Source organism: Halobellus litoreus (genome assembly GCF_024464595.1).
Classification (GTDB): Archaea; Halobacteriota; Halobacteria; order Halobacteriales; family Haloferacaceae; genus Haloquadratum; species Haloquadratum litoreum.
In genome coordinates this window covers 559,750-617,420 of record NZ_JANHAW010000001.1, presented here as the reverse complement: position 1 = coordinate 617,420, position 57,671 = coordinate 559,750, and the positions used below count along the sequence as shown (strand labels likewise).

52 protein-coding genes, 1 tRNA gene and 1 pseudogene (1 of these 54 running past the window's edge) are annotated in these 57,671 nt (G+C 64.1%); 34 read left to right on the top strand and 20 right to left on the bottom strand.

Annotated features, from left to right (window positions below):
- Positions 1-468 carry the 3' portion of an SDR family NAD(P)-dependent oxidoreductase gene (locus tag NO360_RS03100; protein WP_256305944.1) on the top strand. 333 nt of this gene lie to the left of the window's left edge, so the window shows 468 of its 801 coding nt (coding positions 334-801); its start codon lies off the left edge, out of view; it ends in the stop codon at positions 466-468.
- Positions 465-1,328 (top strand): hypothetical protein, encoded by an 864-nt coding sequence (locus NO360_RS03095; protein WP_256305943.1) that lies wholly within the window; start codon positions 465-467, stop codon positions 1,326-1,328. Before NO360_RS03100 ends, NO360_RS03095 begins: the two co-directional genes overlap by 4 nt.
- A gap of 40 nt (positions 1,329-1,368) precedes the next feature.
- On the opposite strand, the gene mftF is transcribed toward NO360_RS03095, so the two are convergent.
- The 4 genes from mftF to mftA are packed head-to-tail and all read right to left on the bottom strand — an operon-like array spanning position 1,369 to position 5,115.
- Entirely contained in the window at positions 1,369-3,795 is a 2,427-nt protein-coding gene (gene mftF / locus NO360_RS03090) for a mycofactocin biosynthesis glycosyltransferase MftF (protein WP_256305941.1), read from the bottom strand.
- A gap of 7 nt (positions 3,796-3,802) precedes the next feature.
- Positions 3,803-4,762 carry a mycofactocin radical SAM maturase gene (gene mftC / locus NO360_RS03085; RefSeq protein WP_256305939.1) on the bottom strand — a complete coding sequence of 320 codons (960 nt, stop codon included), beginning with the start codon at positions 4,760-4,762 and terminating at the stop codon, positions 3,803-3,805.
- Positions 4,752-4,994, bottom strand: a complete 243-nt coding sequence (gene mftB2 / locus NO360_RS03080; protein ID WP_256305938.1) for a mycofactocin biosynthesis chaperone MftB2 — start codon at positions 4,992-4,994, stop codon at positions 4,752-4,754. Before mftB2 ends, mftC begins: the two co-directional genes overlap by 11 nt.
- A 1-nt stretch (position 4,995) precedes the next feature.
- Positions 4,996-5,115, bottom strand: a complete 120-nt coding sequence (gene mftA / locus NO360_RS03075; RefSeq protein WP_256305937.1) for a mycofactocin precursor MftA — start codon at positions 5,113-5,115, stop codon at positions 4,996-4,998.
- Between the two features lie 410 nt (positions 5,116-5,525).
- On the opposite strand from mftA, the gene NO360_RS03070 reads away from it, so the two are divergent.
- Positions 5,526-7,472 carry an archaea-specific SMC-related protein gene (locus NO360_RS03070; RefSeq protein WP_256305936.1) on the top strand — a complete coding sequence of 649 codons (1,947 nt, stop codon included), beginning with the start codon at positions 5,526-5,528 and terminating at the stop codon, positions 7,470-7,472.
- Between the two features lie 56 nt (positions 7,473-7,528).
- Here the strand turns inward: NO360_RS03070 and NO360_RS03065 are convergent, their stop codons facing one another.
- Positions 7,529-8,710 (bottom strand): aminotransferase class I/II-fold pyridoxal phosphate-dependent enzyme, encoded by a 1,182-nt coding sequence (locus NO360_RS03065; protein ID WP_256305935.1) that lies wholly within the window; start codon positions 8,708-8,710, stop codon positions 7,529-7,531.
- 160 nt (positions 8,711-8,870) lie between these two features.
- Entirely contained in the window at positions 8,871-9,806 is a 936-nt protein-coding gene (locus tag NO360_RS03060) for an NAD-dependent epimerase/dehydratase family protein (protein ID WP_256305934.1), read from the bottom strand.
- Positions 9,807-10,042: 236 nt separating this feature from the next.
- On the opposite strand from NO360_RS03060, the gene NO360_RS03055 reads away from it, so the two are divergent.
- On the top strand, positions 10,043-11,134 hold the full coding sequence (locus NO360_RS03055) for a DUF8073 domain-containing protein (RefSeq protein WP_256305933.1): 1,092 nt from the start codon (positions 10,043-10,045) through the stop codon (positions 11,132-11,134).
- A 57-nt stretch (positions 11,135-11,191) separates the two neighbouring features.
- Here the strand turns inward: NO360_RS03055 and NO360_RS03050 are convergent, their stop codons facing one another.
- The gene (locus NO360_RS03050) at positions 11,192-12,412 is read right to left on the bottom strand and encodes an amino acid ABC transporter substrate-binding protein (protein WP_256305932.1); all 1,221 of its coding nucleotides are present in this window, start codon (positions 12,410-12,412) and stop codon (positions 11,192-11,194) included.
- Positions 12,413-12,698: 286 nt separating this feature from the next.
- Here NO360_RS03050 and NO360_RS03045 point away from each other — a divergent pair, with 286 nt between their 5' ends.
- Together NO360_RS03045 and NO360_RS03040 are read left to right on the top strand one after the other, a co-directional pair.
- Positions 12,699-13,064 carry a VOC family protein gene (locus NO360_RS03045; RefSeq protein WP_256305931.1) on the top strand — a complete coding sequence of 122 codons (366 nt, stop codon included), beginning with the start codon at positions 12,699-12,701 and terminating at the stop codon, positions 13,062-13,064.
- A 91-nt stretch (positions 13,065-13,155) separates the two neighbouring features.
- Positions 13,156-13,938: an HpcH/HpaI aldolase family protein gene (locus tag NO360_RS03040; RefSeq protein WP_256305930.1), complete on the top strand. Its 783-nt coding sequence runs from the start codon at positions 13,156-13,158 to the stop codon at positions 13,936-13,938.
- A 43-nt stretch (positions 13,939-13,981) separates the two neighbouring features.
- Here the strand turns inward: NO360_RS03040 and NO360_RS03035 are convergent, their stop codons facing one another.
- Both NO360_RS03035 and NO360_RS03030 read right to left on the bottom strand, forming a co-directional pair.
- Positions 13,982-15,334 (bottom strand): hypothetical protein, encoded by a 1,353-nt coding sequence (locus NO360_RS03035; protein WP_256305929.1) that lies wholly within the window; start codon positions 15,332-15,334, stop codon positions 13,982-13,984.
- A 408-nt stretch (positions 15,335-15,742) separates the two neighbouring features.
- A complete protein-coding gene (locus NO360_RS03030) occupies positions 15,743-16,513 on the bottom strand; it encodes an IclR family transcriptional regulator (protein WP_256305927.1) in 771 nt (256 codons plus the stop codon).
- Positions 16,514-16,609: 96 nt separating this feature from the next.
- Here NO360_RS03030 and NO360_RS03025 point away from each other — a divergent pair, with 96 nt between their 5' ends.
- The 6 genes from NO360_RS03025 (at position 16,610) to NO360_RS03000 (ending at position 23,364) form a co-directional block, all read left to right on the top strand.
- Positions 16,610-17,869, top strand: a complete 1,260-nt coding sequence (locus NO360_RS03025; protein WP_256305925.1) for an extracellular solute-binding protein — start codon at positions 16,610-16,612, stop codon at positions 17,867-17,869.
- 89 nt (positions 17,870-17,958) lie between these two features.
- Positions 17,959-18,996 (top strand): ABC transporter ATP-binding protein, encoded by a 1,038-nt coding sequence (locus NO360_RS03020; RefSeq protein ID WP_256305924.1) that lies wholly within the window; start codon positions 17,959-17,961, stop codon positions 18,994-18,996.
- Between the two features lies 1 nt (position 18,997).
- Positions 18,998-19,903, top strand: coding sequence for an ABC transporter permease (locus tag NO360_RS03015; RefSeq protein ID WP_256305922.1), 906 nt, complete (start codon positions 18,998-19,000; stop codon positions 19,901-19,903).
- A complete protein-coding gene (locus tag NO360_RS03010) occupies positions 19,894-20,769 on the top strand; it encodes an ABC transporter permease (RefSeq protein WP_256305921.1) in 876 nt (291 codons plus the stop codon). Before NO360_RS03015 ends, NO360_RS03010 begins: the two co-directional genes overlap by 10 nt.
- Positions 20,770-20,939: 170 nt before the next feature.
- Positions 20,940-22,388 (top strand): aldehyde dehydrogenase, encoded by a 1,449-nt coding sequence (gene aldA / locus NO360_RS03005; protein WP_256305919.1) that lies wholly within the window; start codon positions 20,940-20,942, stop codon positions 22,386-22,388.
- A 76-nt stretch (positions 22,389-22,464) separates the two neighbouring features.
- Positions 22,465-23,364 carry an NAD(P)-dependent oxidoreductase gene (locus tag NO360_RS03000; RefSeq protein WP_256305918.1) on the top strand — a complete coding sequence of 300 codons (900 nt, stop codon included), beginning with the start codon at positions 22,465-22,467 and terminating at the stop codon, positions 23,362-23,364.
- A gap of 2 nt (positions 23,365-23,366) precedes the next feature.
- On the opposite strand, the gene NO360_RS02995 is transcribed toward NO360_RS03000, so the two are convergent.
- Positions 23,367-24,161 carry an MBL fold metallo-hydrolase gene (locus tag NO360_RS02995; RefSeq protein WP_256305917.1) on the bottom strand — a complete coding sequence of 265 codons (795 nt, stop codon included), beginning with the start codon at positions 24,159-24,161 and terminating at the stop codon, positions 23,367-23,369.
- A gap of 159 nt (positions 24,162-24,320) precedes the next feature.
- Between NO360_RS02995 and NO360_RS02990 the strand changes: the two genes are divergently transcribed.
- The 5 genes from NO360_RS02990 (at position 24,321) to NO360_RS02970 (ending at position 29,390) form a co-directional block, all read left to right on the top strand.
- On the top strand, positions 24,321-25,322 hold the full coding sequence (locus tag NO360_RS02990; protein ID WP_256305915.1) for an ester cyclase: 1,002 nt from the start codon (positions 24,321-24,323) through the stop codon (positions 25,320-25,322).
- A gap of 64 nt (positions 25,323-25,386) precedes the next feature.
- Positions 25,387-26,406, top strand: coding sequence for an ester cyclase (locus tag NO360_RS02985; RefSeq protein ID WP_256305914.1), 1,020 nt, complete (start codon positions 25,387-25,389; stop codon positions 26,404-26,406).
- An 87-nt stretch (positions 26,407-26,493) separates the two neighbouring features.
- On the top strand, positions 26,494-27,504 hold the full coding sequence (locus NO360_RS02980; RefSeq protein ID WP_256305913.1) for an ester cyclase: 1,011 nt from the start codon (positions 26,494-26,496) through the stop codon (positions 27,502-27,504).
- A 211-nt stretch (positions 27,505-27,715) separates the two neighbouring features.
- Complete coding sequence (locus NO360_RS02975) at positions 27,716-28,705, top strand: ester cyclase (protein WP_256307081.1); 990 nt, start codon at positions 27,716-27,718, stop codon at positions 28,703-28,705.
- 205 nt (positions 28,706-28,910) lie between these two features.
- Positions 28,911-29,390 carry an ester cyclase gene (locus NO360_RS02970; protein ID WP_256305911.1) on the top strand — a complete coding sequence of 160 codons (480 nt, stop codon included), beginning with the start codon at positions 28,911-28,913 and terminating at the stop codon, positions 29,388-29,390.
- On the opposite strand, the gene NO360_RS02965 is transcribed toward NO360_RS02970, so the two are convergent.
- A complete protein-coding gene (locus NO360_RS02965) occupies positions 29,384-30,154 on the bottom strand; it encodes an IclR family transcriptional regulator (protein ID WP_256305909.1) in 771 nt (256 codons plus the stop codon). The genes NO360_RS02970 and NO360_RS02965 overlap by 7 nt on opposite strands.
- Before the next feature lie 459 nt (positions 30,155-30,613).
- Between NO360_RS02965 and gcvT the strand changes: the two genes are divergently transcribed.
- The 6 genes from gcvT to NO360_RS02935 all read left to right on the top strand — a co-directional run bounded on the left by gcvT (position 30,614) and on the right by NO360_RS02935 (position 37,679).
- Entirely contained in the window at positions 30,614-31,711 is a 1,098-nt protein-coding gene (gcvT, locus tag NO360_RS02960; protein WP_256305908.1) for a glycine cleavage system aminomethyltransferase GcvT, read from the top strand.
- 61 nt (positions 31,712-31,772) lie between these two features.
- Positions 31,773-32,147, top strand: a complete 375-nt coding sequence (gcvH, locus tag NO360_RS02955; RefSeq protein WP_256305907.1) for a glycine cleavage system protein GcvH — start codon at positions 31,773-31,775, stop codon at positions 32,145-32,147.
- 5 nt (positions 32,148-32,152) lie between these two features.
- Positions 32,153-33,520, top strand: coding sequence for an aminomethyl-transferring glycine dehydrogenase subunit GcvPA (gene gcvPA / locus NO360_RS02950; RefSeq protein ID WP_256305906.1), 1,368 nt, complete (start codon positions 32,153-32,155; stop codon positions 33,518-33,520).
- Positions 33,517-34,974 carry an aminomethyl-transferring glycine dehydrogenase subunit GcvPB gene (gene gcvPB, locus NO360_RS02945; RefSeq protein WP_256305905.1) on the top strand — a complete coding sequence of 486 codons (1,458 nt, stop codon included), beginning with the start codon at positions 33,517-33,519 and terminating at the stop codon, positions 34,972-34,974. The genes gcvPA and gcvPB overlap by 4 nt, the downstream gene beginning before the upstream one ends.
- On the top strand, positions 34,967-36,376 hold the full coding sequence (gene lpdA / locus NO360_RS02940; RefSeq protein ID WP_256305904.1) for a dihydrolipoyl dehydrogenase: 1,410 nt from the start codon (positions 34,967-34,969) through the stop codon (positions 36,374-36,376). Before gcvPB ends, lpdA begins: the two co-directional genes overlap by 8 nt.
- A gap of 148 nt (positions 36,377-36,524) precedes the next feature.
- Positions 36,525-37,679: a cobalamin-independent methionine synthase II family protein gene (locus tag NO360_RS02935; RefSeq protein ID WP_256305903.1), complete on the top strand. Its 1,155-nt coding sequence runs from the start codon at positions 36,525-36,527 to the stop codon at positions 37,677-37,679.
- A gap of 351 nt (positions 37,680-38,030) precedes the next feature.
- Here the strand turns inward: NO360_RS02935 and NO360_RS02930 are convergent, their stop codons facing one another.
- The 4 genes from NO360_RS02930 to NO360_RS02915 form a co-directional block, all read right to left on the bottom strand.
- On the bottom strand, positions 38,031-38,795 hold the full coding sequence (locus NO360_RS02930) for an ABC transporter ATP-binding protein (RefSeq protein WP_256305902.1): 765 nt from the start codon (positions 38,793-38,795) through the stop codon (positions 38,031-38,033).
- Positions 38,795-39,511, bottom strand: coding sequence for an ABC transporter permease (locus NO360_RS02925; RefSeq protein ID WP_256305901.1), 717 nt, complete (start codon positions 39,509-39,511; stop codon positions 38,795-38,797). Before NO360_RS02925 ends, NO360_RS02930 begins: the two co-directional genes overlap by 1 nt.
- Before the next feature lie 2 nt (positions 39,512-39,513).
- A complete protein-coding gene (locus tag NO360_RS02920; protein ID WP_256305900.1) occupies positions 39,514-40,455 on the bottom strand; it encodes an ABC transporter substrate-binding protein in 942 nt (313 codons plus the stop codon).
- A gap of 465 nt (positions 40,456-40,920) precedes the next feature.
- Complete coding sequence (locus NO360_RS02915) at positions 40,921-41,229, bottom strand: DUF7344 domain-containing protein (RefSeq protein WP_256305899.1); 309 nt, start codon at positions 41,227-41,229, stop codon at positions 40,921-40,923.
- Positions 41,230-41,339: 110 nt separating this feature from the next.
- On the opposite strand from NO360_RS02915, the gene NO360_RS02910 reads away from it, so the two are divergent.
- On the top strand, positions 41,340-42,131 hold the full coding sequence (locus NO360_RS02910; protein ID WP_256305898.1) for a helix-turn-helix transcriptional regulator: 792 nt from the start codon (positions 41,340-41,342) through the stop codon (positions 42,129-42,131).
- A gap of 53 nt (positions 42,132-42,184) precedes the next feature.
- Complete coding sequence (locus NO360_RS02905) at positions 42,185-43,192, top strand: CPBP family intramembrane glutamic endopeptidase (protein WP_256305897.1); 1,008 nt, start codon at positions 42,185-42,187, stop codon at positions 43,190-43,192.
- A gap of 60 nt (positions 43,193-43,252) precedes the next feature.
- On the opposite strand, the gene NO360_RS02900 is transcribed toward NO360_RS02905, so the two are convergent.
- The gene (locus NO360_RS02900) at positions 43,253-43,576 is read right to left on the bottom strand and encodes a DUF5789 family protein (RefSeq protein WP_256305895.1); all 324 of its coding nucleotides are present in this window, start codon (positions 43,574-43,576) and stop codon (positions 43,253-43,255) included.
- A 128-nt stretch (positions 43,577-43,704) separates the two neighbouring features.
- On the opposite strand from NO360_RS02900, the gene NO360_RS02895 reads away from it, so the two are divergent.
- The gene (locus NO360_RS02895) at positions 43,705-43,917 is read left to right on the top strand and encodes a ribbon-helix-helix domain-containing protein (protein WP_049985763.1); all 213 of its coding nucleotides are present in this window, start codon (positions 43,705-43,707) and stop codon (positions 43,915-43,917) included.
- 14 nt (positions 43,918-43,931) lie between these two features.
- Here NO360_RS02895 and NO360_RS02890 read toward each other — a convergent pair whose 3' ends face one another.
- Both NO360_RS02890 and NO360_RS02885 read right to left on the bottom strand, forming a co-directional pair.
- Entirely contained in the window at positions 43,932-44,348 is a 417-nt protein-coding gene (locus NO360_RS02890; protein ID WP_256305894.1) for a JAB/MPN domain protein-containing protein, read from the bottom strand.
- Positions 44,349-44,409: 61 nt separating this feature from the next.
- Positions 44,410-45,096, bottom strand: coding sequence for a DUF4336 domain-containing protein (locus NO360_RS02885; RefSeq protein WP_256305893.1), 687 nt, complete (start codon positions 45,094-45,096; stop codon positions 44,410-44,412).
- Between the two features lie 153 nt (positions 45,097-45,249).
- On the opposite strand from NO360_RS02885, the gene NO360_RS02880 reads away from it, so the two are divergent.
- The 6 genes from NO360_RS02880 to NO360_RS02855 all read left to right on the top strand — a co-directional run bounded on the left by NO360_RS02880 (position 45,250) and on the right by NO360_RS02855 (position 53,931).
- Positions 45,250-46,209, top strand: a complete 960-nt coding sequence (locus tag NO360_RS02880) for a DUF502 domain-containing protein (RefSeq protein WP_256305891.1) — start codon at positions 45,250-45,252, stop codon at positions 46,207-46,209.
- Positions 46,210-46,246: 37 nt separating this feature from the next.
- Positions 46,247-46,768 (top strand): archease, encoded by a 522-nt coding sequence (locus tag NO360_RS02875; RefSeq protein WP_256305890.1) that lies wholly within the window; start codon positions 46,247-46,249, stop codon positions 46,766-46,768.
- 103 nt (positions 46,769-46,871) lie between these two features.
- Complete coding sequence (locus tag NO360_RS02870) at positions 46,872-48,221, top strand: DUF7345 domain-containing protein (RefSeq protein WP_256305888.1); 1,350 nt, start codon at positions 46,872-46,874, stop codon at positions 48,219-48,221.
- A 115-nt stretch (positions 48,222-48,336) separates the two neighbouring features.
- Complete coding sequence (locus NO360_RS02865) at positions 48,337-49,476, top strand: DUF7096 domain-containing protein (RefSeq protein ID WP_256305886.1); 1,140 nt, start codon at positions 48,337-48,339, stop codon at positions 49,474-49,476.
- Positions 49,477-49,596: 120 nt separating this feature from the next.
- Positions 49,597-50,010, top strand: coding sequence for a DUF8133 family membrane protein (locus NO360_RS02860; RefSeq protein ID WP_256305884.1), 414 nt, complete (start codon positions 49,597-49,599; stop codon positions 50,008-50,010).
- 849 nt (positions 50,011-50,859) lie between these two features.
- Positions 50,860-53,931, top strand: a complete 3,072-nt coding sequence (locus NO360_RS02855; protein ID WP_256305883.1) for a right-handed parallel beta-helix repeat-containing protein — start codon at positions 50,860-50,862, stop codon at positions 53,929-53,931.
- Between the two features lie 73 nt (positions 53,932-54,004).
- On the opposite strand, the gene NO360_RS02850 is transcribed toward NO360_RS02855, so the two are convergent.
- A tRNA-Thr gene (locus NO360_RS02850) sits at positions 54,005-54,078 on the bottom strand.
- 246 nt (positions 54,079-54,324) lie between these two features.
- Positions 54,325-54,768, bottom strand: a pseudogene (locus NO360_RS02845) (GNAT family N-acetyltransferase); the annotation flags it as partial.
- Between the two features lie 204 nt (positions 54,769-54,972).
- On the opposite strand from NO360_RS02845, the gene NO360_RS02840 reads away from it, so the two are divergent.
- Both NO360_RS02840 and NO360_RS02835 read left to right on the top strand, forming a co-directional pair.
- Positions 54,973-55,536: a DNA-3-methyladenine glycosylase family protein gene (locus NO360_RS02840; RefSeq protein WP_256305882.1), complete on the top strand. Its 564-nt coding sequence runs from the start codon at positions 54,973-54,975 to the stop codon at positions 55,534-55,536.
- Between the two features lie 89 nt (positions 55,537-55,625).
- Entirely contained in the window at positions 55,626-57,620 is a 1,995-nt protein-coding gene (locus NO360_RS02835; RefSeq protein ID WP_256305881.1) for a 3-hydroxyacyl-CoA dehydrogenase/enoyl-CoA hydratase family protein, read from the top strand.
- Positions 57,621-57,671: the final 51 nt, after the last annotated feature.

Sequence of the window (57,671 nt, the reverse complement as noted above, 5' to 3'; positions counted from 1 at the left end):
GCCTACGAGTTCCTGACCGGCGTCAACCTCCGCGGCCCGATGTACGCCTGCAAGCACGCGATCCCGGCGATGCGGGACACCGGCGACGGCAGCGGCGTCGTCGTCAACAACGCCTCCGTCGCGGCGCTCGTCGCCGAACCGGAGATGGACGTCTACACCGCGACCAAGGGGGCGCTCGTGTCGCTCACGCGCTCGCTCGCCGTCGAGTACGCGCCTGAAATCCGGGTGAACGTGGTCTGTCCAGGGGTCGTCGAAACGCCGATGCTCGAGGCGGCGCTCGACGACACCGACGGCGGCGAGGGGTCGACCGGTGGGCAGGAAACGCTCGAACGGATGATCGAGGACACGCCGCTCGGGACGGCCGCGCCCGAAGACGTCGCGCGCGCCGTGGCGTTTCTGGCGTCCGACGACGCGGCCGCGATCACCGGCGCGACGCTCCCGGTCGACGGGGGGTACACGGCGCGATGAGAGCGCTCGTCACCGCACGCCCCGAACCGCACCGCGTCGTCGACGACGACGGCAACGCCGAACCGTACCGCCGGCAGCTCAGCATCGACGACCGCGTCGCCCTCGAGGCCGCACTCGACGCCGCCGACGAGGTGCTCGCCGTCGGCGTCGGCGGCGACGCCGCGAAGCGGTGCGTCCGCTCGGCGCTGGAGCGCGGCGCCGACCGGGGACTTCACGTCGCGTTCGACCCGATCGAGGGGATCGCGAGCGAGAAGTTCGCCGCCGCGCTCGCCCGCGTCGCGGCCCGCGAGTCGCCGACGGCCGTGTTCGTCGGCGAATCCGACTCGTTCGCCGGATCGGAGGTCGCCGGACTCGCCGCGGCCCGACTGGACTGGCCGAGCGTCACTCGGATCACGGCCCTCGATCCGGACGATCTCGCCGTCGAGGCCGACGTCGATCTCGAAGCGAGCGAACTCCCGGTCCAGCGGAAGCTCGCGATCGGGCGTCAGGAGGTCGTCGTCACGGCGCTCCCGGCGGTGCTGGGCGTCGACTCCGGGTTCACCGACCCCGATCGGGCATCGTTAGATACCGCGATCGCCGGGCGGAGAGCGACCATCGAAACGCTCGAACTGACGAACGTCGTGCCCGGCGAAACCCGGTTCTCGATGAGCATCGGCAACGCGACGGTCGAAACTGTCAGGCCGAACGAGCGCTGGGGTCGCGGGCGCCCGCCGCGGTCGGAGACGGTCGAAGAGCGGATCTACCGGATGCTCGGCCGGGGAGGCGGCGGGACGAAGAGCGCCGGCGAGCGGATCGACGCGCCCCCCGACGCGGCGGCCGAGCGCGTCGTCGCGTTCCTCGAGGAGAAGGAACTGCTCTGACGGTCGGACTCCCGCTCCGTGCTCCCGCCTCCCACACACGTCAGTCCGTTCTGCGTTGGTCGGCGGTTCCCCTTTGGCCGACAGTTCTGCCCCGCTTCGGGGTCGGCTTTTGCGCTCTGAGAACCGCCCGTCCGTTCGGTAGCTCCCGGACCGTCTCGACCCGGAAGCCACAGTCTCGAAGGGTGCGCCGGACGGCGTCGGGATCCTGATCGCGGTCGTCCAACAACCCCGGGTGCACCTCGCAGTAGACGAGGCGACACGCCGGCGCTGTCAGCGTGGCGACCAGTCCGGCGACGACGTCTGCCTCCGCGCCCTCGACGTCGATCTTCACGACCGTCGGTTGCGGGCTCTCTCCCGAGGCCAAAAGCGAGTCCCCCGTCACGACGGCCGTGTCGACGAGCGAGGCCTCAGCCACGCCCCTGCTCTGCTTCCGCCCCACCTGTCGAGGTGTCCGCTTCGACCCGCCATCGACTTCCGCCTCGTTCTCAGCTTCCGCCCCCTTCGCCGAGGATCGGGCGGCGTCGAGAAGCGTCGGGGTCCCCGTCCCGGGCGGCTCCTCCGAACCGGTGAGCGCGCCCCGTCGGTTGCGTCGCCCCAGGGCTCGACGTATCACGCGCGCCGCGACGCCGTTCGCCGCGAGGTTCTCTTCGAGGCGCGCGGCGTTTTTCGGATGCGGTTCGACGGAGACGACGGTGCCGTCCGCGAGCGCCCGGCCGACGAGGCAACTGTAGAGACCCACGTTCGCGCCGACGTCGAGGAACACGTCGCCCGGCTCCAATCGCGCGAGGAGGTCCGCCAGGACGGCACGCTCGCCGCGGAGTCCCTCGTCCCCGAACCACCACTTCTCGGTGCTCGATGCGACGCGGAACCGCGCCGTGGCGCCCTCGACAGTGACGGTCCGCGTCGGCTCCGTGTCGTCATCCGCGCCCATCGCGGCGGACAGTCTTGCTCCCGGGCCCACCAGCCGAAACCGCGCGTCCGGGCGGACGTGGGCGATCGTCCGGTAGGTGAACGCGCCGCGATAGAGCCCGTACTGGTACCCGAAGTGGTCGGCGAGGTAGTACAGTCCGTATCCCCCGAGCGTGGCGTCCGGCGCGTGGACGCGGTACTCGACCGCCACGGGCAGCCCGACCGCGACTACGACAGCCGCCAGTGTCCCCACGCCGACCGCCGTCGCGCCGGCCCCCCAGGCGAGGCCGCCCACGAGCGCGATGGGAACGGCGTAGTACCGCGTCACTTCGCGCGCGACGGTGTAACTCGACGACACCACTTCTCTCCCCCAACTCCTCGCCACGTCGCGGACAGAGAGGGTGGCGGGAAGGCGGGCGTAGCGTCGCCACATCCGTCGACCCCGGATCCCGGCCAGCGCGACGGCCAGCCCGCCGGCAGCGACGATGCCACCGGCGGCCATCGGTCCGCGTCCGAGAACGCCGACGAGGAGGAGCGCGGACAGGAGCAGTGCCGTCGTCGGGATCCCGACCCGCTGTCCCTCGTCGCGTCCGTGTTCACGCGCGAGCAGCGCCTCCGAGGACGCGTAGGTCGCCCGTCGCGCGGCGACCGAGCCCAAATCCGTCCGGTAGACGTGCTCGACGACCCCCGTCGGTGTGTAGACGACGTCGAACCCGGCTTTCACCGCTCGCCAACAGACGTCGACGTCCTCCGCTACGTCGCGGGCCGGGAACGGGACCGCGTCGAACACCCGGCGGCGGCCGACGAGGTTCGCCGTCGGGAGGTACGGCGTGGCCCCGGCGGGGTCGATTCGGGACGCGTACGCGCCCATATCGAGCGAGGAGTTGATCCCCTCGTACGCGCTCGCAGCGCTCTCGCCGGCGGGGCGGATCCGCCCGCCGACGACGTCGTTGGCGGTGAGACACGGCACGAGCTCGGAAAGCCACTCGGGGCGCGGTCTGCAGTCCGCGTCGGTGAAGGCGATCACGTCGTGTGCCGCCGCCTCGACGCCGCGGTTCCGGGACGCACCGATCCCGATGGGCTCGTCCGGACTGCCGACCGAGACCACGCGCGCTCGACCGGCAGCGGCGAGTTCGTGGCCCTTGATCATCGCTTTCGTCTCGTCCGTGGACCCGTCGTCGACGACGACGACCTCGTAGGACGGATAGCGAAGTTCCCCGAGGGCGTCGAGACACCGTTCGAGATGCGCGCGGTCGTTCCGGACGGTCACGACGACGGACACCGGCGGTCGGAACTCCGGGTCCCGCGTCGGCCGCCACTCCAGGAAGCCCCGGTCGTGTAACCGTTCGAACAGCCGTTCGACCGCCGCGACGTCGTACTCCCCGGAGGCCGCGACGGTCCCGGGAGCACGAAAGTCCTCGTCGTCGAGCGCTCCGAACAGGTCAGCGGCGGTGTCGTTGAGTCGCGTCACGACCAGCGGCCGTCGCGACACGAGCAGGTCGCCGACCAACCGCGCCGTGTCCCGACGACGGTACTCGCCGACTCCCCGATCCGACATCGCCGGATCAGTCACCCGAGAGGATCGCCCGCAACTGCGGGTCTTCGCCGTTCGGGTCCGCGCTCCCCATCGCGACGGCCGGACAGCCTTCGTGGTCGTCGATCCGGCTTCGGAGGTTCGCGATCTCGTTCCAGGCGGCCTGGAAGCCGTCGTCGATGACGTTGCCGGATGAGAGATGTTCCCACTGGGTGAACGCGCAGGGGTAGACGTCTCCCACCGGATCCACGAGGCAGGTCATCGAGCCCGCGCCGCACTGTTTGAGCGTGTTGTTGCGGACCTCTCCCAACGCGTTCAGGTAGAAGAACGAATCGCCCGTTCTGACGTCCGGGTGCTCGTCGATCCAGCCGTGGAGAAACCGGATCTGCTCCTCGCGGAGGCGGAGTTCGTCCCAGGTATCTTCGCCGCGACCGCTCGGCCGGAAGCGGTTCAGCCTGAGCCCCGCGCCGTGTGCGGTCGCCAGTTCGTATATCTCGGGGAGGTCCTCGACGTTCTGTCGGGTAACGACCGTGTTGACCGTCGTTCCGATGTCCCGATCTTCGAGTCGCGAGACCGCGTCGACGACCTGGTCGAAGACGCCGTCACCCCGAATTGCGTCGTTGTCGGCGCGGAGTCCGTCCATACTCACCTGGAGGAAGAGCGGGTCCATCGCCTCCAGTCGATCGAGTGTCGACTCGTCCAGTTGCGTGCCGTTGGTGCTCACACACGTCGAGATGTCGCGGTCGGTGAGTTCCTCGAGCAGTTCGAGCATATCTGGGCGGACGAACGGTTCCCCGCCGCCGATGTTGACCTGAAAGACGTCCATCTCGTCGAGTTCCGCGATGAACGACTTCGCTTCGGCCGTCGTGAGCTCGTCGGGCATCTGATGGCCGGGACCGCTCCCCGACAGACAGTGGTCGCAGTGGAGGTTACAGCCCAGCGTAACTTCCCAGGTGATCGTCACCGGCGCGGAAAGAGGCTCACTCCCCATCGGTGAGAACCCCGCGTTCGAGCAGCGACTCGACGACCGGAGGCGAGAACTTCGATTCGACGGCGTCTCGCGATTTCCCGTCGCCGACGAATTCCAGGGCATCGATAACGGTGTCGCTGACGGCGTACATCGAGGCGTCCTCGTAGCCGTAATTCTCGTGGTCGTAGACGAGGCCCCCGTCCGCCTCGCGGCGGAACTTGATGTGAGAGGGCTTCGAGACTGTCGTCGGCATCTCAATACACGCCGCAGATCCCGTCAATACGGATTTCTTCGTCGAAGAGGTCTTCCTCGATGTCCGGTTCCTCGGTCGGGGACTGCTCGGCCTCGTTGCCCGGGTCGGCTGACTGTGACATACAGTGCCAATAACATAACGAACTAACATATACGTTTGGATACCCCCTCCCCCCACCCACAGAACCGGGCCGGATTCGAAGCCGTTGCCGATTCCAGCGAGAGTATCCGTTCGACTGTCGGACCTCTTCGCAGTTGCCCGCCGTTATGTCAGTACATTCTACGCTCGATATACAGTATACAATTATTCAACAATAATACTATATTTCTACTGTACTTTCAATATAGATATCAGTTGTATCTAACGCTAAATTAGCGCTAATAGAACAATTTAGGCTTTAGAACGAATTCACTGAGACATAAAAGTATATTAATACAATATTTAAATAATACTAATATTCTTTATGAAATACTACGGTCATTGCGGGTTCTACGCACAAAAGATATGTGTACTCGACAACAACGCGTCTCAATGGCAACTTCCGAACAACTGACTGACTCCGCTCACTTCTCTGTCGAGAACGTCGGCGGCATCGATCACACCGAAGTAGACATCCCACCCGGCGTCACCGTCCTCACCGGCAAAAACGCCACCAATCGCACCTCCTTCCTCCGCTCGATCATGGCCGCCATGGGCAGCCATCGCGTCTCTCTGAAAGGCGACGCCGACGACGGTCGTGTCGAACTCACCCTCGACGGCACCACCTACGAACGCACTCTCACCCGCGCCGGCGACGGCGTCACCTTCGACGGCGACGCCTACCTCGACGACCCCGCCGTCGCCGACCTCTTCGCCTTCCTCCTCGAAACCAACGACGCCCGCCAGGCCGCCGCCCGCGGCGAGCAGTTGCGCGACGTCATCATGCGTCCCGTCGACGTCGACGCCATCCGCTCGCAAATCCGCTCCCTCGAAGACCAGAAGGGTGACATCAACGACGAACTCGCCCGCATCGAATCCAACAAGCGCGACCTCCCCGACCTCGAACAACAGCGCACCCAACTCCGCGAGAAAATCGAGGACAAACGCGAAGAACTCGCCGACCTCGAAGCCGACATCGACGACAGCAGCCGCGACGTCGAAGAAGGCCGCAAAGAGCAAGCCGAACTCGAAGAGAAACTCCAAGAACTCCGCTCGACCCGCTCGGAACTGGAATCCATCCGTCGCAAAATCGAACGCCAAGAGGAGAGCATCTCCTCGCTGAAACGCGAGCGCAGCGACCTCGAAGACGACCTCGAGGAACTGCCCGAGGCGCCGATGGGCGAGCACCAAAACCTCGAAGCCGACATCGACCGCTTGCGAACCGAGCGCCAGGACCTCAACACGGAGATCAACGAACTCCGCAGCCTCATCCAGTACAACGAGGAACGCCTCGAAGCCGAAGACTACGACCTCTTAGAAGACGGCGGCACGGCCGCCGACAGCGGCGAGGGCTCGGTGACCGATCAACTGGTCGCCTCCGAGTCCGAGACCGTGGTGTGTTGGACCTGCGGCTCCTCCGTCGAGCGCGAGCAGATCGAATCGACGATCGACCGGCTGAAACGCCTGCGCACGGAGAAAGTCGACGAATTGAACGACATCAAAACGAGGCTGGAAGAGAAGAAGGAGGCCCAGCGGGAGGCGACGAAGAAACAGCGCCGCCGCGAGGAGATCGAACGCAAACTCGACGACATCGAGTCGGAACTCCAGCGGCGCGACGAGCAAATCGACGCGCTGAAGCAGAACCGCGAGTCGCTGACCGAGGAGGTCGAAGCCTTAGAGTCGGACGTGGAGAACCTCGAATCGGCTGATTTCGAGGAGATCCTGTCGCTGCACAAGGAGGCAAACCAACTGGAGTTCGAGATCGACAGTCTGGAGTCGGATCTCGAGGAAGTGACCGAAGAGATCGAGTCGATCGAAGCGGACGTCGAGCGGGCGGACGAACTCCGGGAAGAGCGCTCGGAGCTCGTGGAAGAGCTGACGGATCAGCGGACGAAGATCGATCAGATCGAGGCGGAAGCGGTCGAATCGTTCAACGAGCACATGGAGTCGATTCTGGAGCTATTGGGCTACGAGAACATCGAGCGGATCTGGATCGAGCGGATCGAGAATCCGTCGGGAAGTGACGGCCAGACGCGGTTCGAGTTGCACATCGTGCGGACGACGGAGAACGGGGCGGCCTACGAGGACACGATCGAGCACCTCTCGGAGAGCGAGCGGGAGGTGACGGGATTGATATTCGCGCTGGCGGGCTATCTGGTGCACGACCTCCACGAGACGGTGCCGTTCATGTTGTTAGACTCGCTGGAAGCGATCGATTCGGACCGGATCGCGGACCTCGTCGAGTACTTCGCTGATTACGCGGACTTCCTGGTGGTGGCGCTGCTGCCGGAAGACGCCCAAGCGCTCGACGAGGAGTTCACCCGCGTCACCTCGATTTAGTCCCACCTCCGGTCAATTCCTCCAGGGCGTCGACCGATCGAATCAGCCTGGCTCGATCAGATGATGTCGAGCTCTCGGCCGACCTTCTCGTAGACGCGAAGGGCTTCGTTGAGATCCGCCTCGGAGAGCCCGACGTTTATCTGATTCCGAATCCGTGCCTCGCCGCGGGGGACCATCGGATAGACGATCGAGAGGGCGAACACGCCGTGCTCGAAGAGACGTTCGGCGAACGCTTTGGCCGTGTTGCTGTCTCCGATCATCACTGAGATAATGGGCGTCTCGCTCTCCCCGGTGTCGAACCCCAGATCCACCAGTTCCGACTGGAAGTACTCGCGTTTGCGCCACAGGTCCCGGACGCGTCCGGGTTCTTCGTCGATGATTTCGAGCGCGCGCTTGTTTGCGGCCGCGACGGCGGGCGGATACCCGGCGCTCAGCAGCCAGGTCCTCGACGTGTTGTACGCGAAATCGACGACGTGTCGATCCCCCGCGAGCATTCCGCCGAACCCGCCACAGGCCTTCGAGAAACTGCCCATCTGGAAGTCGATCTCGTCTTCGAGACCGAATTCCCCCGTGATCCCGTGGCCATCGCCCAGTACCCCTTCGCCGTGACAGTCGTCGACGTACGTCATCGCTCGGTACTCCTCGGCGAGACGGTGGATCTCGTCGAGCTTGGCCACGTCGCCGTCCATCGAGAAGACGCCGTCAGTCACCACGATGATCCGGTCGTATTCGCTGCGTGCCGACCGCAGGACCCGTTCGAGATCGGACATATCCGAGTGTTCGTAGACGAGAGAATCAGCGGGCGAAAGTCGAACCCCGTCGATGATGCTCCCGTGGTTGTATTCGTCGGAGACGTACACGTCGCCCTCGTCGAGCAACTGTGGAAGGAGCCCAGCGTTCACCGCGAATCCGGTTTGATACGACAGTCCCCCCTCGGTTCCTTTGAACTCGGCGATGGCGTCGTGGAGTTCGTCCTGGAGTTCGGTGTACCCCGCGATCGACCAGTCGGAACCCGCACCGACGCCGAACCTCTCGATCGCGTCCACGGCCGCCTCGCGGAGACGATCGTCGTTCGCCAGGTCGAGGTAGTTGTTCGAGGCGAGCATAATCACCTCTCGGCCTTCGACGATCGGCCTGGCTTGAGACGCCGTCTCCAGTTGTTTGAGCGGCCACGTTTCGCCTCGTTCGTCCATCTTCTCGTATTTTTCGCGCAGGTACGCAGTCGTTTCTCGTGTCATACGTTCCCTCGTCCGGTTGTTTCGGTTGCCATCTTTCCTGTCGGTCGCTCCGTCCTCGACTCCGTGAGGGGACTCTGCGTGTCGTCCCGATACGGAGGGCTCACTGCCGACCTCTCGCGGACGCACGGCCGGTCCGTCCGGACTCCGGCCACGGTCGCGCTCATGGGGCGCCTCGCTGGAGGGTACGGACCATCTCGTCCACAACCCTATCGAGGTCGTACTCGGCCGACCAACCCCAGTCGGACCGTGCGGCCGTGTCGTCGAGCGTGCTCGGCCACGAGTCTGCGATCGATTGTCGTCCGTCGGGTTCGTACCGGGCGTCGAACCGCCCGACCCGCTCTTCGATCCGCTCGCTCAACTCGCCCGCCGTGAAACTCAGCGCGGAGATGTTGTACTCGCACTGAAACCGCAGGTCAGATTCGTCCGCCTCCGCGAGATCGATGAGAGCATCGATCGCATCGGACATATACACCATCGGGAGCCGCGTGTCCTCGCGAACGAAGTAGGTGTATTCGCCCTCGTCGACCGCCTCGTAGAAGGCGTCGACGGCGTAGTCGGTCGTTCCACCGTCTGGTCTGGTCTCGTGACTCACGATTCCCGGGAGCCTGATACCCCGAACGTCCAAATCGTATTGCTGGTGATAATACGTCCCGAGATTCTCCGCCAGCACCTTCGTGATCCCGTACATCGTCGTCGGGGTGCGGATCGTGCGCTCGGACGGATTGTCCGGAGTCGACGGCCCGTACACCGCGATCGAGCTCGGGACCACGATCCGATCGAGCCCGTACTCTCGACCGACTTCGAGGACGTTGTGCAGTCCCTCGACGTTCACCTCGAACGCTCTGCCCGGGTTCTGTTCGCCGGCGGCGGACAGCAGCGCTGCCAGGTGGAACACGGTGTCGACATCGTACTCCTCGACGACCGACTCGATCTGCGAGCGATCCGTCACGTCGACGGTCTCGTACGGCGGCGAAACAGCTGGGTCAGGGTCGATGTCACTGGCAACTACTTCCACGTCGTCGTATCGATTCCGGAGAGTCGGCGTGAGTTCCGAGCCGATTTGGCCGAGCGCTCCGGTGACTAGTATCGTATCCATTGCTGTGCATATCGGTGGACAGGGGGCAACGGGTTATAAATATACTAACCTGCAATAATTGTATACGTCTTTAATATGCACATAGGTAATTTAAATCGAGCGTGTCTACAGACAGTCGACTCAGCGGACTGCGTATTGCTCGTCCTCGGAAAGCGCAACCCCGCTGGCCCCCGGGTTCGAGAGGTCTCACGTGGATTTATATATCTCAGTAACCGATCCACTTCCGTGACCGCGGAATGGATCTGCACTCCTCGTTCGAGACACTGTCGAACGTGCTCAAAGAGTTCGATCGAAACGGCCGCTCCGTGCGCCGGGTAGCGATCACGGCCGACCGGCACGGACCAGTGTCCGCAAGCGTGGAACTAAGGGTATCGATCGGTGACCTCTTCGACGGTGACTCCCCGCTGTCGGTTTCCGCTTCGACGGCGTCGATAGACGACGTCGGACCGGTCTTCACGTTCCGACTGGAGGATCTTCCGTCGACGCTGTTCCCGGACATCGCGGAACGAGACGGCGACGACGGACCCGGAATATCGATCTCGCCGAACGACGTCGAGACGGGTGACGGGAAGCTCCTGATTGATCTCAGGGTCGACGTTGTCGAAAGCGGGTCTCCCGACGGGACAGCGTCGCACTCCCTTGCTCCCCCTGCGTCGAGAGAGGCGGCGGATACTGAACGGGACGAAGCCGAATACGAGCGGGAGGGAATCGAGTCGGCTCTCGATGCGGTGCGTAACGAGTCCGTTCCCGCCTACGAGGACAGGGCGTACCTCAGTCGGTTGTACGAGCTCGCGGAAACCTTCGATCAGATGAGCGACGTGATCGAACTGGACGTCTCCGCCGAAACCGTTCGCCGGTATATGATGGACGCGGGCGTCCACGTGCCGGGGTCGAACGCGAAACCCGATCGGAGTGAGTCCGGTGAGGCAACTGACGGGTCGCGAGAGACGTTCGCTCAGCCGACACGGAGCGCCCAGACGCCTTCGGCGCAGGAGTCCGAAGCCTCCACGTCGGTTCGGACGGGGGCGTCACAGCCCGAACCCGCCCAGACCGAACCCGACTGCGCGGAGTCGCTTCCGACGGGTGAGCTGATCACGGACGGTGTTGGCTTGCCGGACGACGTTACTCTTCGTGAACTCGCCGAGATCGTTTCGGAGGCCAGGACCGTCCACGAGGTCAATCGTCGCCTGGATCTCGATCACGACGGAACGCGTGAACTGCTCCGTCAGCTGAACGTGCTCGATCTCGTCGTCACTCGCGCCTTTGGCGAAGCCGAGCGGGACGTGACCTTCGAGACCGTCGCCGAGCGGATCCGCGAGAGTACGTAGTCAGTCGACACGCGCCTTGACGCTAGCTTCGGAGGGCTATTCAGCGACCCCGTTCGTCTATCGACCGTCGAACGGCGGCATCGGGTACACGGTGTCTACCGAGTACTCGCTGTCCGTTTCGGGGTGGACCAACATCGGATCGCCCTCGTACCACTGTCCGCACGCGGGCGTGATTTCGCCCTGAGCCGGCATCCCGGTGTCGTCGAAGCCGAACTTCCCGAGAACGGTGTCGAACCGCTCCTCACGCAGCGCGTTCTGGATTTCCGTGTTCTCCGTCGAACCGGCCGCTTCGAGCGCCTGTGCGGCCACCTGCACCAATCCGAACGCGTCCCCGACCACGTCGATCGGAACGGCGTCCTCGGAGACACCGTCCTGCTCGTGGTAGAGATCCAGCAGGTCGTCGGTCCCCGTCGTATCGAGTCCGCCGAGCCAGCCCACACCGCTGCTCCCGACGTAGTTCCCCGTGTCTCCGAGTGCGGAAATCCACGACCTGGGGTCGGACGCTCGAACGAAGTTGATGAGCTTCGGGTTGTACCCCTGGGTTTTCATCTGTCTGACCGCAGTGATGCCGTCCGGCGGAACCGGATTCGAGAGCACGGCGTCCGCGTTCTTCGACTTCGTCTGCGAAATCAGCGACGCGAAGTCGCTGGTCCCGAGGGAGTATTTTTCGCGGAACACGACCTCGTAGTCCGTCCCTTCGAAGGTGTCCGTCCAGTACTCGGCCATTTCGTTACCCCACCCGGAATTCAATTCCCAGATGGCGAGCCGTCTCGGCGGCTCGGGCTGCAGGGTGTCGAACCACTCTTTGGTCGCCCGAGCGATGTCCCGGCTCTTCATAAAGGGAGCGAACGTCCACTCGTAGTCCTTCTCCTCGTGCGGTTCCATATAGGCGAAGGTGCTCCCGAGAAACGGCAGTTCCTGCTGTTCTGCGAACGCGCTCCCGGCGGTGACGAGCAGACTGGAGAAGCTTCCCCACAGCATCGCGACGTCGTTGTTCGAGACGATCTCGCGGAGTTTCGTCCGCGCCGTTTTGGCTTCTCCTTCGTCGTCTTTGACGATCAGTTCTAATTCTCTGCCGTCGACGCCGCCGTTGTTGTTGACGTACTCGACACCGAGTTCGTAGCCTTGGAGAACCGACTTGCCGGTCGCAGAGAGGGGACCGGTCTTCGGCATCGTCGCGCCGATCGTTATCGGCCCCTCGCCCGACGAGGTGGTCGTCGTCGTGCAACCTGCTAATCCAGCGGCACCTGCGACTGTCGCCCCGCCGGTTTGTAGCACTGCCCTCCGAGTGAATCTGCGGCTCTCCCTCATCGTACACGGTCGTTCTAGATAGTACATAATTAATGTTTGGATGACTGTGGAGGCAGCGTCCAGATACGCGAGTGCTGTGCGAAAACCGGCTGATGGGTGGGGCTTACGAGAGCGTCGCAAAGCCGATTCCAGTTCTCTCACTCTTGGATGGCCAGTATCGATCGGCGGGTTCGTCATCGGGAGGGGTTCGTGTCTGCGGCGATCCCAGCGCAATGGCGGTGTCTTTATGTACTTGTATTCAGCAGTGACACGTGTGATTGGTGAAATCGACCACATCGAGCTCGAAGTCAGCGACGCTTCCGAGACCGCGGAGTTCCTCGAGAAGATCGGGTACGAACAGCACCGCCAGACGGAGCACCACGGAGAGTCCTACGAGTACGTTCCCTCCGAAGGTGACGGTCCCCTCTTCGAGATTCACACGGTCTCCGGCGAGGAGACTCCGGGGATCAACCACATCGCCTTCGCTGTCGACGACATCGAAGCGGTGTCCCAGCGCCTCGAAGAGGCGGACGTAGATTCGATCGTCGGCCCGTACGACGTCGACAAGACGGGTCGGACGATCACGAACTTCCGGGACCCCGACGGGCACCGATTCCAGGTCGTCTCGGACGACGACTGACCGGCGCGTCCACCCGGGTACGTTACTCGCGGATTTTTTTACCGACGCATCGAAATAGTTACTACAACCGCGTCACGACGCCAGGGTGCGAATGGATCAGAGCAACAGCCTTCGTCGAACCATCGAAGACGGTGGTATCGTCTATGGAGCGCGAGCGTCGACGTTCTCGCCGACCATAATCGAACTGTTCGGTGAGTTGGGCGTCGATTTCGTCTGGCTCGACTTCGAGCATATGGGGCCAAGTCCGTACGACAGTCGGGTCTTCGAAGACCTCACCCGAGCGGCCGAGGCCGGCGGGACGGAACTCTTCGTTCGACTGCCGAGCGGGGACCCACCGCTCATCAGGAAGGTCCTGGACGCCGGCGTCCGCAATCTCCTCATTCCTCGCGTCGATTCGGCCGAGGAGGTCCGCGAAGCGGTCGAAGCGACGCGGTTCGTGTACGACGGCGACCCCGGCGAGCGCGGCAAAGCGAGCGGACGATCCAGCAACTGGGGTGCCGCCAATGAGTACATTCAGACCGAGGACGAGGAGGTCTGTCTCGGCGTGATGATCGAGAAGACGACCGCCGTCGACGACCTCGAAGCGATCGTAGACGTCCCGGAGCTAGGGTTCGCCTTCATCGGGCCGTCAGATCTCTCCGTACAGATGGGGCGTCCGACGAACAAGACCCACGCAGCGGTGACGAGCCAAATCGAGGCAATCGAGGACGCCTGCCTCGATGCCGGCGTTCCGCTCGGTGGGATCAGAACCGACCCAGCGTCGATAGCAGAAGCCGAACAACGGGGATACCAGATCCTCCGCGTCGGTGGCGACCTCGGCTCGATCGAGTCGACGCTCGGAGAGCGACTTGGCGCGGTCCGGGACGACAACTGAACACGACGCGCGTCACGTGCCCGGTCGCGCTGTCCGTTCCGACTTATCGTGCGTCGTCGAGGTACGGACTCGGTGCGACGGTCGCGGATATCTCTGTCTGCGAGTGCGCCTCCACCGTCGGATTCGGTGATTGACCGCCGTCTTCGCCCCAGACGAAGGTGACCTCTGTTCCGGGTTCGCTGTACTCTCGATCGATCGAGCAGATGGAAATCATCTCCCGATCACTGTAGGAGTACGCGAAGCTCTTCGAGACGCCGACGATCTCGCCGTCTTTGAGCACTTTGTCGTGGTGACCGCCCCACCGATCGCGCGGCAGGTCGATCGACTTGTGTGGGAGCCCACCGTCGTCGAACAGCGACGCGAAGATGCTGATCGCGTCCTCGTCGTCCCAGACGAGCGTCACGCGTGTCCGATCGGGGTCTGCCGCCTCGGTTTCGAGGGCCTCCCGTCCGACGAACTCGTGGTCGAACTCGACCATATGGTCGTAGCCGATATCGATCGGACTCACGTAGTAATCGCGGATGTCGTCCGAGTGGTAGCTTCCAGCGATCGAATACGTTCCTTCGTAGCTGCTCGCACTCAGCCACTCTCGGTACTCTTCCATCGCTTCGCCGGTATAGATGGCTGGAACGTGCGTCGTGACCCAGCCGAGCTTCACGCTCAGCGGTTCGTACGCACGGGTCCCGAGCCGTTGGATGTCGTATTCTTCACCCGCTTCGAGGATGACGTCTTTGATCAGGTCGGCGTGTTCGTAGGGGCCCTGCAGTTCGAAGCCGATTTCGCCGGCCATCCCGTGACGGAGTGCGCGAACTTCCTCGCCGGCGATGGTCACGCGCTTGAAGTTGAAGAACGGGATGTCAGTGAGAGACTCGTCGACGATCTCCTGCATCACGTCGAGGGCGTTCGGTCCCTGGACCTGGTAGGTGTAGTAATGCGGGTCGTCGTCGGTCTTCGAGGACTTCGGATAGATGGTTTCGCTGACGTCGTACTCACCCGTTTCAGCGTGATACGCGAGCCAGTGTGCGGCTGGGACTTTGCCGCTCATCACGAACTTTTCCTCCTCCAGTCGCTGCAGCACCCCGTCCCCGATGAACTTGCCGTCGGGGTTGCAGAAGATGGCCTGCTTGGCCTTGCCCACGTCGAACCCCTCGAAGCTGTTCGTACAGAGGTTCTTCAGGAGGTCGAACGAGTCAGCGCCCTCGATCACCTGATCCATCTGGTGGTGTGAGAGATCCGCCAACACGCACGTTTCGCGGGCGGCGCGAAGCTCGTCCATCCAGTTCGTGTACTCGCGTTTGACTTCCTGCGGCCAGACCCACCGACCGCCGGCCTGTTGGAGCATTCCCACTGGATCCTGAGCTGCATCTAGAGCTGTCTGTAGGCTTCGGTCTGCCATACAGAGGTGAATACGTTTTTGTTATTTAAACCTATCGTCCAACCGGGGTGGAATGGGGGGTTCGAACGTTGGACCATCGATTGTGCCTCCAACCGTCGTTGGTAGATTCTCCCGCCGAAACCATCTGTAAACGTCGCACGCTACGAGATCTGGTATCGATCAGTCGTGCGGAGCCCTGACACAGGCTCGATCGTCGGCGCGGACTTGTTCAGAAGATCCATAATGATCGTTTCTCTGGTTCGTGTTTAATATTGTTGAACACTTTTATCGCCGGAAACTCTGCGCGACGCCCAAGACATAACATTTGTACATATGTTATTATTTGGGTTCTTCCGATGGAGGTGCGCTCGAGGTACTGTCGTCAAGAATATTTATAATATATGTACATCTGTTATTCTGGTCCACGGCCTACAGACCACTCTCGGAATATGTCAACTTCAGTTCTATCTCGTTGGCTGCGCCCTTCACGATGTCCGGGATCTCGGCCGTGAACCGTTCGCCGACGAATCGATTTGCAGGTCCGGCGAGGCTAATCGAGCAGACGACCTCTCCGTCGAGCAGAATTGGTGCAGCGACCGAGCGCATCCCCTCGACAGACTCCTCCTTGGAGTACGCGTGACCCCGCTCGCGTATCTGTTTCAACTCCTCTCGCAGCTCGTCGGGGTCCGTGATCGTCTGTGGCGTCTTCCGCTCTAGCGATCGCTGTGAAATGATCTCTTCGATTCGCTCCTGTGAGAGATGGGCGAATATCGCCTTCCCGCTGGCTGTACAGTGGAGTCCCGACCGGTCACCCATCGTGAGGTCTGTTCGGATCGCTCGATTTCCCTCCGTCCCATAGACGTACACGGCCTCTCCGAGTTCCTCTACGAAGCAGGCCGCCAGTTCACCCGTCGTGTCCGCCAGTTCCTCGACTTTCGATTTGACGTTCGGAAACACGGGTTCGTTCCAGAGCGCGTACATTCCATATTGCAGGAACTGCAGACCGATCTGGTACTTTGCACCGTTCTGTACGACGAACTTGTTCTTCGCGAGGGTATTCAAATAGACCTGTACAGTACTCTTCGGCATATCTAGCTCCTTCGATAGTTCTGTGACCGTTTTTCCACCGTTGGTTTTGAGGTGTTCAACCATCTTGAACACCTTGTTAACCGATTTGAGGGTGTTGTCGTGTTGAGCCATACCACGGAATTGGGTGCGATGCATTAACAATCTTGTTGTTCTCCCGGAGCTACCGTCTCGGTTCAATACTGTTGAACAAAATGTCCGGTCTCACTCGTGCGTCACTGTTCGGGGATAGTATCATATATGTTTGAAAATGTTTTAGTAGTAGTATGTATATCCCTACCTATGGGTGTCAATGACAGCCCGGTATCTCGGAGAAGAGTAGTCAAAGCACTTGCCGCAGGGACTGGAGTCGCAGGACTTGCCGGCTGTTCTGGTGGTGGCGGCGGTGGCTCGTCCGACGGCGGCAGTGGTAGCGGCGACGGCGGTTCCGGTGACGGAAGCACCACCAGCTCCAGCGGCGGCAGTTCCGGTGGCGACAAGGCAGTCGTCCGCGTCGGCGGCGGCGGCGGTAGCTGGGGGGAGGCCCGGCGGGAATCGTTATTCGAACCGTTCGCAAACGGTGAGCCGCCGTACGAAGAGGAATACAATTACAAGTACATCACCGCTTCGTCCGAACAGTACACGGCGGAGCTGAAACGCGACCCGGAGAATCCGAACTACGAACTCGTCGAACTGGACGCGCAGCGCGCCGAACTGCTCGGACAGAACGACGCCCTCATCAAACAGACGGAGTTCGATAACTACGACGACATCCCGCCTGCATTCAAAAACGAGTATATGGGCGGGACTGTCTACTTCCCGCGTGGGATCGCCTACCGGGAGGACAAGACAGATAAAGAATTCAATACGTGGGATTCGCTCATCGACCCCGATCTCGAGGGGAAAGTCGGATTCGAACCCTGGGACAACGCGGGCTCGAAGTACTTCTACGTCATCAACAAGATCGAGGGCGGTTCGCTTGACAATATCGAGCCGGGACTGAACTGGCTCCGTGAGTTCGTCGAGACGACCGATCCCATCATCTTCGACTCGATCGACCAGGCTCGGTCTCTCTATCTGAACGACGAGATGTACGTCGCCCCCTTCCTTTCGGCGCGAGCCGAGAACATTGAGATCGACGAGGGCCTCCCGATGGGCTTCTCGGTCCCGGAGGGCGGATGCGTCCAGGACACCTGGGGGTACCCGATCACGAAACACACCAGCGAGGACCGCCTCGAGCAGGCTAAAATACTCGGAAACGGAAATCTGGCCCCTGAACCGCAAGTCCTGTTCGCCGAGACTATGGGATACCCGCCGGCCAATCCGAACGCGATCGAGATGATCTCCGAAGAGGCTAAAGAGAAGCACCCGATGATGAGCCCCAGCGAGGAACAGATGGAGCGGTACGACGTCGGCATCGACTGGCTCCAGGTGGAGCAGCAGAAGCAGGAAGACGGCCAGCGCTTCAAGAAAATCATCGCTGGCGCGTAATACCCGCATCCGTCAGCGCGTCTGTGCGTGGTGTATTTTCTCCGCAAAGAATAAATAATATCCAGCCAATCTCAAGCTATAATCCAGAAATGGCATTCGTAAACATTCAGAACCTCCGAAAAACGTACGGGGACGTCGTCGCAGTGAACGATGTTTCACTGGACATCGAAGAAGGCGAGTTCGTCTCGATTCTCGGGCCCTCGGGATCCGGGAAGACGACGATGCTGAAGTCGATCGCCGGATTCGTCGACCCCACCGCGGGGAGCATCGTCGTCGCCGGGAACGAAATGATCGGGCTCCCGCCCGAGGACCGAAATATGGGGCTCGTGTTCCAGCGCCTGGCGCTGTTTCCGCATATGTCTGTGTTCGACAACGTGGCGTTCGGGCTCCGACATCGGGAGAACCTCACGGAGGCAGAGATGGAAGAGCGCGTCGCCGAGATCCTCGAGATCGTCTCACTGCCAGGCTACGAAGACCGTAATATCCAGAACTTGAGCGGCGGGGAACAACAGCGTGTCGCACTGGCCCGCGTCCTCGTCCTGGAGCCCGACTTGCTCCTCTACGACGAACCGCTGTCGGACCTCGACCGCCAGCTCCGCGAGCAGATGCGCCGTGAGATCAAAGACCTGCACGACAGGCTCGAGATCACGTCGATCTACGTGACACACAACCAGCGCGAGGCACTGACGCTGTCTGACCGCGTGCTCGTGCTCCACGAGGGCGAGAAGGTCCGGTACGCGCCTCCGTCGGAGATCTACCAGGACCCACAGTCGAAATTCGTCGCGAACTTCGTCGGCGACTCGAACTTCGTCTCTGTCACTAAGGGTCAGAACGGTACCGTGGCGTTCGAGGACGACGACATCTCGCTGCCGATGCACGAGGCGGACGCTGACGCAACCACGGATCTCCTCTACATCCGGCCCGAAGACATCACGATCAACCCCTCCGATGGGGACCGAGTCTTCTCCGGGACCGTCCGCAGCACGGTCCACCTTGGCTCGGTGACCGAGTACAAGATCGAAGTCGGTGGCAACGAGTTCCTCACCACTGATCTGGGCGCACCGAAGTACACCAAAGGTGACAGCGTGACCGTTCAGTTCGAGGATTACGGACTCGTGGAGGCGTAGTATGTTGGGCGCAATCACCGATTACACGGGCAACTTATTCCGTCGGCCAAACCGGGTCTCGGACTGGCTGGACGAGTACCTTCCGGCCGTGCCACCGGCGGCGTACCTGCTGATCTTCCTGATTCTCCCGATCCTCTATGCGGTGTACATCAGCTTCTTCGAGTACAGCGCGACGACGATCATCTCGTGGAACTTCACCCTCGAACACTACGAACAGCTCCTGTTCGACCCCTTCTACCAGGGACTGCTCTGGTACACTGTCAGGCTGTCGCTCATCGTGTCCGCATTCTGTGTGCTACTGGGGTATCCACTCGGGTACTTTATCGCAACGACCACTCCGCTGCGTCGCCAGTTGGCGCTGTTCGCGGTCTTCCTCCCGCTTATGGTCGGGACGGTGGTCCGCATCTACGGGTGGATCGTTCTGTTCGCTACCAACGGCGTGATCAACACTGTCCTCCAAGATCTGCTGGGTTTCAAACTCGCACTCTTGGGGAACACGCTGTCGGTCACGATCGGTCTAATCGGGGTATACCTCCCGCTCGTCGTCCTCCCGGTCTACTCGTCGATCGAAGACATCCCGGACTCGCTCGTCCCGGCCGCGCGAAACCTCGGCGCGAACCAGCTCCAGGCGTTCTACAAGGTGACGTTCCGCCTGAGCCTGCCCGGTCTGCTCACCGGGACCATCTTCGTGTTCGTCCTCACGATGAACTCCATCGTGACTCCCGACTTGCTCGGCGGCCGTTCAGACCTGACGATGGGGCGGTTGATCTACGATAGCGCCGTGAACGGTCTCAACTGGCCCTTCGCGAGCGCCGTCGGGACGGTCCTGACGATCACGACTACCGCGCTTGTGTACATCTACTTTTCATTCGTCCGCGACCGAATGGGGGTTTCAGAATGGGACTGATGGCGATTATGAGCGTGCTTTCGGCCGTACTGACCGGCCGAAACTCGCGGTCGCTCTCGGCTCCGGCGGTCGTAGCCGGCCGAGCGCTCTACTACGGGCTGCTCGGACTCGCGGTATCGACACTGGTCCTTCCGATCATAATCGTGATCGGCATCTCGCTCAACCCGACCCAGTCGCAGGCATTCCCACCGTCGGGGATCTCCCTGCGCTGGTATCAGGAGTTCCTCGTGAGCCCGTTCTTCGAGCCGTTCTTTTTCGTGAGCCTACCGATCGCGGTCGCCACCGCCACGATCTCGACGATCCTGGGGATTCTCGCCGCGTACGTCGTCGTCCGCCGTGACGTCCCGTTCGAGAACGAGGTCGTGATGTACTTCATCTCCCCGCTCATCATCCCGCCGGCGATCATCGCGCTCGCGCTGATGATAACGCTCAATTTCAACTTACTGGATTTCGTTCCGACGTCCGCAAAGCTCGTCGTGGGTCACGTGGTCATCACGATCCCGTACACGTTCCTTACAGCGATGACGGCGATCGAGTCGGTCGATACCGAACTCGTCGAGGGGGCGCGAAACCTCGGCGCGACCAAGTTCCAGGCGTTCCGGAAGATAACGCTCCCGCTGATGAAAAGCGGGGTCGTCTCGGGCTTCTTGCTGGCGTTCATCCTCTCGTTCACGGACTCGCTGGTCGCACTGTTCCTCTCGAGCGGGAGCTCGACGACGCTGCCGGTCGAGATATTCCTCTTCCTGCAGTACGAGTCGTCACCGCTGGTGGCGGCCACCGCCTCGATCCAGATCCTACTGGTGCTGGTCCTCGTGCTGCTGATCGGCCGCTTGATCGGCTTCAAGGCCGCCGCCGTGAGCTCCTGAGGCGCGGTTCGTTTCGCTCAGTTTTTGCCAGTCTCTCACTGAGATTCAGCCCTGGGTATCTCGCCGTCCAGCCGCTAGTGGTAAAAATACGGGTGACAATTCTCCCCTCAGACCCGACTGCTCCGGCCCAGAGGCTAATTATTTATTCCTGTGGCTCAACCGCTCAATAGATGACCGCAGAGTTCAGCGATACGCCTCTCTATATCGACGGCGAGTGGCACGCACCGACGAGCGACGACAGCATTCCCGTCTCCGATCCGACGACGGGAGCGGTAGTGGATTCGGTCCCGTCCGGGACGGAGGAAGACGTCCGGCGCGCGACGGAGGCCGCCCGCAGCGCGCAGCCCGACTGGGAACGGCGCCCGGCGAAGGAACGGGGGGACCTGCTTCGTGAGGTCGCAGACGTCATCGAGAGCCACGCCGAACCGCTGGCCGAGACCCTCGTTACCGAACAGGGCAAGACGTCCTCGGTGGCCGAATACGAGATCCGTGCCGCCGCCGACATCGCCCGGTATATGTCGGAGTGGGACCGTCGGATCGAGGGCGACGTGGTCCCGGGGAGCGAACCGCGCCAGTCGATCAACCTGGTGCGGAAACCGTACGGAGTGGTCGCGGGGATCATCCCGTGGAACTTCCCGATATCCGTCTTCGTCCGGAAGTTCGCGCCGGCGCTCGTCACCGGCAACACGACGGTCCTGAAACCGAGCGAACTGACGCCGCTGACGACGCTCGAACTGGTCGACGTCCTCGACCGCGAGGTCGACCTCCCGCCGGGCGTCTTGAACGTCGTGACCGGCGGCGGCGCGGTCGGGGCCGGACTCGTGAGCGACGACGAGGTGGACTACGTGACGATGACCGGTAACGTCGAGACCGGGAAGGCGATAATGCGCAACGCCGCCGACGACCTCACCCGGGTCTCGCTCGAACTCGGCGGGAAAGCGCCGGCGATCGTCGCCGCCGACGCCGACGTCGAGAGCGCGGTCGAGAACATCGTCGCCTCGCGGACGATCAACGCGGGACAGGCCTGTACGTGCGTCGAGCGGGTGTACGTCCACGCCGACGTCCGCGAGGAGTTTGAAACGCAGTTCGTCGCGGCGATGGAGGCGCTCGAAATCGGCGATCCGAGGGACGACCCCGATATGGGGCCGCAGGTGAGCGCCGGGGAACTCCAAAAAACGCAGGACGCGATCCGAGGCGCGGTCGAGCAGGGGGCAACAGTCCTGACGGGCGGGGAGTCGGTTGCAGACCCGCCCACCTCCGGCGGTCACTGGGTGGAACCGACCGTCCTCGCCGACGTCGACCAGGAGATGGACGTCGTCAGCGAGGAGGTCTTCGGACCGGTGGCGCCCATCGTCGAGGTCGACTCCGTGGATCAGGCCGTCGCGTACGCCAACGACTCGCGGTACGGGCTCTCCTCCTACGTCTTCACCGAGAGCTACCGGGACGCGATGCAGGTCGCGGAGGACCTCGACTTCGGCGAGACGTTCATCAACGGGAGCGGCGGCGCGCAACAGGGCCACCACATCGGCTGGAACGAGTCCGGGCTGGGCGGCGAAGACGGGAAACACGGCGCGCTGAAGTACACCCAGATCAAGTCGGTCTACCACAATTTCCAGTAGTCTGACCCTGTCACGACTTCGACGCCACGCCCCGACTAGTCGGTACATATAATAACGGGTAGTCTGATTTTTCCGTATGGTTGAGACCACCGCCGGAGTCGTTGGACTCGGCAAGATGGGCGGCAATATGGCGAAGCACCTCCTCGACGAGGGCTTCGAGGTGTACGGACACGACCTCCAGCCGGAGGCTCGCGAAGCGTTCGCGGACTACGGCGGGATCGTCGCCGACAGCGGCCGCGACGTCGCCAGCCAGAGTGACGTCACGATCACGAGTCTGCCGAACTCGGACATCGTGAAAGGCGTTTACACCGGAGAGGGAGGACTGGCGCACGAGTCCGTCGAGACTACGTTCCTGGAGATGAGCACGATCGCACCGCCGACGACCGAGGTCGTCGCCGACGCGATCGAGGAGACGCCCGCGGAGATTCTCGACGCGCCGATCACGGGCGGGCCGGAAAACTCGCGCGACGGGACCCTCACCGGCCTCGTCGGTGGCAAGGAGGCCGTCTTCGAATCCGAGCACGCACAGGACGTGCTGCAGGCCCTCTGTGCGGAGCTCCATTACGCCGGTTCTTCCGGAGCCGGACACGCGATGAAACTGCTGAACAACACGATGTCGATGGGGAACCTGCTGCTTGCGATGGAGACCGTCGCGCTCGGCGCCCGGTACGGCATCGACAGCGAGCGCCTCTGGGACATCCTCGGGAACGCGAGCGCGACTTCGGTCGCCTTCGAGAGCCGGATGCCGCGCGTGCTCGAACGGGACTTCGAGGCGGGGTTCAGCGTCGACTTCGCGCGGAAGGACGTCGGTCTCGCGGTCGACATGGCGGACTCGGAGGACTTCCCGATGGTGATGGGAAGCCTGGTCCACCGCCTGTACACGCGAGCCAGCGACGAGGGGTTCGGCGAGGAAGACGTGGGTGCGGTCGTGAAGATGTTCGAGCAGGAACTGGAAGACCGGGTCGGCGAAGAGTAACGCTACTCGTCGAGACGGCTGTACAGTTCGTCCGCGTCGATGGTCTTTCGATCGTTCGCGTGGATCGATCGACCCTCGCCGCTGAAGTTCGACTCGAAGTTGACGTAGCGTTCGAGTTTCTTCGAGGCGTCTTCGAACACCGGGGTTCCGTGATTGAGGAGTGCGACGTCGAACTCGTAGTCCAGCAGTTTGTCGAGGTTCTTCTCGGCTTCGACGGCCGCTTCCGGCGGTTGGTTCGTGTGCGTCGCCTGCGGCGGATGGAGGAGATACCCCGGCGGGAGGCCGCGGCGGTCCGACCCGGAGACGGTGTCTGCGCAGTGGGCGATCCCCGCCTCCTCGTCGACGAGCACGGAGTTCCCCGGCGAGTGCCCGGGGACGTGGACGGTCTCGAACCGGCCGATCTGCTCCCTATCGCCGAAGAGGTGATCCGGTTCGGTTTCGATGTCGATGCCGTAGTCGTCGATCTCGGCGACGTTGTCCTCCTCGGGCACCCACGTTTCCAGATCGTACCGCTCGACTACCTCGTCGAACGCCCCGACGTGGTCGAGGTGTCGGTGCGTGATGATGAGCCGCTCGGGTTCGACGCCGGTCTGTTCGATCCCCTCGAAGAGGTATTCGGCGCGGTTCTGAAAACAGGTGTCGACGAGGGTGGGAACGTCGCCGGGGAGGTCGAAGAAGTACGAGCGGTGGCGTTCGCCCTGGGTGATGTCGGGGCCTTCCTCGGCGGTCTGCCAGGTGATGTCGTAGACGGTATCGGCGATGTCGAGCGTTCTAACCACTGGAGCACTCTCGGGCATACGAGGAGAGATTCCACCGAGATACAAATAGCTATCGTCACTTGACCCGCTGCTCCGCCGGGTTGCGCACCGACGGGCCGCCCGAATCCCGTCGTGTTCCACCTCAGTCTCCGAATTGTTTTTGTGGCGGTGGGACGCAGCGATAGACGGTAGTCAACGATGAGCAACGATTACAGCCAGTGCAAGCGTCGAGTCCACGAGTTCTCTGGGGCGATTCGGAACACCGGAACCGACCAGATCGGAGACGTGTTGGGCGACTATTACCATCCGGACGCGGAGTGGCACGGTCCCGCGCCGATCGGACGGCTCACCGGCCGCGACGAGATCAGTCGCGGCTACTGGGCGCCGCTCCTCGAATCGTTCCCGGACCTCGAACAGAACGATTACATCCTCTTCGGCGGGGAGTTTCGGGACAGCACGTGGGTGTGTGCCGCCGGCAACTTCGTCGGGACGTTCGAAAACGACTGGCTCGACGTCCCCGCGACCGGGCACGCGACGTGGCTCAGGCACGGCACGTTCCATCGGTTCGAGGACGGCAAGATCGCCGAGACCCGTCTGTTCGTCGACGTGCTCGACGTGCTGCGGCAGGCCGGCTATCAGTTCGTGCCCGCGCTCGCTCCGGAGGTCGTCATCCCCGGACCGACGACGCAGGACGGCGTCCTCCTCGACAGTGCGGACGCCGCCGAAACGGAGCAGACGCTGGAACTGGTCGAGGGAATGATCTTCGAGGGGCTGGAATCCTACGAAGACGCGGGCATCGACGGGATGGGGATGGACGAGTACTGGCACGAGGACTTTATGTGGTATGGTCCCGCAGGGATCGGCAGTACCCGCGGTATCGACGGCTTCCAGGCGTATCATCAGGAGCCGTTCCTCGAAGCCTTCCCCGACAGAGAGGCCGACAGTGACGACATCCGCGTCGCCGAGGGAACGTACTGCGCGTGGACCGGCTGGCCGAGCCTGGAGGCGACACACCTCGGCGACGGCTGGTTGGGGCTGCCCGCAACGGGCGAATCGGTCGAAATGCGCGTGATGGACTTCTGGCGTCGCGAAGGCGACCTGCTGGCGGAGAACTGGGTGTTCATCGATATGATCCACCTTCTGGAGCAACTCGGCGTCGACGTCTTCGAGCGTGTTCGGAAGGAGAAACAATGCTTCTGACTGCCCGCGTCACCGATAGTATTTTGAGTAACTCGCGCCGAGGCTTATCCGATCGGTGAAAGCTATGTCATCAACCAGAGTGGAAAACAAACAGACAGCACACGAATTCTCCCGTGCCGTTCACGAAACGACTCACGAAGACGTCGACGACTTGGTCGCCGAGTACGTCCACGAGGACGTCCAGTGGCACGGTCCGGCACCGATCGACACGCTCACCGGCAGGAGTGAACTGGTGTCCGAGTTCTGGGAGCCCCTGCTGAAGGCGTTCCCGGACCTCGAAAAGAACGACTACGTGCTCTTCGGCGGCGAGTTCGAGGGCGACGAATGGGTCTGTGCGACCGGCAATCTCGTGGGCACGTTCGAGAACGACTGGCTCGACATCCCCGCGACGGGTCACGCCACGTGGATCCGCTACGGCGAGTTCCACCGGTTCGAGGACGGGAAAATCGCCGAGACCCGAACCATCGTCGACGTGCTGGACGTGCTTCGACAGGCCGGCTATCAGTTCGTTCCGTCACTGGCCCCCGAAGTAGTCATCCCGGGGCCGACGACCCAAGACGGGATCCTCCTCGACGAACAGGACGAGGAAGACACCCAGCAGACGATGGAACTGGTCGAAGGGATGCTGTTCGACGGCCTGAACTCCTACGAGGAAGAAGGCCTCGAGAATATGGGGATGGAACGGTACTGGCACGAGGACTTTATGTGGTACGGCCCCGCAGGGATCGGCAGTACCCGCGGGATCGACGGGTTCCAAGAGTTCCATCAGAACCCGTTCCTGCGGGCGTTCCCCGATCGGGAGGTCGGGCATCACGACTCGCGTATCGCCGAGGGGAACTTCTGTGCCTCGACCGGATGGCCCGCCGTCGTGGGGACCCACCTCGGCGACGGCTGGCTGGGATTGCCAGCGACTGGGAATTCGACAGATATGCGCGTCATCGACGTTTGGCGGCGAGAGGGGGATCTCCTCGCAGAGAACTGGGTGTTCATCGATATGATCGACCTGCTCAACCAGCTCGGTGTCGACGTGTTTGAACGCCTCCGCGAGAATCCACGGTCTGTTCGGCGGTCCTCCGCGCCATAACTTGGCGAAAGCACGCGCTCGGACGCACCACCCCGTGCGGTAGTTATTTCTGCGTGTGAGCGATTCTCTTAGTCGAGACTGAATCATATGGCAGCTGAACGTAAGCAAGTAGTCCACGAGTTCTCACAGTCCATCCACGACGTGACGGCGGGGAGTGTCGATGACCTCCTCGGGGAGTTCTACCACGATGACGCGGGGTGGTACGGCCCTGAGCCACTCAACGAGTTGAACGGTGTCGAATCGATAGCCCAAGGATGCTGGGAACCACTCTTGACTGCGTTTCCCGACCTCGAAAAGAACGACTACATCCTCCTCGAGGGTGAGTTCGAAGGCGAGCAGTGGGTCAGTGCGGCAGGGACGCTTATCGGGACGTTTGATGAAGACTGGCTCGACATCCCTGCAACCGGGCGTACGACTTGGATCCAGTACGGTGCACTCTATCGCGTAGTGGACGGGAAAATAGCAGAGACGCGGATGCTGTTTGACGTGCTTGATGTGATGCGACAGGCGGGTTACCGATTTATCCCGGCACTTGCGCCCGAAGTCGTTCGACCAGGCCCAGCAACACAGGACGGACTCCTATTTGACGAGCAGGAAGAATCAGATTCCGAACAGACCCTCCAGATGGTTGAGGATATGATCTTCGAGGGGCTCGGTTCGTACGATGGGGAGAATCTGGATGTTATGGATATGGATGCGTACTGGCATACGGACTTTATGTGGTACGGCCCGGCGGGGATCGGTACCACCCGTGGCGTCGACGGGTTTCAGGAGTTCCACCAAGGGCCGTGGCTGGAAGCCTTCCCCGACCGCGGAACCGGGGGGAACGCCATCCGTGTTGCCGAAGGTGACTACTGTGCGTGGACGGCGTGGCCGAGCGGTGAAGCCACGCATCGCGGGGACGGCTTGTTTGGCCTCCCGAGCACCGGTGAGACAGTAACCTTCCGCGTCATCGACTTCTGGCGGCGGGAGGGAGACCTGCTGGCGGAGAACTGGGTGTTCATCGATACGATCGACCTCCTCGAGCAGTTCGGCGTCGACGTCTTCGAACGGCTCCGGAACAATCCGGAATCGGTTCGGTGGACGGGGACGCCGTGACGGGTCCAAACCGGGACCTGTCGCGGGGTCCAGAAGCGAGCGTCTAGCTACCACCACAACTCGGCTCGAATCGCCCTCATTCCGGGTGAGCCGCCGCGCACGAGACGCCACGAGTACGTCCCGTTCCCCCCTGATTGCCTCCGCGACGCCTCACACCGACTTCTGACCGACACTTATTTGTCTGTGTTACGCACCAGCTTAGGTGAGTTATATGACCACGGAACGCAAGCGGTTAGTCCACGAGTTTTCCCAGGAGATCCACGGCGCGAGCGCGGAGAACGTCGGTGACCTCCTCACCGACTACTACCACGCCGACGCCGAGTGGCACGGCCCGGAACCGATCAACGCGGTAGAAGGACCCGACGCGATCGCCGACGCGTACTGGGGGCCGCTCCTCGAATCGTTCCCGGATCTCGAAAAGAACGACTACATCCTGTTCGCCGGCGAGTTCGAGGGCGGCGAGTGGGTCTGTGCGGCCGGCAACCTGGTCGGGACGTTCGAGAACGACTGGCTGGACATTCCCGCGACCGGACACGCGACGTGGCTCCGGTACGGCGAGTTCCACCGCGTCGTGGACGGCAAGATCGCCGAGACCCGCTTGCTCGTCGACGTCCTCGACGTGATGCGGCAGGCGGGCTACCAGTTCGTGCCCGCGCTCGCTCCGGAGGTCGTCATCCCCGGGCCGACGACGCAGGACGGCGTCCTCCTCGACGAACAGGACGACGAGGCGTCCGAAAAGACGCTCCAGGTGGTCGAGGGGATGATCGACGGCCTCCACGACTACGAGGAGGAGGGTCTCGACGGGATGGGCCTCGAGAAGTTCTGGCACGAGGACTTCATGTGGTACGGACCGGCGGGGACCGGAACGACCCGCGGAATCGACGGCTTCCAGGAGTACCACCAGGCACCCTTCCTCGAAGCCTTCCCCGACCGCGAGGGCGGCGACCACGTCGCTCGGTTCGCCGAGGGTAACTACTGCGCCTCGACGGGATGGCCGTCGGTCGAGGCGACGCACCTCGGCGACGGGTGGATGGGGCTCCCGGCGACCGACGAACCGGTCGGTATGCGGGTGATGGACTTCTGGCGTCGCGAGGGCGACAAACTCGCCGAGAACTGGGTCCTCATCGACAAGATCGACCTGCTCCAACAGATGGGCGTCGACGTCTTCGAGCGACTCCGCAACGATCAGCAGTACTTCTGAGGGGAGACGGCTGACGACGACTCGTGGGGCGGACTCCCGACGGACGCTGCGGCCCGGAAGACGACCCGAGCGGAATATTTAACATCTACGATGGAGACTTCTCGATGAGGGTTCATTCAGTGCGACAACCAAGCCGACACGCGACGGCGACGTTCGATGCAGGCACCGACTTCCGGACAGCGACTTCCCCACGAGGAGAGCGGCGATGACCGAAGACTGGCGGACGGCCGACGAACTCGACGTCGAGCGGATGATCCGACAGAGCACCCGAGAGATCTGGGACGACAAACTCGTCGGCAAGATCTACGAGTACTACGACGACGACGTTGTCGTCCACGGCGGCGAGGGAGACATCGTCGGCTCCGAGGCGCTCGTCGAAGACACCCTGGCGCGGTTGAACGCCTTCCCCGAAACCGAGATGAACATCGAGAAGATCATCTGGGAGGGCAATCCCGAAGACGGCTACTACACCTCGATGGTGCGGACGATCACCGCCGAGAACACCGGGCCGACCGAGTACGGGCCGCCGACCGGGAAGACGATGGAAGAGAACCTCGGGATCGCGAACTGCCTCATCCAGAAGGTCGACGGCGAGTGGAAGTACGTCGAAGAGTGGATCGCCTACGACAAACTGGGCTACATCAAGGCCGTCACCGACGACGACGACCCGATTCACGACTACTGAGCCGATTCACTCGGTTCCGTACGAGAGGCGATTTCGCGTTCGATCTGCGTTACCGTCTCGCGTAACTCCGGGACGATCTGTTCTTCGGAGAGGCGGTACGGCGGCCCCGACACGTCGAGCGATCCCAGGACGCTCCCGTCGGGATTCGTGATCGCCATTCCGACGGCCATCAGTCCTTCGAGGGCCTCCTGTCGGTTGAGCGAGTAGCCTCGCTCGCGGGTCCGTTCCAGTTCTTCGTAGAGTTCGTCGGCGCTCCGGATCGTGTTTTCGGTCTCCGCGGGCAGTCCCCACCGCTCCAGGACTTCCTCGACGCGCTCGCGGGAGAACTCCGCGAGCATCGCTTTCCCGCTCGCAGAGTTGTGCATATGGAAGTACCGGCCCACCTGGAACCCCTCTTTCGCGGGGTCGTTGTTCTCGTCGAAGATGATGACCGACCGCCCGTGCTCGGTGATGGCGAAGGCGACCTCCTCGTTGAGCCGATTGCTCAGTTCGTGGGCGTGCCGTCGGACGATCTCGTACTCGGGTTTCCGGTGCCGCGCCTGCTCGCCGAGGTGGAAGAGCTTGATGCCCAGGTAGAACTCGTTGCCCTCCTTCACGACGAGTTCGTGGTTCCGGAGCGTCGTCAGGTGCGCGTGGACGGTACTGTTAGCCAGGTCTAGTTCCCCGGCGATCTCGCTCATCCGAGCCCCCTCCAACCGGTCGATCGCGTCGAGGATCCGGAGCGAGGTGGCGGTCGTCGTCAGTTCGCGTCCGTGGTCTGGCACGCTCGGTCGTTGGGAGCGGAGGTATATAAATATTCACGAGAACCGAATTTTCAGTCACCCTTGGAAGCGTGAGTCGCGGCAGACCCGCTCTCGTCGGGGAGAGAATTGAGAAAAGTTGCAGTGGAACTGGATGGAATTTGAATCGTACACGAAAGCGGTCCAGAATCACGACAAAGTCCGAATCACGGCTTCCGCAGAGGCGAAAGGTACCTCGCCCGCGACGGAAGCGGGCCTGCAAGCGATACTGCGCTCGAATCGGTCTTGGTCCCACTACTCCGCGCGGAGCGGACTCCACGCACTGATCTGTTTCGACTACCCGCCCGGATCGAGGGGCCGATTCAGTCCGGCTGCCGGCCGTGTAGATTCACGTATAACGAAAAATATCCGATTAGAATTCAACGAATACATTATTATTTGGGTAATAAACGTATAAATACTTGCAGTTGTGTAGTAATCGGTGTGTCATCGAAGCAAACACCGCTGTACGAATCCCACTGCCGGGCGGGCGCGGACTTCACCGACTTCGGCGGGTGGGAGATGCCGGTCTCGTTCGACTCCATCCGCGAGGAACACCGGGCCGTTCGGGAGGGCGTCGGACTGTTCGACGTGAGTCATATGGGCCAATTGGCCGTCGACGGACCCGAAGCGGAGACGCTGTTACACCGACTCACCCCGAGTGACGTGCGCGGTCTCGAACCGGGCGACGCGCTGTACTCGTCTTTCCTCCGATCCGATGGCGTCATCCTCGACGACATCGTCGTGTACGATCACCCGGTCGAAAGCGAGTACATCGTCGTTCCGAACGCCGGACACGACGAGGCGATGTACGATCGGTTGCGCGAGCACGCCGACCGCTGGAGTCTCGATGTCACGCTCGCGAACCGGACCGCCGAACTCGGAATGATCGCGGTCCAGGGGCCCGAGGCAGTCGACCGTGTCGACGCCGAGGCGGACGAGCAGATCGACGCGTTGGAGCCGTTCACGACGACGGAGACGGCGATCGGCGACGTCGAGTGTCTCGTGGCACGCACGGGATACACGGGTGAGGACGGCGTCGAGATCATTTTCCCCGGCAACGAGGCGACGGCGATCGATCGGCGATTCGACGACGTCCGGCGCTGCGGGCTCGGAGCCAGGGACACGCTCCGGCTCGAAGCGGGATTGCTGCTCTCGGGACAGGACTTCCACCCCGAGGACGAACCGCACGACCCCTTCGAGGCGGGAATCGGCTTCGTCGTCGACTTCGGCGACGAGGAGTTCGTCGGCCGGTCGGCCCTCGAGCAGGCCCGAGACGAGGGAGTCGACGAGCGGATCGTCGGACTGCGGCTCGAGGAGCGGGCGATCGCCCGTCACGGACACCGGATCGTCGCCGACGGCGACGACGTCGGGCAGGTGACCAGCGGCACGATGAGTCCCACACTCGAAATTCCGATCGCACTCGGCTACGTCGACGCCGGTTCCGCTGCTTCGGGCACCGAACTGGCCGTCTCGATCCGCGACCGGACCGTCGACGCGACCGTCGTCGACACGCCGTTCCTCGAATCGTGCGGCGAGTAACCCGGACCGAACACACACTAGTGCAAATGACGAACGACAACCCCGACGAATCCCAGCACCAATGACGCACGAGACGCCCGACGAATTACGGTACACCGACTCACACGAATGGATCGACGACAGCGGGGACGCCCTGCGCATCGGAATCACCGACTTCGCGCAGGACGAACTCGGCGACGTCGTGTTCGTCGAACTCCCGGCGGAGGGCGAGTCCCTCGACAGCGGAGACGCCTGCGCCGTCGTCGAGAGCATCAAGGCGGTCTCGGACATCTACACGCCCGTCACGGGGGCGGTGACCGCGACGAACGACGGCGTGCTCGATCAGCCGGAACTGCTCAACACCGATCCGTACGGCGAGGGGTGGCTCTTCGAGATCGACGGAGCGGTACCCGACGAGGCGCTCGGCGCAACCGACTACCGCGAGCAGATCGAATAACGACAATGCAACGAATACAGCACGACGAGGCGGACCGGACGCACGAACTCGACGAATCGAGTCCCTTCGCCCCGCAGACGCCACAGGAAGTAGAGGAGATGCTCTCGGCCATCGGTGCCGAAAGCGTGGAAGAACTGTTCGACGTTCCGGAGGCGGTCGCGTTCGACGGCGACTTCGACATCGAGGCGAAGTCGGAGTTCGAGGTCGTGACCGAAATCGAGGAGCTGCTCGGGCGGAACGCCGACCGGACCGAGTTCCTCGGTCGCGGCCACTACGACCACTACGTGCCGTCGGTCGTCGACTACCTCTCGCTGCGCTCGGAGTTTCTGACCTCCTACACGCAGTATCAACCGGAGACCTCGCAGGGATTCCTCCAGGCGCTCTTCGAGTTCCAGTCGATGATCGTCGAACTGACCGGGCTCCCGGTCGCGAACTGTTCGATGTACGACGCCGCGACCGCACTCGGCGAGGCAGCAACGCTTTCGGCCCGGGTCAGAGACACCAGCGGGTCGCGCGTCCTCGTCCCCGAGACCATCCGCTCGGAGCGACGCAGCGTGTTGGAGAACTACGCCGACGGCGCGGAGTTGGCGGTGGAGACGTATCCGCTCGCCGACGGCAACGCCGACCTCGACGCGCTCGCGGAACTGATCGACGACGACGTCGTGATGGTGTACGCCGAATCGCCGACGACCGGGGGCGCGATCGAAGAGCGGCTGTCGGCGGTCGCGACGCTCGCGGACGACCACGAGGCGGCGTTCTGCCTCGGCTCCGATCCGGTCGCACTGGCGCTCCTCCAAGAACCGGCCGCGGTGGGTGCCGACATCGTCGTCGGCGACGCGAGCGTACTCGGGCTCTCGGCCAGTCACGGGATGGGACTCGGCCTGTTCGCCGTCACGGAGTCGTATCTGCGGCAAGCCCCCGGCCGGCTCGTGGGGACGAGCGAGACGGCCGACGGACGGCGTGCCTACACCCTGACCCTCCAGACCCGAGAACAGCACATCCGGAAAGAGCGGGCCACGTCGAACATCTGTACGAACCAGGCGTGGGTCGCGCTCCGAACGGCGATCCACATCGCGTCGCTCGGCGCGTCGGGCCTTTCAGCCCTCGCCGAGGAGTCCGTGACGACGGCCGCTGAGGCTGCCGCCCGACTCGACGACGTCGACGGCGTCTCGGCGCCGGTCGACGACCGCCACCACTTCCGCGAGTTCGTCGCGCGCACGGACCGTCCCGCAGCCGAGGTGGTGTCGGAACTGGCCGAGCAGGGCTTCCTCGTCCACGAGGTCGGTGAGTTCGAGATCCAGGTGTGCGTGACGGAGACCAACAGCGGCGCGTTGGACGATCTGGTCGCGGCCGTTCGGGAGGTGCTGGCATGAACTACCGACAGGCCACCTGGGAGCGGGAGACCGAGAGCGGCGAGGCGGTCAACGAACCGCTCCTCTCGGAGAAGCGGACGGAGACCGTCACCCACGACGACGTCGATCTGCCCGACGAACTGGTCCGCGACGAACTGACGCTGCCGGAACCGGCCGAACCCGAGGTCGCGAGCCACTACACGCGGCTCTCGCAGATGAACTACTCGGTCGAACACGGGCCGTACCCGCTGGGGAGCTGTACGATGAAGTACAACCCGAAGTTCACCGAGGACGTCGCCGCGCTGGAAGACGGCGCGATCCATCCGGACCGCCCCGACGAGTACGCGCAGGGCACCCTCGCAGTCCTCCACGGACTCCAGGAGTACCTGGCGGAGATCGGCGGGATGGACGCGGTGACGCTGCAACCGCCCGCCGGGGCGGCCGGGGAGTTCACCGGCCTGCTCGTGGCGCGCGCCTATCACCGCTCGAACGACGAAGACGACGACCGCCGGGAGGTGATCGTACCTGCATCGGCCCACGGGACGAACTTCGCGAGCGCCGCGATGGCCGGCTACGACGTCGTCGAACTTCCGAGCGACGAGGACGGGCGCGTCCCCGTCGACGCGCTCGAAGAGGCCGTCGGGGAGTCGACGGCGGCGTTGATGCTGACGAACCCGAACACGCTGGGGCTCTTCGAGCGCGACATCGAAGAGATCGCCGAGATCGTCCACGACGCGGGCGGCCTGCTCTACTACGACGGCGCGAACCTCAACGCGCTGCTCGGCCGTGCGCGTCCCGGCGATATGGGCTTCGACATCATGCACTACAACGTGCACAAGACGTTCGCGTCGCCACACGGCGGCGGCGGTCCGGGGGCCGGACCGATCGGCGTCGTGGACGAACTCACGGAGTTCCTCCCCGACCCGCACGTCCGCGAGGCCGACGACGGCTCGTTCGAGTTCTCCGAGCCCCCTGAGAGCGTCGGGAAGGTCCACGGCTTCCACGGCAACTGGCTGGTGCTTCTGAAGACCTACGCGTACATCTCCCGGCTCGGTGACGCCGGACTGAAGGACACCTCTGCGATGGCCGTCCTGAACGCGAACTACCTCGCCTCACAGATCGATCTCGACGTCCCGTACGGGCCGTTCCATCACGAGTTCGTCGCCAGCGCCGGCGACGTCGACGCGGCGGAGTTCGCCAAGGGGATGCTCGACGAGGCGGTGCACCCGCCGACGACCAAGTGGCCGGAAATCGTCGACGAGGCGCTGATGACCGAGCCCACGGAGGCGCTGAGCAAGGACCAACTCGACGTGCTGGCGGACGCGTTCACGGCGGCGAGCCAGAAGACGCCCGAGGAACTCGCTGCGGCTCCCACGACGACCGCCGCGGCGCGCATCGATCAGACCAGCGCCGCACGGAACCCGCGCCTCTCGTGGCGGGACGTCGAGGAGGCTGTCGAGGAAGTCGATGAGTGAGCGCTTCGACACGGAGGTCCTCGTCGTGGGCGGCGGTCCCGCGGGGTACGTCGCCGCGATCCGCGCGGCGCAGTACGACCTCGACGTGACGCTCGTCGAGATGCACGCCCTGGGCGGGACCTGTCTCAACCGCGGCTGTATCCCCTCGAAGGCGCTGCTCTCGGCGGCGAACGTCGCCCACGACGCGCGGACGGGCTCTCAGATGGGGATCTCGGCCGACGTCGACGTCGACTTCCAGCGGATGGTCGAGTGGAAGGACGACGTCGTCGGAAACATGAACCGGAGCGTCGAGAAACTCTGCAAGGCCAACCGCGTCTCGCTCGTGAACGGACGCGCGGCGTTCGAGGACGAGCACTCGGCCCGCATCGAGGGGCCGAACGGCGAGTCCGAGCGGCTCACGTTCGAGTACGCCGTCGTGGCGACGGGCAGCCGTCCCATCGAACTCCCGGGGTTCGAGTTTCATCGACCCGAAGTGCTCGATGCCAAGGGAGCGCTGGCGCTCGACGAACTTCCGGACAGTCTCGTGGTCGTCGGTGCGGGGTACATCGGGATGGAACTCTCGACGCTGTTCGCGAAACTCGGCGTCGAGGTCACGGTCGTCGAGGCGCTCGATTCGATGATGCCAGCGTTCTCCCCGGATCTGGTCGCGCCGGTCGCGTCGGCGGCGTCGGAGCTCGGGATCGAGACGAACTACGGCGAACTCGCTTCTGAGTGTCATCCCACCGACCGGGGTGTCGCGGTCACGACGGAGGACGTCGACAGCGGCGACCGGCGGGAGTACGAGGCGGACGCGGTGCTGGTCGCGGTGGGTCGGACCCCCGTGACGGACACGATTGACCTCGGCCGGATCGGCATCGAACCGGACGAGGACGGATTCGTTCGAACGGACGAGTACGGGCGCACGGCCGTCGATCACGTGTTCGCCGTCGGCGACGTGGCGGGCGAACCGATGCTCGCGCACGCCGGCGCGACGGAGGGGGAAATCGCCGCCGCCGAGATCGCCGGCCGGGATTCCTCGGCCGTGGATCGGGCGATCCCCGCCGTCGCGTTCACGTCCCCGGAGATCGCGACGGTCGGGCTGACCGAAGCGGAGGCCGAAGAGACCGACCACGCCGTGTCGGTCGGCGAGTTCCCGATGCGCGCCAGCGGACGTGCACTCACGATCGGACATACCGAGGGGTTCGTCCGTCTCGTGTGCGGGGACGGCGGCGTCGTGCTCGGCGGTCAGGTCGTGGGTCCGGAGGCCTCGGAGCTGATTTCCGAGATCACGCTCGCCGTCGAGGCAGGCCTGTCAGCGGGTGAACTCGCGGAATCGATACACCCCCACCCGACGCTCTCCGAGTCGATCGAGGAAGCCGCGGCCAACGAACAGGACCTCGCGATCCACACGCTCAATCGCTGAGGGCCCCGGTTCTGTTCCGCCGGCAGCGACACCGGAATCGTATCCGGCGAAGACAGAACCGACGCCACAGTACCCGAACCTCGATCCCGGCGGATCGATCCGGTACCACACACAGATATGAGTCTCCGCGCTCAGTCTCCGGTACGATATGAAACGAAGCGACGAGCGCATTCTCACGACTCACGTCGGCAGTCTGCCGCGGACGGACCGCCTGATCGAACTGATGCATCAGCGGGGACAGGGAGCGGACACCGACCGAACCGCGATGCGCGAAGCGATCCAGGAGGCGACCCAGCGGGCCATCCGAAGACAGGCCGACGTCGGCATCGACATCGGTAACGACGGTGAGCAGTCCCGTCCGGGCTTCCACATCTACGTCTCCGAACGACTCGACGGCTTCAGCGATCGAACGATCCCTCGCCCGCAGTGGGCGGACGTCGAAGCCTTTCCGGAGTACGCCGGAAAGGCGTTTCCGGACATCGTCTCCGAGGCGCAGACGCGGCCGGTCGCGGTCGAGGACGTGCGGTACGGCGGGCCGAATCAGGTCGACGCCGAACTCGAACGCTTCGATCGGCTGCTCGACACCACGGGTGTCGAATTCGAGGAGACGTTTATGACCGCCGCGTCGCCCGGGGTCATCGCCTCGTCCCTGGGGAATCAGCACTACGACTCGAACGACGAATACACGTTCGCGCTGGCGAGAGCGATGCGTGCGGAATACGAGCGGATCGCCGACGCGGGGCTGACGCTTCAGATCGACGCCCCGGACCTGCTCTCCGAGCGGCATCGGAAGTTCAAGGACCTCTCGACGGAGGAGTTCAAAGACCGCGCGCGCCGGCGAATCGAGGCGATCAACGAGGCCACGAGCGAGGTCCCGGCGGACCAGATTCGCCTCCACACCTGTTGGGGGAATTACGAGGGACCGCACCACGAGGACGTCCCGCTGGCGGAGATCCTCCCGATCCTGTACGAGGCCGACGTCGGCGGGTTGTTGATCGAGTACGCCAACCCGCGGCACCACCACGAGTGGCGGGCCTTCGAGGAACACCCGCTCCCGGACGACTGGCTGCTGATCCCCGGCGTCGTCGACGTCAAGACGAACATCATCGAGCATCCGAAGACGGTCGCGGATCGCATCGTCACGCTGGCCGAGATCGTCGGAGACCCGACACGGATCGTCGCGGCTCCCGACTGCGGGCTGGCGACGCTCGCCGGACACCAGATCGTCGAACCCGAGATCGCGTGGGCCAAGTTGGAAGCGCTCTCAGAGGGTGCCGTCGAAGCTAGTGATAGACTACTGTAACTATAGTGAAATCATAAAATCAAGTTTATGAATGTGTCTCTACAAAATACCGGCATAAGTAGCAATAAATGGATTCTAGCGGATAATACGGCCTGTCGAATCCCAAATCTGGTGCCAAATATAAGTTCTCAATTTATTTCGGATTAAATATCATACTACGTTTAACTTCTGCGTGCAGAGGAGGCAGTTCCGCTAGCATCACGCAGCGACGACGTATCGACGACCTTTCAGAAATTCCGTCAGAGAAACCGACAGTGCCCACAGCGACGGTGCTAACGCTTCCGACAGGGAGAGCGGAAAAATACGCCGGCGAGCGGGGTACCGCAGCCAGTTCTTCGGCGTCGAATATGATCAGTACACCAACTCGCCCGAGATGAATTTCCGGGTCCGATCGTCCGAGGGGTCCTCGAAAATCACTTCGGTCGGGGCGATTTCGGTAATGCGCTCGTCGAGCAGCACCGCGACGCGGTCCGCAACGCGCTCGGCCTGATGCATATCGTGCGTCGCGACGACGACGCCGATCCCCCGATTTCGAGCCTCGGAGATCGCGTCTTCGATGACCGCGGTGTTTCGCGGGTCCAGGTCCGACGTCGGTTCGTCGAGCAGCAGGACGTCCGGGTCGTAGGCCAGGGCGCGCGCGAACGACACCCGCTGGGCCTCGCCGCCCGAGAGCGAGTCGGCACGCTGGTCTATCTTGTGCGTCAACCCCACGATGTCGAGGGAGTCGCGGACGGCGTCGACGGTCCCGTTCGAGCGAACGAGCGAATCGAGTTCGTTGCGGAGCCGGTCGCTCCAGGACCTGCGGATCCGCAGACCGTATTCGACGTTGCGAGCGACCGAGCCGTCGAAGAGGCTCGCCTCCTGGAAGACCATCCCGACGCGTCGCCGGAGCGCGAGGCGTTCGGTCTCTTCGACTCCCCATACGTCCGTCCCGTCGAACTCGACGGTCCCGTCGTCCGGTTCGAGAGACAGCGCGAGCAGTCGGAGCAGCGTCGTCTTCCCGACGCCGGACGGGCCGATGATCGCGACGACCTCACCGGTGTCGACGTCGATGGAGAGGTCGCGGAAGACCCGTTCGCCCCCGAACGACTGCGACACGCCGACGGCCCGGAGCATCAGCGCTGCACCCCCTGATCGCCGAAGCGGACGACGACGGCGTTGACCGTGAGGACGAGCGCGACCAGGACGGCGCCGAGCACCATCGCGGTCTCGTACTGCCCCTGACGCGCCTCCAGTTGGATCGCGGTGGTCAGCGTTCGGGTCTTCGAGATCCCGTCCGCGCTCGTGATGTTGCCACCGACGATGAGCACGGATCCGACCTCGCTGATGGCGCGGCCGAACCCGGCCAGGATCGCCGTCGCAATGCCGTATCGCGCCTCTTTGATGACGACGAGCGCCACGTCGAGGCGCGTGCCACCGAGGACGCGTGCGGCGTCGCGAACGTTCTCGCTCACCCCGGTGATGGCCGCGAGGCTGATCGCCGTGATCGGCGGCGTCGCGAGCACGAACTGCGACATAATCATCGCCTCCTTCGTGAAGATGAGTTCCAGCGACCCCAGCGGCCCCTGATTGGAGACGGCGAAAAGCACCAGCAGGCCGACGACCACGCTGGGAAAGCCCATCCCCGTGTTGATGACCGACTTCACGAACTGTTTGCCGGGGAAGTCCGCGAAGCCCATCACGATGGCGACCGGGATGCTGAAGAGCGTACTCAGCGTCACGGCGATGACGCTCACGTACAGGGAGACGTAGATGATACTCGAGACGTAGCCCTCTCTGAACGGGAGGTCGACGACGGTCGGGAGGAGCTGTGCGGCTGGTTCGAGCGGCACGCTTACGAGTCAGTGGAGTCGCTACTCCAGCCTTCCGGAACGTACTGCTGGAAGTCGGGATTCTCCGAGACCGCCTCCGGGAAGAACAGCTGTTCCCCGTTCATCTGGTAGTTCGAGATGGCGTCCTGAGCGCCGGGGCTCGTGATCCACCCGATGTACGCCATCGCGAGGTCGTAGTTGGCGTTGTCGTGGACGCCGGGGTTGACCGCCATAATCCCGTAAGGGTTCGCGAGGATCTCCGGGCCGTCCTCGATGGGGCCCTGCACCAGAATGACCAGATCGATCTCCGAGCGCTGGGAGATGAACGTCCCGCGGTCCGCGAGCGTGTACGCGCCCTGCTGGTTGGCGATGTTCAGCGCTTCGCCCATCCCGGTGCCGGTCTCCTGATACCAGTTACCGCCCGGCTCGGTTCCGGCGGCCTCCCACAGATTGAGCTCCTTGGTGTGGGTTCCGGAGTTGTCTCCGCGCGAAACGAACGACGCCTCGGCGTCGGCGATCGCAGTGAGTGCCTCGGTCGCCGAACCCGTCCCCTGAATCCCCGCGGGGTCGCTCTCGGGGCCGACGATGACGAAGTCGTTGAACATCAGGTCCCGACGGTTGATTCCGTACCCGTTTCGCATAAACTCGTCTTCGAGGCCGCGCGCGTGAACCATCACTACGTCGGAATCCCCGTTGCGCGCGGATTCGAGTGCCGCACCGGTTCCCTGCGCGACCGCGTCGACGGAGACGCCGTACATCTCCTCGAAGTCGGGGTGAATCTCGTCGAGCAGCCCCGTGTCGTAGGTACTCGTCGTCGTGGTCAGCGTGAGCGTTTCGCCGGCAACTGCCGCCTGCGGCCCGTCCGATTCCGACTGTCCGCTCCCGCCCAACTGAGTACAGCCGGCCGCGCTCGCGAGTGCTCCCGCCCCGATCGCTGCGATGAACCGTCGACGTTGTATCGGCATAGAAACACCGTTGATCTGATATCAAATATACTTTCCGTTACTCGATTAACTTTTAGCGATTACACTGCCGGATCCCGCCCTGACTGATTCCTGCGCGTTCCACGTCGGAAATCACACGTAATCTACGGTGTCTAATCGGTGTACTGAGCACGACTCACCGAATCGGAGCGTATCGGGCGGCGGGACAACTGTTGCACGGGCCGCTGAACCCGACGAAACCAGATGCGTTCGCGCTAGCGGGATCATTTCGGACTAATTTCGCCTTCAAAACCGAGTTCCTGTATGCTATCTATCACTAACTATCGGGTGCTGACAGCGCACGCTCCACGAAGTACCCAACCGAATGTCGGGACACGAATCTGGAGCAGCAACGACGCGACTACACCCGACTGGCGGACGCGATTCAGCGAGACAGGGAACGAGTGTTCTCTCGATTACGTCGACGACTACGGAATGAGTCGCCTCTCACTCCAGATGCTCCAGGAGCGCGAGGCCGGATTCCAACTCGGGACCTCCCTCGATAAGTCGTCGATCGGCGTCGTACTCGATGAGACCGGCCACGTCGAGTTGCGGCAAATGAACGTGATACAGTTCTATCGCGGCGCGCGTGCGACTGACGGTTTTGTACGGGCCGGATTCCGAGACGCGTTCCGCCAGCTCGCTCACGGAGGTCGGACCGCTCGTCCGCCCGAGGTGCCGGAGGACGACTCGCCGCCGTTCGTTTGCCAAGGCGGTGAGGACGGCGGAGTCGTTACCGTGACGGTGTTCGGACATCGTCCCACGAGTTACTCACCCGAGAGTCGCCTACTGTGATATTGTTACCGGGAGAGCAGTTTCCCACGGTGTGAGAAAATAAAATATAATAGGATTGTTAATCGGTACCTATGGCCACGGACACGGAGATCGCCGATGCGCAGGCGCTCGTCGCCGATCGAATCGACGTTCTCACTCTGCTCGAGGGATCGCGGTTGCCGAAGCGGGAGATCGTCGACGATCTCGGTTACTCCAGGTCGACGGTCAATCGAGCGATCACCCAACTCGCCGACGCGGGACTCGTCGATGACGCTCCCCGTGGCTGTCAGACGACTTTCGTCGGGTCGCTGCTGGCCACCCAGTACAGGGCGTACAGGGAGACCGTGACCGATATTGTTCGGGCCCGCGACGTTCTCAGGGTCCTCCCGACGGAGGCCGATCTGCCAGCGACCGCCCTCAGGGACGCGGAGGTCGTCACGCCCGAGGGACCGCATCCGTACGACCCATACCACGCGGTCGAGGACGTGCTGGACAGGCCGGATGCCGACGGCGACGTTCGGGTGTACGTCCCCTCCTTTTCGAATCCACGAGGCCTCGAGCTCGCACGGCACTTGGCCCAGACGGTTCCGCTCGAGATCGTGTTCACCGACGTACTGGTCGCAGAGTTGACCGAGAACCGAACCGAGGAGGTCGAGACGTTGTGCGAGATAGACGGATTCACGGGCTATCGGACCGCCGGTGGGCCCCGATACACGCTCATCATCGCCGACTCCGAGTCGGGGACCCAGGGCGCGATCGTGACGCATACTGCGGACCGAAACCTCGGCGGAGTCATCGTCACCGACGACGCGGCGGCCCTCCGGTGGATGGAACGGCGGTACGCCGAAATCCGCGCCGAGAGTGAGCCGCTGGAACCCCTTTGACGTGTTCGCGCGACGGGGGAATTTACCATTCAGTTCGCGGATAGTTCCACACGATGCTCACACGTACCAAAGCTGTCCTCTGGAACGAGGGAGCGAGACGGATTCGGCTCCCGTGGCGGCTGGGGCTCTGGCTCGCGCTGCTGGTGCTCCTCGGACTCCTCGCGACGGCGGCGCTCGGTGTCCTCTGGGGCCGGTCGATCGAACCCCTTCTCGCACTCTTCACGCCCGGGCGACCGGGTGACCAGACGATCGTCGCGGCCCGGAACCTGCTGTTCGTTTCCTCGCAGCTGTTCGTGATGGTCGGCAGCGTCTATCTGGCCGGGCGATTCCTCGACCGCCGGTGGTTTCGCGACTTCGGTTTCCGACTCGATCGGAACTGGTGGATCGATCTGGGATTCGGGCTCGGTCTCGGGGCGGTATTGATGACGGGCGTCTTCGCTTTCGAGTTGCTGGCGGGCTGGATCACCGTCCGAGAGCTGTTCTTCATCGCACGCGCTGACTTCGCCTTCTGGCCGTGGTTCGGGTGGGGATTCGTCACCTTTCTGGCGGTGGGGGTCTACGAGGAACTGGTGTTCAGGGGATACCTGATCACGAACCTCGCCGAGGGATTCACGTGGTTCGACCGGGTCGACCGCACGGCTGCGGTCGGCATCGCCACGGTGCTCACGTCGGCGGTTTTCGGCGTCGCGCACGCCGGGAACCCGAACGCGACGCTCGCGAGCACCCTCGGCATCGTCCTCGCGGCGGTCACGCTCGCGGCCGGTTACGTGCTGACCGGCGAACTCGCAATCCCGATCGGGCTCCACGCGACGTGGAACTTCTTTCAGGGGACGGTCTACGGTTTCCCCGTCAGCGGGACGAACAACGGCGTCTCGCTCGTCGCGATCGAGCAGTCCGGCCCATCCCTCGTCACCGGCGGTGCGTTCGGCCCGGAAGCCGGTCTCGTCGGCATCGGTGCCATCGGGATCGGCCTCGCGCTCACAGTCCTGTGGGTTCGGTGGCGCACTGACGAGGTCCGGTTCGACCCGTCGCTCGTCACGCCCGAACTTCGCCATCGATAGCGACCCGCTCGGTACCTTCGGATCGAGGCGGATGCGATCGCACGGCCGACGGGAGACGATTCAGAACGGGAGCAGCGCCCGCAACTGCGAAAAGATGCCGCCACCGGAGGCGCGGTACTCCTCGAAGACGGGATGCAGCGCGTCCAGCAGTTCCCGCTCGCTGTCGAACCGGCTCGGGCCGACCGCGGCGAGGGCCTCCGAGAGCGAAACGGCGTTCCCGTTGGCGTCGTAGGGGATCGCGGGGTCGTTGAGCGCGCGGACGATCTCGTCCGTCGTCGCGGGGAACGCGAGATCCGCTTCGGAGAGATAAGGAGTGAGCGCCGCGATGCCGAACTCCAGGGAGTCGGGGTCGTCGCCGCCCTGCTGCGGTGGTCTGACAGCCATCGAAGTCCGCTACGGTTCGGGGGATGGAAAAACCCCCGGCTCCGGTCGAACGGGGCAGGACGGTGCCAGCGGTCCCGACGCCGACTCCACAGGGTTTTGTCCGCGCGTCGCCTCACACCGCTCGGACGATGACCGAGTACACGACCGTCTCGATCCCGAAGGACCTGGCCGAGCGGGTCGACGAGACCATCGAGGGGACCAGCTTTTCGAGCACCAGCGACCTCGTGCGCTTCCTCCTGCGGAGCATCGTCATCCAGTACCAGCGCGAGGGCGAGCTGACCGAGGCGCAGTTCGAGGACATCGCCGAACAGCTCGCGGACCTGGGATATCTCGACCGATAAACCGCTACGCCCGCTCACCCCGCGACCGTCTCTTCGGGCGGCTCGACGTCGAGTACGTCCAAGTTCAGTTCGCGGTCGTTGCGGTCGAAGGCCGCGCACGACTCCTCGCCCCAGGGCGGCACCGCGACCACGAGCGCGGCGGCGAAGGTGTCCTCGCGCGTCGCTTCCAGCGGCCCCTGCGGGTGGGAGACGAACCGCGCGCGCCCCTGTCCCGCGGGGGTCCCGAGATCCATCCCGAAGACGGCCGTGACCGACCCGCTCGCCTCGGGGAAGTAGAAGTGAGTGAGGACCGGCGTCTCCGGGTCGAGGTCCAGATCCGGCCCGAACCGCTCGGCCGGTGTCGACGCGAGCACGACGCTGACCGGCGAGGGTTCCTCCGCCTCGGCCATCTCCAAGAGCGCGTCAAGCAGCCCGCGCGTGATGTAGACCACGACCGGGATATCGGTCGCACAGGTGAAAACGCCGTCGGAGCGCAGCGCCCGGTCGGCGACGCTACGACAGCAACTCCCGCAGTGCGCGCCCGTAGGCCCCCGGGAGATTCGAGCGCGCGTTGTCGAGTGCGTCTCGAAGCGCCGCTCCCGCGTCCGTGGACACGCCCGCACCGTGGCCGACGAGAACCCGCTCCGGGTCGAATCCCGACAGCGCCCGCCGGGGCGGCATCGGACGCAGCATCGGGTGCACACCCAGGCGTTCCCCGGGCGCGCAGAAATACGAGACCGTTCCGACCGCCTCGGGAACGACGAGCGTCCCGTCCTCCGGGTGGTAGAGGCCGATCTCCTGCCACGGCGGGATGTCGGAGTCGCGGATGCGGAACGCCTCGAACCCCGAATCGGCCAACTCCCCTCCGAAGCGCTCGATCGGTGCATCGATCTCTCTCGCCACGCCGGTCATCCACTGCGGGACGTACACGGACGCGTCGTGCCGTCTCGCGAGCGCCCCCGCGTCGCGTTTGTGTCGGTCCAGCCCCACGACGACGCCCGCCACGTCGCCGAATTCCGAGAGCAGCCCGTCGACGTCGGGCGCGTCGACCGGGTCGACCACCCAGAGGCCGCCGTCGTCCCCAACGAGCGCGTGGCTGGCGCGCTGCATCGTCTCCCCCGGATGGGCGATCCAGCCGACGCCCCGGTCCCACCGGTCGATCTCGCGATACTCGTCGCTGTCGCCGCCCTTCATCGGCATACCGCACACTCCGGGCGCGAGGCGGTTAAAGGTCCTCGCCGGCGTCGCCTCGCCACCCGGTTGCCCGCCGTCGCAGTCCCGGCAGTCGGGGTGACTGCCCCGAGCGCGGAGCCGAGACACCTTTCAGGAACCGCTCGTACGTGGTGTATACGTATGTCTGACGCACGCCCTGACGTCCCCTCGATGCGCGGCGTTCGGCGCTCGATGTACGACGTGCTCCGCGAGGCGTTCATCTCCGGTCTCGCCGTCGTCATTCCGCTCGTGATCACGGTCGCGGTCTTCCTCTTCCTGTTCAACGCGCTCTACGGGTATCTGAACCTGTTCTCGGAGGCCATCGTCGCCCTCCCGGTGGTCTCGCTCATCCCGGAGGTACTGAACGTGAGCCCCGAGACGGTCGTCGAGGCGGCGGTGCCCGTCGTGGTCTTCGGTTCCGTCCTCGGGATCGGACTCGTGGTGAACAGCTCGCGGTACGGCGAGCGGGCGGTCGAATACTTCGACTACGTGATGGTACAGATACCCGGGGTCGGCTCCGTCTACGAGAGCTTCCGTCGGATGAGCGACGTGGTGCTCGAATCCGACGCTGAGAACTTCCGCGAGGTCAAACTGGTCGAGTTCCCGCACGAGGGCGCGTACACTATCGGGTTCGTCACGACAGAGACGCCGGAGGTGTTGCGGTCGGCCGCGGGCCACGAAGAGATGTACACGCTGTTTCTCCCGCTCGCGCCCAATCCCGTGATGGGCGGCCATCTCGTACATCTACCCGAAAGCCGGGTGATGGACGTCGAGATGAGCGTCGAGGAGGGAGTGCAGGCGATCGTCACGAGCGGCGTCGCGATGACCGACCGTGGCGACGCCGGGCTCTCGCCGGAGGAGCTGAACTCGCTGTCGTTGAACGAGGCCGGAAGCGCCGAGACCGACAGCGGCTCGGCGGCCGACTCGAACGGCGACCCGCGAACGGAGTCCACCGACGACCGGGACGACGAACCGACGCTCCGATACGACGACCGGATCGATCCCGAACACGCCGAGACACCGCGGGATCTCGTCAGGCGAACGCGTTCGAAGAACTCGGACGAGACCGACGAGACAGAGGAGGCGGACGGGAGCGGGTGACCGGAAGACACAGGCCCCCGGCGATCCCTCGATACGTATGGCCTTCGAACTTCGCGAGCACACCGCCGATATCGCCGTCGAGGCGACGGGTTCCGACCTCTCGGCGGCGTTCGGCTCGGTGGCCGACGGACTCGCCGCGGCGTCCTGCGACGACGTCGCCGAGAGCGCTGCGGGCTCGACGGGCGAGGGGTCTGTCGGAGCCGAGCCGGTGCTGCCGGAGATCGACGGCGAGACATTCGAGGTGTCCGTGACCGCCGAGAGCCCGGAGGCGCTGTTGTTCGACTACCTCGATCAGTTGATCTACGAGCGCGACGTTCGGAGCGTGCTCCCGGTCGACAACCGCGTTCGGATCGAGCGGCCGGGAGGCGGGGACGCGGACGACAGTGCGGGTACTGCGGTCGACACCGACGACGAGGCGGAGTGGTCGCTCTCGGGCACCTATCGCGGTCTCCCGCTCGCGGAGATCGACGCCAGAGAGGTCAAAGCCGTCACGTACTCGGAGATGCGGCTGGAACGGACGGAAACCGGCTGGGTCGCGTACGTCGTCTTCGACGTGTGATCGCGTCCGGTCGATCGCGCGCTCCGACCGGTGATCGCGCCCGGAGCGGCGGACGGTCCGTCTCGGAAGTTGTTTGTGCCCCCCGGGACGAGATGCCTACGAGATGACCGACCGCGCCGCGCGCCTCGTCTGTGTCGCTCTCGTCGTCGCGGCCGTTCTCGGCGGCGTCGGTGCGGCCGCTCCGAGCGCGTCGGCGCAGACGACAGAGACCATCGCGGGATCCCAGATCGCCCCGGACGACGTCTCGATGCGCATCGAACTCCGTTCGGATGGCTCCGCGGCGTGGGCGGTCGAGTACCGAGTCCGCCTCGACGACGAGAACACGACCGACGCGTTCGAGTCGCTCCGTAGTGACATTCGGGCGAACGAGTCCCAGTACACCGCGCAGTTTGGGGACCGGATGGCGTCGACGGCCGCCACCGCGGAGAACGCGACCGGCCGGGAGATGGCGATCCGGAACGTCTCGGTCACCGCGACGCGTCAGCAACTCCCCCAGGACTACGGCGTCGTCAGGTACACTTTCGTCTGGACGAACTTCGCTGCCGTCGAGGACGGTGAGATCCGCGCCGGCGACGCGCTCGCGGGGCTCTTCCTCGACGAGGAGACGTCGCTGCAGTTCGCGTGGCCCGAGGGTTACGCGCTCGACACCGTGCAGCCCGCCCCCGACGACACGCGCTCGTCCTCGCGCATCGTCGTCTGGAACGGTCCGCTCGACTTCGGACCGAACGAACCGACGCTCGTGGCCACGGAGCGGCCGCCGGGCGGCGACGAAACGGCGACTCCGACGCCCGGAGCCGCCCCGGGTGGAACAGACGGGGGCCTCGACGCGATTCTGATCGGCGCGTTCGTGCTCCTCGGTGGCGTCGTCGGCGTCGGCGGGTGGGTCCTCTACCGGCGGCGCGAGACGGGGGGGCGCGTGGGTGCTTCCGATTCTGACGAGTCCGGCGGGGCGACTGTGACAGGATCGACCGCCGGGGGGTCGACGGGGGAGACGGCCGTTGCGGACCCCTCGCCGGAAACAGCTACTGGGACGACTGAATCCACCGACGCGGTCGACGCTGACGACGGACCCGCTGAGAGTTCCGCCGCCACCTCCGAAGACGCCGAGCGGGAGGGCGCTCCGGACGGCAGCGAGACAGCCGAGGGCGACGCGGACGAGAGCGGAACGGACGAGAGCGAGGCCGAACCGGAACCGGCTCCCGCGGAGGACCGGCCCTGGGAGGACGAACTCCTCAGCAACGAGGAGCGGGTGCTCGCGCTCGTCGAGCACGAGGGGGGCCGGATGAAGCAACAGGAGGTCGCGGGGACGCTGGAGTGGACCGACGCGAAGACGAGCCAGGTCGTCCGGAAGATGCGCGACGAGGACAAACTCGACGCGTTCCGACTGGGTCGCGAGAACGTGCTCGTGCTCCCCGGAGAGGGCCTCGACCCGAGCGGTCCGGACGAGGAATGAGACCGTTTCCGGTGGAGCTGCCGCCGTGGTGCGAAAATAATCCGAGTTAAGCCGGTGAAATCCGGCGAAAGGATGTCGGATATATATGTTCGTTGGGGAGCTACGGTGGAGTGAAATGCGACCAGCATCCACGCTCCTCGTCGCGTTCGTCGTCGTGGTCGCGACCGTGCCGGTCGGGGTCGGTGCCGCGGCGTCGATCGACGCTTCGACGTCGGTCGTCGGCGGGTCGGCACCGGCTCAGGCCACGGACGACGGGACGGTGGGCCAGGCGTCGAACGAGACGGGAGGCGAGACACAGACGACGTCGGCAGCCGCGCCGAACGAAACCGCGTCCGCGGACGAGGCGAACGGTTCGACCCCGATTGCGCCGGGCGCGAAACTGGCCGGCGTGGTGGCGGTTCAGCGGACGGAGATCGATAGCGAGGTCCAATCGCGTGCGTTCGGCCAGCGAGTCGCCGCCGCCACCACGAACGACTCCAAAGCGGCGGTCATAGCCGGAACGGTCAACGACAGCCGAGAGCGGGTCGACCGGCTTCGCGACCGACTCGCCGAACTGGAGCGTGCGCACGAGTCCGGTGAACTCCCCGAGGGGCGATACCGCGCTCGCACCGCGCAGGTGACCGCCGAACTCAACTCGGTGGAAGCGCGTCTCGACCAGGCCAACGAGTCCGCGTCGTCGCTGCCGGCGTCGGTGCGGGAGGCGAACGGCATCGACCCGTCGAACATCGAGCGTCTCCGGTCGGACGCGCGGAACCTCACGGGGCCCGAAACGGCCGAGATCGCCCGTGAGATCGCAGGCAACGATCCCGGACGTGGGATGGGGAGGCCCGACAGCGCTCCCGGACGCGAGGGTGATGCACCGGGACGCGAAGGTGATGGCCCCGGACGGGAGAGTGACGCACCTGGACGCGAAGGTGATGCACCTGGACGGGAGAGTGACGTACCGGGGCGGAGTGACGAGACAGACGCTGCGAACGGGACCGAGGACCGGCGCCCCGAAGACGCCGGGAACGGCGGTGCCGAACGATCGAACGACTCCGGCGAGGGTGCCGAAGGGACCGATGACCCCGGTCGCGAGGACGCCGGTAACGACCGAAAGGAGAAGAACGCCACCCGGACCGGCGACGGCTCCGACGATTCGGACCCGTCCGAGTCCGATTCACCGGGCGATAACGACGACGGCGACGCGGCGGGGCAGTCCGACGACGCCCCCGGACGGAGCGGAGACGCTCCTGGCCGGGATCGCGGTGACTAGAGAGACGCTCACCGTTGCACTCTCACGACCAGGGACGTCGGTGCCGCGTGCGATTGGCTGAAATTCAAATCTGATACTGAAGAGGTAGCATTATGCCGATCGCGACGAATCACGGAACTGATGGAGTACGCGTACCCGATCGCGGGGTTATTCGTTGGGATGGCGCTCGTCGCCACCAGCGTCTTCACGGCGTTCGTCTACACGCCGACGACGACCTCGACGATCGACACCGTACTCACGGCGTTCACCGGCGTGACGCTTCAGGTCGGGGACTTCCTCGCCGTCGCGTCGGCGACCGCCGTCGTCTTCGACCTGCTCGCGACGCAGTTCGGCGTTCGGTTTTCCCTCGTGGTCCCGTTCGGCCTCGGGTATCTGCTCACGCACGTGATCATCTACTACTCGTCGCTGCGGATCACCGACGTCCAGAGCCAGCCGCTCGATCCGGACTTCGATTTCCGGGAGAACCCGCTTCGACTGGCCACGCTCTCGATTCCGGGCGCGTTGATCCTTCTTCCGTCGGCACGGCGACGATGAGCCGATAAGTCAAACGGCTCTTTGAGACAAGGGCGCTTTTACGTTGGTCTCCCTCGTAGTCAGCAGTGCCCAGGTTGGGCCGCCTCTGATTCGGTTCCCGCCGACGCGACCCGCTCCCGACTGCCCTCCCCCACCTCCCCTTCCCGTCGGACCGGTGGCCCGCCGACTGGGCATCCCCGCTGACGCTGCCCTCCCTCGACTCGAACGCTCCGTCACAGCGCGGTGAACGATCTGGACGAACAGAACCAAAGCGGCCACGTCACCGTTCGCTGATTGTCGCCACGTCTCCCGAGTCATCAATCCACGTGTGCGGTCCTGTCCTCGGATCGTTTCGTCGTCCGGAACAGGGTGGAGTGTCGGTCCCGTCGCTAGCGCCTGCATCGAGTTCGGTGTGCGCACGCTCGCCCGAGGGCCCTCCGGGCCGGCGTGGTGTCGACCTCGACGGTGTGCGTCTCGACCAGTCTCGGCGTCGCGACCCCGACGTAGTGACGTGTTCTTTCGACGCCTCCGAGTCCAGAACTAAAAGCGGGAACCCGGCGTGGTCAGCGCCGGTGACTGGAGACAACAGTTTCCCGCAGTAGAAAGTGATCGTTGAGAGAAAAGAGCCTTGTGCTAGTTGACATCACACCAAATACGGTTTTCTTGGCAGCGGTCCGCGCCGCCGCCTTCGTCACGCCGCTCTGCCGCCGTACAACGCTGAACAGTATCGATACTGATTCTCCCTCAGCACCTTTTTACGCCGCGGGAAAGACCGGTCACGCATCGCAGGACCGCTAGGTGATACAATTGATACGGGTTACTGACGGCTGGCAGCAGACGGTCGTGGTTGTATTCGTCGGCGCGATAGTTATGCTGTCAGTAAGTGCGCCCGCAGTTGGGGCCACAACATCAACATCAGCGGAGCCGTCCGTCACGTTCGTCGAATCCGGAATTACGACGGACACAACGTGGACGCCAGGCGATGGACCGTACCGGATCATCCAGGACATCGAGATCGAACCCGGCGCGACGCTAACAGTCGAGCCGGGGACGAGAATCGAAATGGCCGAGGACATCACCGTCTCCGTGAGCGGTTCGTTCCGAACGAACGGGACAGCCGCCCGCCCGGTGGAGATCACGCGCTCCAACGGCGCGGCAGCGGACCGTCGGTGGGCGAGTCTCCAGTACAACGGGACGGACCGGAGTGTACTCGAACTACAGCACACGACGCTTGAGGGCGGCACCACGGGCCTGACCGTGGCGAGCAGTGACGGGACAGTCGAGGTCGTCGACTCCACGATGCGTGATTTCACCACCGCCGGCCTCGAAGTCACTGAGACGACCGACGCACCGCGGATCACGGTCAAACGATCGACGTTTCGTACCATCGGGGATCACGCAATCCAGGCGAGTCCGGGCGCCGGGACGACTGATCGGGTCTCGCTGACGGCCACACCGGACACGATCGGCGCGAACGCGGAGCACACGCTCGCATTACAGCCCGGTGCCGGCGTTTCGATGGATTCGATCCACGTGGAGTATACCGCTGATGGGTCGGTCGCGTCGGTCGGCAACGAAAACATCGGACGTATCGGCCTCGACCGAGACCGAGACGGTAGCATCGAACAGTCGTTCGCCGGGTCGGTGGCGTCCGTGTCGTCGACGGCCACGCAACTTGAGATCTCCTTCTCGGAATCCGTCGAGATTCCAAGTGAGGGACAGCTGATCGTCGAATACGGGAATGCGGTAAACCCGACGACGCGCGGGATCTATCCCGTCGAGGTCCAACTCCGAGAGGAGTCAGTCTCGCAGCTCGCCGCCGGTGTCGAAGCACCGTTCGTCGTCGGAGATGTGGCGTCGCCGACCGACGCAGATATCGGACCCGACCAGCCCGCGACGCGGGTGCGCGGACTCAGGGTCCTGGACTCGACGTTCCGTGCGATCGATGGCGCGGGAGTGTTCGTCGCCGCCGACCGCGTCAGGCGGCTTCAAGCGTCTCGAAACCGGATCGCCGAGACTGACGGGAGCGGTGTCGTGGTGCGCGCCGAGAGAAGCGAGAGCTACTTCTGGAGCAACGAGATCACGGGCTCAGGGGACGGCATCCGGGTGACTACTAGCAGAGCCACGTCGGTGACAGCCAACGCGAACCGTATTCGGGACGCCCGGACCGGAATCCGGCTCCGGCAATCGGGGACGGAGAGTTTTGCCGACGCAGACATCACACTCCGGAGAAATACGCTCACGAACAACGCCGTTCACGGCGTCGGCATAGAGACCCAGAGCCTCGATCTGACTGTGGATATGTCCAACAACTCCGTTCGTGAGAACGGTCGCGAGGGGATCTACGTCTCAGGCCGGGAACTTCGGGGCGGGGGGCTCAGTGGCAACGAGGTCGTCGGGAACGGCGACACCGGCGTGTCGATCCGGACCGACATCGCAGCACGCACCCTCGACGTCGACAACAACACGATCACGGACAGCGGTGGCCACGGGCTCGACGTGCAGTCGAGCCTCCTCGTGTACGGGAGCGATTTCACCGATAACCAACTCGCGAACAACGCCGGTGCGGGGCTCGTCGTGTCCAGCCCCGTCACACATCGCGCGAACCTCTCCGTTGTGAACAACGTCGTCGCCGCAAACACCTACGGGATGGTCCTCCGGGGGGTGATTGGCACGACGATTCGCGACAATGCGATCGTCTTCAACACCAATCGCTTTGCCGACCCGGTTCGGCTTCCGGACGTCGAGCCGGGGACGGGAAGCTACGTCGCAGAGGGCGAAGCCGGTGTGATCCTCAATCAAGCGAACTCCGAGATTCAACCCTCGGAACTCGTCTCGAACCCGGCGATCGACGACCAACTCAGTGCGGTGACCGTCGGAGACGGAATCGTGGCCGTCCTCCGGACTGACGGCGTGAGTTACACACGAACCGACGGAGTGAGTGCGCTCACGATCCGCCGGGTGAGCGGCGATATTCCGACCGGAATCGGGATCCGAAAAACGGGGTCGGAGAACAGCAGCTACCGGTTCACGGAGAACGGCATCTACGGTCACAGCCGGGGGATGACGGTTGACGTTGCGCCGTTCGTCACGGCTAACACGACGGCACTCATTCTGACCGAGTCGACCCGTACCGTCCACGCCGAATCCAACTACTGGGGGAGTCAAAACGGACCATATCACTCGTCCATCCTCCCGGGAGGCGAGGGCAACCCGGTCGTCACAGAGCAGGGATGGGTCGACTTCGTTCCGTTCCGGGAGACGCCCTCCGGCCCCGAATACGCCCGCCCGACTGCGGCGCTCGACGCCCCGACACACTCACCGCCAGGCGAAGACGTGCAGCTCTCCGGGAGCGGCTCGACGAGCGCGCAGGGATCGATCGCGCGGTATCGATACCAAATCGATGGGACCGCTCAATCTAGCGAGCGCCCGAGATACACCTTCGAAATGCCGTCCCAGCGCGTCGAGGTGGGTCTCATCGTCGAAGACGGCCTCGGAATCGAGAGCACCACTACCGAAGCGGCGATCGAACCGAGAACAACACCAGCGGCGACGTCAACGCCGCCACCAGCCGAGGCAGCGACCGGAGTGACAACAGCCACGACGCCGGCATCGACACCGCCGCCGGCCGAATCGAGCCCCACACTGCTCGGCAGCCTGGGTTCGATTTGGGGACTCCTCGGCGGGATCTGCTATCTCTTAGCACTTGGTTTCGGCCTTCACGGTATGGCACTGACCGTTACGCACCGCTCTCCGCCCATCGATGGACTACAGATCCAAGCTCTCGCGGCCTTCGGGATCCTCGTCTGGATCGTTGCCGGACTGTTCGGCTCGAGCCCCTTGCTGACCGTCGGAATCACGGCTGCAGTCGCCTGGGCCCTCTTGACGGGCGCCGCATACGTCATCGCAACACGGGGCTTGCTCGAGGACGACCTTAGGTGAGTATGGCCATTTCTTGCTGCGAGGCCACGGGCGCGGTCGCATCACACCGCGGTATATGCGAAAATTTGTCACGAGCCAGGGGTGGGATTCGAACCCACGAAGTCTCGATTACAAGTCGAGTGCATGAACCGCCCATGCTCCCCTGGCGCGGGTCGACCTACTCGGTCCTCCTTTGAGTGTGTATCGTTTTCGACGGACACCGCCGCCGAAGCCACGCCCGCTGTCGGCCGCCGAAGCGAGCCACGACGTCCCGGTGGATGCCGCTGCGTGTGCGCCTTACTCGCCCGAGCCGTTGTCGGCCTCCGTTGCGCCTCCTCCCTCCGTGTCGCGGTTGTCGTTCGCGGCGCTGTCGCTCTCGGTCGTCGGGTTATCCGTCCCGTCGGAGGAGCCGCCGACGGCCTTCTCGAACTGCACCCGGTGCGGACGGTACCCCCGTTCGCGGTAGAACCGGCGGGCCGCCCGATTTGCGGCCATCGCCTCCAGCGAGACCACGGTCGCGCCGTCCGCGCGGAGGGACGATTCCGCGGCGTCCATCAGGTCCGTTCCGACGCCCGCTCCGCGGTACGCCGGTTCGACGTACACGTTCCGGACGACGCCTCGCTTCTCGTCCTGTTCGTACGCCCCGCGTTCGATATCGAACGTGACGAAGCCGACGACGTCGCCCTCGCAGCGCGCCACGCGAAGCCCGCCCGCGACCGCGTGTTCCGCGAGCGCGTCGCGAACGACGGCCCGATTCGCTTCGGGCAGGATGTGCGAATCGTGTGCCTGCTGCTCGGACGCGAGCGCGACCCACAGATCGACCAGCGCGTCGACCGCGGCGAGGTCCGGACGCTCGATCGAGACCGTCGAGTCGTTCGCCGGGACAGTCCCGGCGGCGTCGCGGCCGTCATCGGCGTCGGACTTGGCTGCGTCGTCCGGATCGTCCATACGCCCCGTTCGGTCGAGAGCGGAATATATCGTCGGATTCACCGACTGACACCCGGGACCTGGGAACCGCCGGGAACGACGCGTCTTTGACCGTTGCGTTCTCACCCGGGAACGATGGATCCGGTAGCGCGGGACCCGAAACTGGGACCGCTCGTCGAGGTGCACGGCGAACTCCCGATCGGCACGGCCGACGACGAGTTCGCACGGCTCGTCGTTGCGATCGTGAACCAACAGCTCTCGGTCGAGTCGGCGGCGGCGATCCGGGAGCGGCTGTTCGACCGCGTCGAGGTCACGCCCGCGGGCGTCCGAGACGCCGAAGAGACGACGCTCCGCGAGGTCGGCCTCTCCGGGCAGAAAATCGAGTACGTCCGCAACGTCGCCGCGGCGTTCGACGAACGGCACCTCACCCGCGACGGACTCGCGGGCGAGAGCGACGAGGCGGTGATCGACGCGCTGACGGAGATCCGCGGCGTCGGAGTCTGGACGGCGAAAATGTACCTGGTCTTCGTGCTCGGCCGTCCCGACGTCTTTCCGGTCGAGGACCTCGGCGTTCGGAAGGCGATGGCGGAACTGTACGGCTACGACGAGGGCGACTCCGAGAGAATGATCGATCACGCCGAGCGGTGGCGACCGTACCGCAGCTACGCGAGTCGGTACCTCTGGCGCGCCGTCGACTGATCGTCCGGGGACGCCTCGACGACAACTCTATTTGGGTTTATTTTTCGGGCGAAGGAAACGTTCAAACACCGCGATGCCGACGGTACGGTATGGATATCGACGACGTCAACGCCATTTCGGTTCTCGGTGCGGGAAGTATGGGCCACGGTATCGCCGAGGTGGCGGCCCTCGCCGGGTTCGAGGTCCGCCTCCGCGACATCGAGACGGAGTTCGTCGAGGACGGCTACGAGCAGATCGAGTGGTCGCTCGGCAAACTCGTCGAGCAGGGGCAGATCGAAGACGCCGACGCCGAGGCGACGCTGGACCGCATCTCGACGCACGTCGACCTCGCCGAGGCGGTCGACGACGTCGACGTCGTCATCGAGGCCGTTCCCGAGAAGATGGCGATCAAGAAAGACGTGTACGACGACCTAGAGGCGGCCGCGCCCGACCGGACGGTCTTCGCGACGAACACCTCTAGCCTCTCGATCACCGAACTGGGGGACGTGACGGACCGGCCCGAACAGTTCTGCGGGATGCACTTTTTCAACCCGCCGGTCCGGATGGATCTCGTCGAGGTCATCGCCGGCGCGGAGACGAGCGAAGCGACCCTCGATCTGATCTCGGAGCTGGCCGAACGAATGGGTAAGACGCCCGTTCGCGTTCGCAAGGACAGCCCGGGGTTCATCGTCAACCGCGTGCTCGTCCCGCTGATGAACGAGGCGGCCTGGATGGTCGAGTCCGGGGACGCGACGATCGAGGAGGTCGATTCCACGACGAAGTACGAACTCGGGCTCCCGGTGGGGAGTTTCGAGTTGGCCGATCAGGTCGGGATCGACGTCGGCTATCACGTCCTCGAGTATATGCACGGGGAACTCGGCGACGCCTACCGCCCCTGTCCGCTGATCGAATCGAAGGTCGAAGCCGGGGAACTCGGCCGGAAGACCGGCGCGGGGTTCTACGACTACGAGTCGGGCGAGGGCGCGCAGGTCCCGTCCGATCGGGTGCGGGAGGACGTCGCGGACCGGCTCCTGGCCGTGATCGCAAACGAGGTCGCCGGGCTGATCGAAGACGACGTCGCAGACCCCGAAGCGATCGACACGGCCGTCAAACTCGGCGGCCGCTGGTCCGACGGCCCCGCGGCGATGGTCGACGACGCGGACGTCGGACACCTCCTCGACGTGCTCGACGAACGGTACGAGGAGACGGGCGAGGAGCGCTACGAGGCCGTCTCGTACCTGCGCGACCTCGCCGAGACCGGCGGCGGTTTCCACGCAGCCGACGGGAGCGACCTGAACGGTCCGGACGACGCGGACGCCTACGCGTACGACGTACTCTCGGTCGAGATCAGCGAGGGCGTGGGCCACGTCCGGTTGGACCGCCCGCACCGGATGAACACGATCACCGACGACCTCCTCGAAGAACTCGAGGACGCCGTCGATCGCTTCGAGGCCGACGAGGCTGTGCGGACGATCCTGATCACGGGGACCGGGGACCGCGCGTTCTCCGCCGGCGCAGATATCCAGGCGATGGCGGGCGGCGCGGGCGACGTGAACCGCGCGGCAGACCTCTCGCGACTCGGGCAGGAGACGTTCGGTCGCCTGGAGTCGTCGCCGCTCCCGGTCGTCGCGGGCATCGACGGCTACTGCCTCGGCGGCGGGATGGAGCTGGCGATGGCGGCGGACCTACGCATCGCCGCCGAGCGTTCGGAGTTCGGCCAACCCGAACACGACCTGGGTCTGCTCCCGGGGTGGGGGGGAACCGCCCGACTCCAGCGGATCGTCGGGATGGGGCGCGCGAAGGAGATCATCTTCACCGCCGACCGCTACGACGCCGAGACGATGGCCGACTACGGCTTCGTCAACGAGGTGACCGCGAACGAGGACTTCGACGAGCGCGCGTTCGAGTTCGCCCGCGACCTCGCCGCGGGGCCGCCGATCGCCCAACGGTACACCAAGCGCGCGATGCACCGCAGTTGGGACGACGTCGACGCCGGCCTCAACGTCGAGGCGCAGTCGTTCGGCCTGTTGTTCGACACCGACGACCTGATGGAAGGAATGACGGCGTTTATGGGCGACGGCGACCCCGAGTTCGAGGGCAAATGAGGGTCGCTCGCGTCGGGTAATCGGCGTCACGGCGCGTCTTCAGGCGAGTGC

Coding starts and splice junctions, on each gene's coding strand:
- NO360_RS03095 (WP_256305943.1), top strand. CDS start 465: ATGAGAGCGCTCGTCACCGCACGCCCCGAACCGCACCGCGTCGTCGAC.
- mftF (WP_256305941.1), bottom strand. CDS start 3,795: ATGTCGGATCGGGGAGTCGGCGAGTACCGTCGTCGGGACACGGCGCGG.
- mftC (WP_256305939.1), bottom strand. CDS start 4,762: ATGGGGAGTGAGCCTCTTTCCGCGCCGGTGACGATCACCTGGGAAGTT.
- mftB2 (WP_256305938.1), bottom strand. CDS start 4,994: ATGCCGACGACAGTCTCGAAGCCCTCTCACATCAAGTTCCGCCGCGAG.
- mftA (WP_256305937.1), bottom strand. CDS start 5,115: ATGTCACAGTCAGCCGACCCGGGCAACGAGGCCGAGCAGTCCCCGACC.
- NO360_RS03070 (WP_256305936.1), top strand. CDS start 5,526: ATGGCAACTTCCGAACAACTGACTGACTCCGCTCACTTCTCTGTCGAG.
- NO360_RS03065 (WP_256305935.1), bottom strand. CDS start 8,710: ATGACACGAGAAACGACTGCGTACCTGCGCGAAAAATACGAGAAGATG.
- NO360_RS03060 (WP_256305934.1), bottom strand. CDS start 9,806: ATGGATACGATACTAGTCACCGGAGCGCTCGGCCAAATCGGCTCGGAA.
- NO360_RS03055 (WP_256305933.1), top strand. CDS start 10,043: ATGGATCTGCACTCCTCGTTCGAGACACTGTCGAACGTGCTCAAAGAG.
- NO360_RS03040 (WP_256305930.1), top strand. CDS start 13,156: ATGGATCAGAGCAACAGCCTTCGTCGAACCATCGAAGACGGTGGTATC.
- NO360_RS03035 (WP_256305929.1), bottom strand. CDS start 15,334: ATGGCAGACCGAAGCCTACAGACAGCTCTAGATGCAGCTCAGGATCCA.
- NO360_RS03030 (WP_256305927.1), bottom strand. CDS start 16,513: ATGGCTCAACACGACAACACCCTCAAATCGGTTAACAAGGTGTTCAAG.
- NO360_RS03020 (WP_256305924.1), top strand. CDS start 17,959: ATGGCATTCGTAAACATTCAGAACCTCCGAAAAACGTACGGGGACGTC.
- NO360_RS03015 (WP_256305922.1), top strand. CDS start 18,998: ATGTTGGGCGCAATCACCGATTACACGGGCAACTTATTCCGTCGGCCA.
- NO360_RS03010 (WP_256305921.1), top strand. CDS start 19,894: ATGGGACTGATGGCGATTATGAGCGTGCTTTCGGCCGTACTGACCGGC.
- aldA (WP_256305919.1), top strand. CDS start 20,940: ATGACCGCAGAGTTCAGCGATACGCCTCTCTATATCGACGGCGAGTGG.
- NO360_RS03000 (WP_256305918.1), top strand. CDS start 22,465: ATGGTTGAGACCACCGCCGGAGTCGTTGGACTCGGCAAGATGGGCGGC.
- NO360_RS02995 (WP_256305917.1), bottom strand. CDS start 24,161: ATGCCCGAGAGTGCTCCAGTGGTTAGAACGCTCGACATCGCCGATACC.
- NO360_RS02990 (WP_256305915.1), top strand. CDS start 24,321: ATGAGCAACGATTACAGCCAGTGCAAGCGTCGAGTCCACGAGTTCTCT.
- NO360_RS02985 (WP_256305914.1), top strand. CDS start 25,387: ATGTCATCAACCAGAGTGGAAAACAAACAGACAGCACACGAATTCTCC.
- NO360_RS02980 (WP_256305913.1), top strand. CDS start 26,494: ATGGCAGCTGAACGTAAGCAAGTAGTCCACGAGTTCTCACAGTCCATC.
- NO360_RS02975 (WP_256307081.1), top strand. CDS start 27,716: ATGACCACGGAACGCAAGCGGTTAGTCCACGAGTTTTCCCAGGAGATC.
- NO360_RS02970 (WP_256305911.1), top strand. CDS start 28,911: ATGACCGAAGACTGGCGGACGGCCGACGAACTCGACGTCGAGCGGATG.
- gcvH (WP_256305907.1), top strand. CDS start 31,773: ATGACGCACGAGACGCCCGACGAATTACGGTACACCGACTCACACGAA.
- gcvPA (WP_256305906.1), top strand. CDS start 32,153: ATGCAACGAATACAGCACGACGAGGCGGACCGGACGCACGAACTCGAC.
- gcvPB (WP_256305905.1), top strand. CDS start 33,517: ATGAACTACCGACAGGCCACCTGGGAGCGGGAGACCGAGAGCGGCGAG.
- lpdA (WP_256305904.1), top strand. CDS start 34,967: ATGAGTGAGCGCTTCGACACGGAGGTCCTCGTCGTGGGCGGCGGTCCC.
- NO360_RS02935 (WP_256305903.1), top strand. CDS start 36,525: ATGAAACGAAGCGACGAGCGCATTCTCACGACTCACGTCGGCAGTCTG.
- NO360_RS02930 (WP_256305902.1), bottom strand. CDS start 38,795: ATGCTCCGGGCCGTCGGCGTGTCGCAGTCGTTCGGGGGCGAACGGGTC.
- NO360_RS02920 (WP_256305900.1), bottom strand. CDS start 40,455: ATGCCGATACAACGTCGACGGTTCATCGCAGCGATCGGGGCGGGAGCA.
- NO360_RS02915 (WP_256305899.1), bottom strand. CDS start 41,229: ATGTCCGAACACCGTCACGGTAACGACTCCGCCGTCCTCACCGCCTTG.
- NO360_RS02910 (WP_256305898.1), top strand. CDS start 41,340: ATGGCCACGGACACGGAGATCGCCGATGCGCAGGCGCTCGTCGCCGAT.
- NO360_RS02905 (WP_256305897.1), top strand. CDS start 42,185: ATGCTCACACGTACCAAAGCTGTCCTCTGGAACGAGGGAGCGAGACGG.
- NO360_RS02900 (WP_256305895.1), bottom strand. CDS start 43,576: ATGGCTGTCAGACCACCGCAGCAGGGCGGCGACGACCCCGACTCCCTG.
- NO360_RS02895 (WP_049985763.1), top strand. CDS start 43,705: ATGACCGAGTACACGACCGTCTCGATCCCGAAGGACCTGGCCGAGCGG.
- NO360_RS02885 (WP_256305893.1), bottom strand. CDS start 45,096: ATGCCGATGAAGGGCGGCGACAGCGACGAGTATCGCGAGATCGACCGG.
- NO360_RS02880 (WP_256305891.1), top strand. CDS start 45,250: ATGTCTGACGCACGCCCTGACGTCCCCTCGATGCGCGGCGTTCGGCGC.
- NO360_RS02875 (WP_256305890.1), top strand. CDS start 46,247: ATGGCCTTCGAACTTCGCGAGCACACCGCCGATATCGCCGTCGAGGCG.
- NO360_RS02870 (WP_256305888.1), top strand. CDS start 46,872: ATGACCGACCGCGCCGCGCGCCTCGTCTGTGTCGCTCTCGTCGTCGCG.
- NO360_RS02865 (WP_256305886.1), top strand. CDS start 48,337: ATGCGACCAGCATCCACGCTCCTCGTCGCGTTCGTCGTCGTGGTCGCG.
- NO360_RS02860 (WP_256305884.1), top strand. CDS start 49,597: ATGGAGTACGCGTACCCGATCGCGGGGTTATTCGTTGGGATGGCGCTC.
- NO360_RS02855 (WP_256305883.1), top strand. CDS start 50,860: ATGCTGTCAGTAAGTGCGCCCGCAGTTGGGGCCACAACATCAACATCA.
- NO360_RS02840 (WP_256305882.1), top strand. CDS start 54,973: ATGGATCCGGTAGCGCGGGACCCGAAACTGGGACCGCTCGTCGAGGTG.
- NO360_RS02835 (WP_256305881.1), top strand. CDS start 55,626: ATGGATATCGACGACGTCAACGCCATTTCGGTTCTCGGTGCGGGAAGT.